Origin of the sequence: Bacillus cereus group sp. MYBK95-2 (assembly GCF_051915225.1) — a bacterium.
GTDB lineage: Bacteria > Bacillota > Bacilli > Bacillales > Bacillaceae_G > Bacillus_A > Bacillus_A cereus.
Genome location: NZ_JBQAEH010000010.1, coordinates 1 through 57,671, shown reverse-complemented (window position 1 = coordinate 57,671; position 57,671 = coordinate 1). Strand labels below are relative to the sequence as shown.

Here is a 57,671-nt window from a genome sequence, read left to right as displayed (position 1 = left end):
TGCTCCGTTAGCATATGCAGAAACGGTAGCAAAAGAGAAAGATAGTGTATCTACAACACCAATTGATTACAATTTAATTCAAGAAGATCGTTTAGCGGAAGCTCTGAAAGAAAGAGGAACAATTAATCCAGCATCTTCTAAAGAAGAGACGAAAAAAGCTGTTGAGCAATATATTGAAAAGAAACAAGGAGATCAGGCGAATAAAGAAATTCTTCCAGATGCTCACTCACAAGAAACATCTGATTTCACAAAAAAAGTAAAAGAGAAAAAGATGGAAGAAAAGGAAAATGTAAAAAAGGCTGAAAAAAATGTTAGCCTTGAGCAAAAGCCAGAACCAAATAAAAAGCAATTGAATGGGCAAGTTCCAACTTCAAAAGCAAAGCAAGCTCCATATAAGGGATCTGTTCGATCGGATAAAGTATTAGTGTTACTCGTTGAATTTAGTGATTATAAACATAATAATATTGATCAAACACCAGGTTATATGTATTCGAAAGACTTTAGTAGAGAACATTATCAAAAGATGTTGTTCGGTAATGAGCCGTATACTTTATTTGATGGTTCAAAAGTAAAAACGTTTAAACAATACTATGAAGAGCAGTCTGGTGGTAGTTATACGACAGATGGATATGTAACGGAGTGGCTAACTGTTCCAGGAAAAGCATCTGATTATGGAGCTGATGGTAGCAGCGGTCACGATAATAAAGGTCCAAAGGGTGCACGTGATTTAGTGAAAGAAGCTTTGCATGCAGCTGCTGAGAAAGGACTAGATTTATCTCAGTTTGATCAATTTGATAGATATGATACAAACGGGGACGGGAATCAAAATGAACCTGACGGTGTAATTGATCATTTAATGGTAATCCATGCTGGTGTTGGTCAAGAAGCTGGTGGCGGTAAATTAGGTGATGATGCGATCTGGTCACATCGTTCAAAATTAGCAGTAGATCCAGTAGCGATTGAAGGTACGAAATCAAAGGTAGATTACTTTGGTGGTAAAGTAGCAGCACATGATTACACAATTGAACCAGAAGATGGAGCTGTAGGTGTGTTTGCACATGAATTTGGACATGATCTTGGATTACCAGATGAATATGACACGAAATATACTGGAAATGGTTCACCAGTCGAAGCTTGGTCATTAATGAGTGGAGGTAGTTGGACAGGGAAAATCGCAGGAACAGAGCCGACTAGTTTTTCACCACAAAATAAAGACTTCTTACAAAAGAATATGGGTGGCAACTGGGCAAAAATATTAGAAGTAGATTACGATAAAATTAAGAGTGGTGTGGGAGTTCCTACCTATATTGATCAAAGTGTTACGAAATCAAATCGTCCAGGCGTTGTACGTGTTAACTTACCAGGTAAAAGTGTTGAAACGATTAAACCGGAGTTTGGAAAGCATGCATATTATAGTACAAGAGGCGATGATATGCATACAACGTTAGAGACACCATTCTTTGATTTAACAAAGGGAACAAATGCAAAATTCGATTATAAAGCAAATTATGAGTTAGAAGCAGAGTGCGATTTCGTCGAAGTACATGTAGTAACAGAAGATGGAACGAAAACATTAATTGATAGACTTGGGGAAAAAGTAGTCCAAGGAGATAAAGATACAACAGATGGGAAATGGATTGATAAATCATATGATTTAAGTCAATTTAAAGGCAAAAAAGTGAAACTACAATTCGACTATATTACAGATCCGGCTGTAACATATAAAGGTTTTGCGATGGACAATGTAAATGTAACTGTTGATGGACAAGTTGTATTTTCTGATGATGCAGAAGGACAGTCTAAAATGAATTTAAATGGTTTTGTTGTTTCTGATGGGACAGAGAAGAAAGCTCATTATTACTACTTAGAGTGGAGAAATTATGCGGGATCAGATAATGGTTTAAAAGCAGGAAAAGGTCCAGTGTATAATACAGGTCTTGTCGTTTGGTATGCAGATGATAGTTTCAAAGATAACTGGGTTGGGGTGCATCCAGGTGAAGGATTCCTTGGTGTTGTAGATTCTCATCCAGAAGCGCTAGTTGGTAATTTAAACGGAAAACCAGCATACGGTAATACAGGCATGCAAATTGCAGATGCAGCATTTTCATTTGATAAAACACCAGCATGGAGTGTAAATTCATTAACACGTGGTCAGTTTAACTATTCTGGATTACAAGGTGTTACAACTTTTGATGATTCAAAAGTATATAGTAACAAGCAAATTGCAGACGCAGGAAGAAAAGTTCCAAACCTTGGACTTAAATTCCAAGTTGTTGGACAGGCAGAAGATAAATCGGCAGGCGCTGTTTGGATTAAACGTTAATAACATAAAAGCACATTCTTCATATGAAGAGTGTGCTTTTTAATTTGTACAGTAAGTTATTATTTTAGTTTATCCCGCATTAACGGTCAGTAAGATCCCCACCTCAAAATTCAGTGGAAATAAAGAAGTTAGTTGGGAGATCAACTGCCCGTAAAAGCCCGATTGGTTCAACTAATAATCAGTGGGGAGGAACAAAACCCCCACTGATTAAAGTTTCACTTTATGTAATACAAGTGTTTATTCATGTGTACTGTATCAAATTATGCGGGGAAAGGAAATATTTCCGAGGAAATTGTCGAAGTATCGTCAGTATTTATAAACTTTCTGTTTAAAAGAAGAGATGTATTATTGCCTTTACGGCTCAATTTATTTACATTGTTATTTGGTTATACACAAAAGTAATATATTGGGCAAAAAGAGTTCTATTCGATAGGGCTCTTTGGTTTTGTATTTGATATACAAATATTAACCTCGATTGTTTGGAAATGTATCTTCTTGTTTAGCGTCAGTTGGACTTTAACTGCAGTTTTTATTTTTCGTTTATATGAAGAGCGAGATGAGCCATTACCTTTTATATTTAAATTAATTGGCATTATTCCAACGCTTCCATTGTATTATGGATTATATAAATATGCATTTTAAAAAAGACAACGATGGATTATCCCATCATTCTCTTTTTTACTTTGCTTCTTACATAAATCATCCCAGCAAATGTTAATAAAAATGCTGTCCCGATAATGAAGCTGATGCTAGGTGATGCTCCGATTGCGCCGACTGTAAAGGAGCCAGCAACAACTCCTAATGAGAAGAAGGCATAAAATAATCCGAATGCCTTTCCGCGATTATCGTCTGTAGTATTTTCAACAAGTAAAGCGTTAATAGACGGAAAGAGGATTGCGAATCCAATTCCATAAATCATCATTACGATAAAGAGCATACCTTTTGTAGCAAATAATCCAAGTAAAGATAATGCGAATGCCATAACTGCAATTCCGATTAGCATTAGTTTCGAACGATTAAATCGATCATAAATACGATTTGTTGGAAGCAAGAAGAAGAGGATAGCAGTTATACCAAATACACTTAACATCATGCCTGTTGTAGATGCTTTAAGCGCTAATGCCTCAACTTTTACTGGTAACATATAAGTGACAATTCCTTGTGAAAACATTAATGTGAAAGCACCAATATATGCTTGTAATAACGGTTCTGATTTTAAAAGTTCAACCATATCTTCTTTGTTCATCATTTGCGTTCTTGATGTATCTTTTCTTGATACGTTATTTGGTAAGAAGAATAGAGATACGATCGTACCAAGAGCCATTAAAATAGAAATAGTAATGAAGACCCACTCTACGCCAGCTGTTGCTTTCATAATACCGCTGAAAGCAGGTCCTACGATTGCGGCTGTTCCAACAGCAGCACCAGATAGAGCCATTGCTTTTCCTTGTCTTTTTGCATTTGTTTGTTTTGATAAAAATGTAAAGGCAGCAGGAATTAAAAAGCCATCACTAAATCCATGCATAAAGCGCACAACTAATAGTTGTTCACCACTTTGAACAACGGTGTATAACAAGACTATGAAACTCGTAATTCCCATGCTTATATAAAGGATTTTTTTTGCACCAAATTTATCGACAGCGGCTCCAGCAATAATATTACCGATCATATTAGCGAATGAGTACATACCGACAACTAGCCCGATAATAAGAGGAGTTCCTCCAAGGCTTTGAGCGAAAGTACTCATAATAGGTAATTGTGAAAATGTATCTAAAAATGCCACGATAACGATAAAGTAAATAAAATATTTCAAGCGATATTCACCTCTCCTATGCTATTATGGCACAATGCTAATTTCACCTGCAATGAAATTGAATTAACAGATGTGGAAAAAAGTACAAAGTGACAAAATATTGAACGTTATTTGTAAAAAATTAGTGGGGATGTGATTGTTTTTTTGAAATATATGGATAGAAGTATTATAATAGAATTGTAAACTTCACCAGGTTAAGTATATACATAGAGAGGGATGTATAAAATGAAAGCACTACTTTGGCATAATCAACGTGATGTACGAGTAGAAGAAGTACCAGAACCAACAGTAAAACCAGGAACAGTGAAAATCAAAGTTAAATGGTGTGGTATTTGTGGGACAGACTTGCATGAATATTTAGCAGGGCCTATTTTTATTCCAACAGAAGAACATCCATTAACACATGTGAAAGCACCTGTTATTTTAGGTCATGAGTTTAGTGGTGAGGTAATAGAGATTGGTGAAGGAGTTACATCTCATAAAGTGGGAGACCGCGTTGTTGTAGAGCCAATTTATTCTTGTGGTAAATGTGAAGCTTGTAAACATGGACATTACAATGTTTGTGAACAACTTGTTTTCCACGGTCTTGGCGGAGAAGGCGGCGGTTTCTCTGAATATACAGTAGTACCAGAAGATATGGTTCATCACATTCCAGATGAAATGACGTATGAACAAGGTGCGCTTGTAGAACCAGCAGCAGTAGCAGTTCATGCAGTACGTCAAAGTAAATTAAAAGAAGGGGAAGCTGTAGCGGTATTTGGTTGCGGTCCAATTGGACTTCTTGTTATCCAAGCAGCTAAAGCAGCAGGAGCAACTCCTGTTATTGCAGTTGAACTTTCTAAAGAACGTCAAGAGTTAGCGAAATTAGCAGGTGCGGATTATGTATTAAATCCAGCAACTCAAGATGTGTTAGCTGAAATTCGTAACTTAACAAATGGTTTAGGTGTAAATGTTAGCTTTGAAGTAACAGGTGTTGAAGTTGTACTACGCCAAGCGATTGAAAGTACAAGCTTCGAAGGACAAACTGTAATTGTTAGTGTATGGGAAAAAGACGCAACAATTACTCCAAATAACTTAGTATTAAAAGAAAAAGAAGTTATTGGTATTTTAGGATACCGTCACATCTTCCCAGCTGTTATTAAATTGATTAGCTCCGGTCAAATTCAAGCAGAGAAATTAATTACGAAAAAAATTACAGTGGATCAAGTTGTTGAAGAAGGATTTGAAGCACTTGTAAAAGATAAAACACAAGTGAAAATTCTTGTTTCACCTAAATAAGATAGAATCGAATAGAGTAGCCCTTTTCTAGAAATAGAAGAGGGCTACTTTTTTTCTATACTGAAAGGTGATAGACTTTCCTGTAACTAAAGGTATTTTGTTTGGAAGGGGAAGTCTAATGCTTTCATTTATGTTGACATTGAAACGGATGCTAAAAGCTTGTTTGCGAGCATGGAAAGATAAAGAATTTCAAGTGTTATTCGTATTAACAATTTTGACATTAATATCTGGTACAATCTTTTATAGTACAGTGGAGGGGTTACGTCCTCTGGATGCTTTATATTTTAGCGTTATGACGCTGACTACTGTCGGTGATGGACAATTTAGTCCCAAAACTGACTTCGGAAAGATATTTACGATATTATACATATTTATAGGGATCGGATTAGTGTTTGGATTTATACATAAGTTGGCAGTTAATGTACAATTGCCAAGTATATTATCGAATAGAAAAAAAGAGTAAAGCATGTGTATGCTTTACTCTTTTTTTACATTAGTTTAGACAAGCCTTAATAATAGTTTATTAAAATGAAAGTGTATTCATTCATTATATTCACTGTGTATAAAGTTATAATGATATGAACATTTGCATATTTTAATTTAGTGATAGAAATTTCGTGAAAGGTGGGATATTCTAGTCATAGGTTAACCGGACGACATCATAGGATCCTAACAAAATGTTTACAATAATTCAATTATAAAATGGAGGATTTTATATGAAAAAGAAAGTACTTGCTTTAGCGGCAGCTATTACATTAGTTGCTCCATTACAAAGTGTTGCATTTGCTCATGAAAATGATGGGGGACAGAGATTTGGAGTTATTCCGCGCTGGTCTGCTGAAGATAAACATAAAGAAGGCGTGAATTCTCATTTATGGATTGTAAACCGTGCAATTGATATTATGTCTCGTAATACAACACTTGTAAAACAAGATCGAGTTGCACTATTAAATGAATGGCGTACGGAGTTAGAGAACGGTATTTATGCTGCTGACTATGAAAATCCTTATTATGATAATAGCACATTTGCTTCACATTTCTATGACCCTGACAATGGGAAAACTTATATTCCGTATGCAAAGCAAGCAAAGGAAACAGGAGCTAAATATTTTAAATTAGCTGGTGAGTCTTATAAAAATAAAGATATGAAACAAGCGTTCTTCTATTTAGGATTATCTCTTCATTATTTAGGGGATGTAAACCAACCGATGCATGCGGCAAACTTTACGAACCTTTCTTATCCACAAGGATTCCATTCTAAATATGAAAACTTTGTAGATACGATAAAAGATAATTATAAAGTAACGGATGGAAATGGATATTGGAACTGGAAAGGTACGAATCCAGAAGATTGGATTCATGGAGCGGCAGTAGTTGCGAAACAAGATTACGCTGGCATTGTAAATGATAATACGAAAGATTGGTTCGTGAGAGCTGCTGTATCACAAGAATATGCAGATAAATGGCGCGCTGAAGTTACACCAATGACAGGTAAGCGTTTAATGGATGCACAACGTGTTACTGCTGGATATATTCAGCTTTGGTTTGATACGTACGGAAATCGTTAAGTATTTAAAAAAGGTCAAATCTCAGAATAGAGTATTTGGCCTTTTTATCACTATACAATACATGGAGGTATGAAACGTGAAAGGTAAATTGCTAAAAGGTGTACTTAGCTTAGGTGTTGGTTTAGGAGCTTTATATAGCGGAACGTCAGCTCAAGCAGAAGTATCTACAAATCAAAATGATACATTAAAAGTGATGACGCATAATGTATATATGCTATCAACAAACTTATATCCGAACTGGGGACAAACTGAGCGTGCTGATTTAATCGGGGCGGCAGATTATATAAAGAATCAAGATGTAGTTATATTAAATGAAGTGTTTGATAATAGCGCTTCAGATCGTTTATTAGGGAATTTGAAGAAAGAATATCCAAATCAAACAGCAGTATTAGGTCGTAGTAGTGGAAGTGAATGGGATAAAACGTTGGGAAACTATTCATCTTCAACTCCTGAAGATGGTGGCGTTGCGATTGTGAGCAAATGGCCAATCGCTGAAAAGATTCAATATGTATTTGCAAAAGGATGCGGGCCAGATAATTTATCTAATAAAGGATTTGTATACACGAAAATTAAGAAAAATGATCGCTTCGTTCACGTGATTGGTACGCATTTGCAAGCGGAAGATAGTATGTGCGGAAAAACTTCACCTGCATCTGTACGTACAGACCAATTAAAAGAAATTCAAGACTTTATTAAAAATAAAAATATACCAAATAATGAATATGTGTTAATTGGTGGTGATATGAACGTAAATAAAATTAATGCAGAGAACAAGAATGATTCAGAGTATGCATCTATGTTTAAAACATTGAACGCTTCTGTACCATCTTATACTGGACATACAGCGACTTGGGACGCAACGACAAACAGTATTGCAAAATATAATTTCCCTGATAGTCCTGCTGAGTATTTAGATTATATTATTGCAAGTAAAGACCATGCGAACCCATCATATATAGAGAATAAGGTGTTACAGCCGAAATCTCCACAATGGACTGTTACATCATGGTTCCAAAAATATACGTATAATGATTACTCTGATCATTATCCAGTAGAGGCGACTATTTCTATGAAGTAGTTTCAAAAAGTTTCTTCGTAAAGAAGAAACTTTTTTTATTTGCAAACAGGAAAATCACACTTTCTTTCCAATATGTATAAGACATATTGAGAAGAGGAGAGAAAAATGTGGATCGAGGAATTTTTAAAGAAGTTCCATTACCGTGTGCATTTTTGGATGAAATGGCTTTAGATAGAAATATTCAATCGATTATAGAGTTAAGTGGAAATAAGAAGATTCGTATAGCGAGTAAATCGTTACGCTCTGTTCCAATTATGCAAAAGATTTTAGCTGCAAATGATCGATTTCAAGGTGTTATGTGCTTTTCACCTAGAGAGATTTTATTTTTAATAGAACAAGGATTTAATGATTTATTGCTTGGATATCCTGCTTACGATGAAAGAGCTCTGTATGAAATTAGTTTGCTAACAAAGAAAGGTTTCATTATAACTTGTATGGTGGATTGTGAAGAGCATATTGTGTATTTAGAAAACATTGCTGAGAAATCTAAAGGATGTTTTCGTGTTTGTTTGGATATTGATATGAGTAGTCGTTTCTTTCAATTTCATTTTGGTGTACAAAGATCCCCAGTAAAAAATGTGCAGGATGCGTTGAAAGTAGTAGAAAAGGTGAGAAGGTCATCATATTTAATGTTAGATGGTGTAATGGGTTATGAAGCTCAAATTGCTGGGGTGGGAGATCATATACCGAATCAATGGTTGAAAAGTAAAGTAATTTCGTATTTAAAGCAGAAATCAGTGCTAGAAGTGAAAAAAAGAAGAGAACATATTGTAAAAGCAATACAAAACATTGGTATTGAGCTAAGGTTTGTAAATGGAGGCGGAACAGGAAGTATAAAAACAACTGAGAAAGATAATTCAGTTTCAGAGATTACAGTAGGTTCTGCTTTTTATTCTCCGAAGCTGTTTGATTATTATAAAGAGGTGAAATTTTATCCAGCGGTCGGATTTGCATTACCAGTTGTGCGTAAACCAGTCCAGTTTATTTACACTTGCCTAGGTGGTGGATATATTGCTTCAGGAGCAGTTGGAAAAGATAAAGAGCCTGAAGTTTGGAGACCGAAGGGTGCAAAACTATTAGCTTTAGAAGGTGCTGGCGAGGTACAAACGCCAATTTTTTATAGCGGCGAGGAACGAGTGGATATAGGAGAGTCCATTTTGTTTCGTCATAGTAAGGCTGGTGAATTATGTGAGCGCTTTCCTTTTTTGTATCGTGTTAAAAAAGGAGAGATTGTTGGGGAGTATTCAACATATCGGGGGGATGGCCAATGCTTTCTATAAAGGGGAAAAAGTGGAGAAATTGGACAGGGAATGTAGAAGGAACGCCGCATTATACGATGTATCCAGAAAGTATACAAGATGTAGTAGAAGTTGTGGGGCTTGCGCGAAAAAAGGGAAAGAAAATTCGTGTTGTCGGTTCAGGACACTCGTTTACCCCCCTTGTGCAAACGGAAGAAGTTTTAGTTTCTTTAGATGAATTGAAGGGTATTGTGAATATTGATGCAGAGAAGATGGTTGCTGAAGTATGGGCAGGAACAAAGTTATATGATTTAGGGAAGTTACTTGAGGAAAAAGGCTATGCGCAAGAAAATTTAGGGGATATTGATTCACAATCTATTGCAGGAGCGATTAGTACGGGGACTCATGGAACGGGTATTACCTTTGGGAGTTTATCAACACAAGTTATAGAGATTACGGCAGTTTTATCTAATGGTGAGAGTATAGTTTGTTCGGAAACTGAGAACGTAGAATATTGGAGAGCGTTTCAGTTGTCACTTGGAATGTTAGGTATCATTGTAAAGATAAAATTAAAGGTTATTCCAGCGTATTCACTCGTTTATGAAAGTGAAAAACAGTCATTATCCACTGTAATGAACAAACTAGAAGAATATAAGAAGCATCGTCATTTTGAATTTTTCGTTTTTCCTTATTCTGATGAAGTACAAGTAAAACTTACGAACGAAACAACGAATACAGGCAGTGATTTGAAATGGCATAAATTAAAGGTGGAGTTACTTGAAAATAGGATGTTCTCTTTACTATCTAAAGGGTGTAAATGGTTTCCTTCTATAAGTAAAGGAGTGAGTCGATTATCAGCTAAAGCTGTACCAAACACAAAAATAATTGGCCCGAGCTATGAAGTATTTGCTACATCACGTACGGTACCATTTTATGAAATGGAGTATAGCATTCCTTCAAAGTATATGAGGACGGTTGTAGAAGAAATCTCAAATCTTATTGAAAAGAAAAAGTATAAGGTGCACTTCCCGATCGAATGCCGCTATGTGAAAGGTGATGATATATGGCTTAGTCCAGCCTATGGAAGAGATTCAGCGTATATCGCTGTTCATATGTATAAAGGTATGAAATATGCTGCTTACTTTGGCGAAGTGGAAAAAATTTTTCTGAAGTATGAAGGGCGTCCGCATTGGGGGAAAATGCATACATTATCGTATGAGCAATTACAAGATATATATCCAGAGTTTCATTCGTTTTTACAGGCGAGGAAGTCTCTAGATGAACTTGGAATGTTTTTTAATCCTTATGCAGAAAAGTTATTTATCCCGCTATTTGCCGGGCAGTAAGACCCCCACTGATTAAATTTTCACATTATGTATATAAAAAAGCTGACAAATAATTATTTGTCAGCTTTTTTTAGTGTAATTGCATTTCTTGTATGACTAATATGTTCATAAAATAGTAGTTTATCACGGCTAAATACATGCAGTAAAACATGAATAATGAATAGGCCGTTAATGATAAATAGGAATAACAATGTAACGAGTAATACTAAAGGTTCTGTATGATTTAACATAGAGCTACTAGAAAGAATATAATTGATTCCGCCTAACGCAAAATAAAATATACCGTAGCGAATAAATAGTTCTTTTAATGTAATACGATCTGATTTTCCTTTCAGATGAATGCGAAGCAATGCTTTCCCAATTGTTTTTCCATTTGTAAAGTATGGAATAAGAATAAAATAAATAAGGATTGAACACGTAATGAAAATGAGTTCATACATATTCGTGTAAGATTGCATATTAGAAACGAAGAAAGAATTTCCTTTGTTTTTAACGACAGGTACGACGATAGATAAGAAAATCCAATCAATTTGCATCGCGATAAGGCGACGAATGAATCCGACTGGTTTCGTTTCCAAATCAATATGACTATCTAACTCGTTTGTCTTCGGAAGGAAGTACGTAAATATTGGTGCAATGATAAAACCAATTACGCCACCTAATGTATTTAAAAACAAATCATCGATATCAAATAATCGGTATGCACAATTGTATATACCGTATAATCCAGTCACTTGTGTTAGCTCGAAAAATAGTGAAAGGAAAAAGGAAATGCAAATTGTTTGTAAGAAACTACGTCGGAAATAATAACGTAAGTAAATACCGAATGGAACAGTTAATAGAACATTAAATGCAACTTGTAAAAACGCAGACTCTTTTAATAAGTAGAAATAAGTAGCTGGTTTCGTTAAAACTGCCGATGTATGACTACTAATCTCTTGTATGAAATAAAATGGTGAGAGTTGCATGTGTTGTGTATTAGCTGGTTGTAGGCTACAAGTATCAAACGTTTGTGGTAACGGCAAAATAACAAGAAAATAGGCATTTAATAAGTAAAGTAATAATGAGTATAAAATAAATGAGCGCCATTTATTTAAATAACCGTATTTTCGATAATTAAATATTAAAAAAGGGATTAAAAGAAACATTGCTAAAAAGGGGAATAAAATAAATGCTGTTTTTACTGGAAATAAATATGCAGTCAAAGTAAAACTCCTTTCAATGAAAATTCGTTTATCATTATAGCGCTAAAAATATTTAAATACAAAGTTAAAATCTTTCGAAATAGAAATAATTACTAATTTTATAGGAATTAAGTTATAATAAATTTAATATGAGGATATTATGATTATGTAAGTTGAGAGAGGGTACAAGAGATGCGATATGAACTTTTTTCTGTAAGTGGGGATCATATTACGACTTTTGAAAGTGCATGGCGTTTTCAGGAGGGAGAACAGATTTTTGTTCATGATGATCAAACAAAAAGAAACTTTATTATTATTCGTCTGACGCATGATGTATTTCAACAAAATAAACATGTTATTCGTTTGTATTGTCAAGAGAAGAAAGTGTATGCATAAGAGAAGCCCTTTTACAGTATGAAAAGTAAGAGGGTCCTTATCTTGTTATTTGTGAACAGCCCGATTGATGAGGGCTGATTAAAGTTTCACTTTATCATTTTGCCCCTCGTAAGGAATAAAAAGAGAAGGGTTAATGCACATAGGTAGCATTTGATTTGGAAGAAAGTATATAGCCTTGTATTTTGTGCTTCAAAGTTACATGGCCTTCTCTTTGAGAAAGCCATGTATGGTAATCTTGTTGTGTTTTCCATAACAGACGAATCATATATTCTGCCTTATCATTTGTACGATGAACATGTGAAAACTCTATGTTAATACAACCGTTCGTTCCAGGGGAAGGATAATATTGTTTAAGCCCATAAAGTAGCTCATTTTCATATTCGTACTTAATGTGAATGAGTTTAGTAACTATAAACATATAAACACCTCTTTTACGATAATAGTAGGAAAGATAGAATTACTGTAATAGTAAACTTAAATAATATTATACTATTCAGAAAATTATGAGTAAATAATAGATTTTAACTTAATAGAGGTATAAAAAAGCGAGTCATTCTATTACACTAGATGACTCGCTTTCAATTTGTAAGTTTTACTTTATAAGAAAATAAGAGTAAGTACACCTACGATAATACAATAGAAAGAGAAATATTTTAAATTTCCTTTTGCCATAATGTTCATAAACCATTTTAGTGAAATATACGTCATGATAAATGTTGCGATGAATGCAACGACATATGGTACGAATAATGTGTCTAGATTTGGATCATTTGCAATGTCTGTAATGCTTAACAATAAGCCACCTAAGCTAACAGGAATGTATAGTAAGAATGAGAAGCGAAGTGCTGTTTCTTGCTTCATACCAAGTAACATTGCTGCTACGATTGTGGCACCAGATCGGCTTATTCCGGGAATCAGTGCGCAAGCTTGTGCTAATCCGACGATGATTGCATCTTTCATAGAAAGGTCGCCATCATTTTTACGACCGCGTAAATTTCTAATAATCCAAAGGCCGACAGCAGTAATAAGAAGGGAAATCCCAACCATCTTCACACCTTTTAAGTACTGATCGATGTAATCTTTAAATAAAACACCAATAACACCTGCTGGAATGGTTGCAATAACAAGATAAATAATAAAGAAGAAATCTGATTTTGCGTCTTCTGCTCTTGTAAATATATAAGAGAGACCATTCTTCGTTAGACGAATTAAATCATTTCTATAAATAAGTAATACAGCTAATAATGAAGCTGAATTAACAAGTAGTTCGAAGCTAAACCCTTCTATTTTTAGTCCTAGCAAATGTTGTGCTAAAACGAGATGACCACTTGAAGAAATCGGAATTGGTTCTGTTAGTCCTTGGAACAGACCGAGAATTAAATATTTTAAAACGTAGTAAAATTGTTCCATAATAACCTCCTTGTTTATTAGTTGAAAGAAACAACTTTTCCATTATAACAAAGATATGGATGAATATTGAAAAGAAATAAATATTCGAAATAAAATAAAAATCCCTTATAGCAGTATAAGGGATTTTTATTTTTAATTAAGAAGTTACTGTTTCTTGAAGACTTTTAGACAATTGAACATCGACTTTTTCAGCATCATGAATATGATTCATAATAGTAGTATTTAATTTTTGGAACATTTGTTGCGTGTTAGCGAATTCTCGTAATATGTCATCATTACAAGACTTTTGGTTTTCGATAGCCTTAATAACATTTGTAGCACCATTTTGTAACGTTTGAATCATAACTAAAATATTTTCAATTCTAGCATTTGTATCGGCGCTCATTTCTACACCTTCATCAACTAAATGTAAATTATCTTTTGTGTTATCATATGCTTTTTCAATTTCTTCCTGAATTTTTTTCGTTAAGTTGCCGATGTTTTTTGTACTTTCTGCTGTACTTTCCGCTAGTTTTCTTACTTCATTGGCAACGACAGCGAATCCCTTACCATGCTCTCCAGCACGCGCGGCTTCAATACTCGCATTTAAAGCAAGTAAATTTGTTTGTGCTGCAATGTTTTGAATGACTTCTACAATTTGCTCGATTTCCTTTGAGCGTTCGCTTAGATGATTCATACTATTAGACGTGCGTTGAGATTGTTCACCTAATTTATTAATTACAATAAGTAAGCGGTGAACGGATTCTTTTCCTTCATTAGAGCAGTCAATAATTTCTGCAATAGACTGAATTAAGCTTTGTTCCTTTTGTAACATTTCATTATTTAACTCATTGGAATGTGTCGTACGTGTTGAAACATTTTCGAAACATGAACTTAATTGTTGAACTAAGCTTTGAAGTGTATTGTGTTGGTTATTTACAAGTTGATGCTCTTGGACAACGCTTTGTACACGATCGTGGATAGTAGAAATAGTCTCTTGTTTTTCAATATCTTTTTGTTTTAATTCTAATTCTAATTCTTGTATACGCTCTTCTAATTGAGAAATTGTATGTTGGAGTGATTTTTTTTGAGTAAACATGTATTTATTTCAACCGCCTTCGAAAGTTATATTTTCTCTATATTTGGATTTTAGCATCTTTTGTATTTTTTAAATATAGGAATTGTTAAATATTTAAGAATCTATTACATTTTATTCATAATTCTCTTTTTTTCGTCACGAAAAATAAACTGTATTTAATCGTTTTGTAAACAAACTGTAAAATAAATCATGTATAACTGTATAAGAAGGGAGTCGGATTATGAACTATTTTAAGCGAATCAGCTGTCTAGTATTAGCAGGAATTATCGGTCTTTCTAGTACAGTCGCTGTTAAAGCAGAGTCAAACGACGAGAAACTTAACAACATGCAACAGCAATTGCAACAAAACGATGCAGAAATGCAAAAGAAAGAGCAAGAAAAGCAAGCTGTTAGTAAAGAAATTAAAGGTATCGAAAACGAACTACATAATTTAAATAATACAATTGCAAAAAATAAAGAGGATCAAGCTGCTATTCAACGTAAAATTGATGAAACACATAAGCAGATTGAACAAAAAAAGGAAGAAATTATCGTTTTAGAGGATAAAGTCCTTGCTCGTAAAGATATTATGAGAAAACGTATGGTTTCTGTTCAGAACAGTTCAAATACAAGTTTAGTAGTAGAAGTTGTAGTAGAGTCAAAAAACTTTGCAGACTTCTTACAACGTATGAACGCAGTTTCTACTATTCTAGAAGCTGATAAAGAAATTTTACGTCTACAAGAACAAGATCTTCGTCAAATTGAAGAGGACAAGAAAACAATTGACGAAAAAGAAGCATCTTTAGTAGTAGATAAACAAAAATTAGCAAAAGCGCAAGCTGAACTGCAAGATAACCTGAAAAAACGTCAAGATAACTTGCAAACAGTTCAAGCTAAATATAATGAAGTTGCAAGCCAACTTAATTTAGCAGCGGAAGAGAAAGCTAAAATTGAATCAAATATGAAGGCAGTACAAGAAACGATTGCTCGTGAACAAGAAGCAGCAAGAATCGCAGCGGAAGAGCGTGCAAAAGCAGAAGCGGCTGCAAAAGCAGAGCAAGAAGCTTTAGCGAAAGCACAAGCAGAAATTGCTGAAAAGCAAAAGCAGGAAAAAGCTAATAAACCAGCTGAACCAGTTGTTAATAATAATTCGAAGGTAGAACCTACAAAACCTGCACAACCTGAACCATCTTCTAAGCCAACTGCTGGTGGGAAAGAAATTTATGTAGAAGCTACAGCTTATACAGCTGATCCAGGAGAAAATGGTTATGCGCCAGGTCAACAAGTATTTTCTGCATGGGGACCAGGTGGTAAAGGTTATAATCTAACTGCAAACCCAGGAATGAAATTAATTGCTGTAGATCCAAAAGTTATTCCATTAGGCAAAACTGTAAATGTTGAAGGGTATGGAGTCGCAATTGCAGCAGATACTGGTGGAGCGATTAAAGGTAACAGAATTGATGTGTTAATGCCTGATAAAGGGTCTTCTAGTCAATGGGGAAGAAAAATTGTTAAAGTTACAATTTTAAACTAAAACGTAATCCAACTTTACAATACGTAGAGTTGGATTTTTTTATAATAATAATGTTAAGTTGAGTTTACATTTTGTTAAGGATAGCATACAATAATGGTGAGAGGTGGTAAATTTGACCATTTTAAACAGAGTAAAAGAATTAAGAGCTCGTTTTAACTTTACGCAAAGTGTATTAGCAGAAAAGGTTGGAGTAACGAGACAAACAATTGCTGCAATTGAAAAAGGGGATTACGTTCCTTCTTTGTTATTAGCACTTACGATTTGTGATGTGTTCCAGTTAAAGATGGAAGACGTGTTTGTTTTAAATAAGGAGGGGGAAGAGGATGAATAGAATTGTTTTTTCTTATATCATAAACGTGCTTTATACTGCTTTAGCATGCTGGACATTTGTTGAATTTTATAGTGTCATTACAGAGTTAGCCGATATAATTAAAAACGAGAAATTCCCATTTGAAGTATGGTTTAATGGAGTACCATTCATTTTATTATTTATTGGAGCAATTATAGTTACAATTTTTTATAGAATTCAAAAGAAAAAATATAAGAATTTATCTTTTTGGATGTATCCATTATTATTTCCGCTAGAAGATGAACGTGAAAAAGCGATTACGGATAAAGCTTGTCGAACAACATTTGTATCGTTATGGTTTGTGTTACCTTGTGCAGTTGGATTTTTAACTTTTTCGCCTATTATTAATGAATATCTTCCTGGATACCCATTATATATTCTATTTTCTATTTTCTTTATTCAAATGACAGTATTTCACGTATCACTATACAGAAATAAATTAGCTTAAAAAGAAACCTTCTTGCACTGGCAAGAAGGTTTCTTTTTAAGCTAATACTTGTACATATAGCGATATTATTTTATCATTTTATATAGAGTAAGATTTTGTAAGGGAAAGGAACTGTGTATGAATAAGCAAAGAATTTATAGTATAGTAGCAATTCTGCTATTTGTTGTAGGTGGCGTATTAATTGGAAAGCCATTTTATGATGGATATCAGGCTGAAAAGAAACAGACTGAAAATGTGCAGGCTGTTCAAAAGATGGATTATGAAAAGCATGAGACGGAATTTGTAGATGCTTCCAAAATTAATCAACCAGACTTGGCGGAAGTAGCGAATGCATCATTAGATAAGAAACAAGTAATTGGTCGTATTTCGATTCCAAGTGTTTCAGTAGAACTGCCTGTTTTAAAAGCTTCTACTGAAAAAAACTTATTATCAGGTGCAGCGACAGTAAAAGAGAATCAAGTTATGGGAAAAGGAAATTACGCATTAGCAGGACATAACATGTCTAAAAAAGGTGTTTTATTTAGTGATATAGCTTCTTTGAAAAAAGGCGATAAAATTTATTTGTATGACAATGAAAATGAATATGAGTATGCGGTTACTGGTGTATCTGAAGTGACTCCTGATAAGTGGGAAGTTGTAGAGGATCATGGGAAAGATGAGATAACGCTTATTACATGTGTATCTGTAAAGGATAATTCTAAGCGTTATGTTGTTGCTGGTGATTTAGTAGGAACGAAGGCGAAGAAGTAAAAAAGAAGGTGAACTCTTTAAAGAGTTCACCTTCTTTTTTACTAATGTTGAGAAATAATAGAATATTTCGGTTTGTATTCAAATATTATTCTATTTATGTATAATAAAATTAGGATTCTATATTTTGGGAGGAACAAGAGTGAGACAACAGGTGAAGAAACTTCTTTTCACAACGAGTATAGCATTATTGGTAGCTCCAATTTCAGCTTATGCACATCCAGGGCGTACAGATGCTAATGGCGGACATACGTGTCGTACAAATTGTGAGAAATGGGGATTACAGTACGGGGAATATCATTATCACAATAAACCAGCTTCTAGTAGTGGCGCAACGAGCCCAGCTCCTAGCCAGAATAATAATAGTGCTGTAGAAGCTGAGAGACAAGCAGAAGCACAGCGCAATACCGAGGCGGAAAAACAACGTGCTGCAGAAGCGCAACGCAACGCTGAGGCGGAAAAACAACGTAATGCAGAAGCACAGCGTAAAGCTGAAGAAGAGAGACAACGTGTAGCCGAGGAACAAAGAAAAGCTGAAGAGGCACGTAAGCAAGAGGAAGCGCAGCGCCAAGCTGATATGGAAAAAGGTCAACTTGAAGGGCAAAAGAATGGAGAAACTGATTTTAAAGCAGGAAAAAATGATGCAGAAGTGCATGTAGCTGGAAAATCTGATGCATATAAACAAGCGTTTAAAGCGACTTATGCAGCCGTATGGTCTTTAGAAGAGCAGAAGAAAACGCATTTTGAAAAAGGAAAAGAACAAGGTTTAGCACAAGAGACGATGGACGATAGTCAAGTTGCTTCAGAGTTTAAGGTAAACTTTGCAGACGGATTCAAAGTAGGGAATAAAGAAAGAACAGAAAAAATTGAAAAAGAGCAAGCTGAGTTAGGGGAAAAGACAGGGAAAGAACTAGCTGAAAAGAATCCTGGAAATAGAGAGAAAGAAGTATACGTGAAGGCATATGAAACAGCGTATGAAAAAGGCTATAAATCTACAAAAAAGGCAGTAGAAAAAGCTGGCTATAAGTATGCATTTGAAAACTATGATTTAAAAGTTCCTGCTAAGTATGAAAGAAATGAATTGTTAAAGAAATGGTTTACTGAAGGATTTAAATCGAATAAAAAAGCAGCGGAAATTCGAGAAGAAGGGTATAAAAAGGGAGACAGCTGGTTCTCATTCTTCTATAAGAGTTTCGTACCAAGTGAATATAAAGAACATAAAGAGCTGTACGAACAAGCAATAGAACAAGGGAAAACAGCATAAAAAAAGATGAGGAGAAATTCCTCATCTTTTTTAATCCATCCATTTCACTAATTTCTTAGAAATTAATAATAAAACACAACCTAGTACAATTGCCACAGCGCCAATAACTGTGAATACTTCAGCGTATCCAAGTGAAGTTGTGAAGCTTGCAAGTTGTCCGCCTAAAATGTTGGCGATACCTGAACTTGCTAGCCATACACCCATTAGTAAAGATGCTAATTTTACCGGAGCAAGCGCACTAACCATTGATAGTCCGACAGGTGATAAGAATAGCTCACCTAACGTATGGAAAAGATACGTAAAGACGATAAACAGTAAGTTTGCTTTTTCTGTAATGTTATGTTCATCACTACCTGTTTTTAATGTAGCGATAACGAGAATGATATAACCGATACCGAGCAAGATCATACCAAGTCCCATTTTAGTTGGGATTTTTAAATCACCCTGCTTGCGAGTTGCAAGTTTTGCCCATAATGCAGAAATGACTGGAGCAAGCAAAATAATAAATAATGGATTGACCGATTGGAACCAAGATGTTGGAACTTCCCATCCGAACACAGAGCGGTCTACAAATTTGTTTGTATATAATGTTAATGAGCTACCAGCTTGTTCAAAGCCAGCCCAGAAGAAGACAACGAAGCATGTTAAAATGACGATAACTGCGGTACGTTGTTTTTCTTTTTTTGTTAACGGTGTATCTCCTACTGATGGTTGTCCAGCAGCTGTTTGTAAATCGCGAGTTGGTTTTTTACCGATATTACCAAGGAAGCGATTTGATAGTGTTGTAAATAAAATTTGTCCAATGATCATTCCGATTGAAGCGGCTAAGAAACCGTAACGGAATCCGTAATGTACAACGCCATCAACTGTTGTTTTGAATAAATTTTCTGATAAAAATCCGCAAACGAGTGGAGCTAAAAATGAACCGACGTTAATACCCATATAGAAAATGGTAAATGCACTATCACGTTTTGGATCGTTCTCTTCGTATAATTCCCCAACCAGTGTAGAGATGTTCGGTTTGAAGAATCCGTTACCGATAATAATAAGCGCTAATCCGAGGTATAGGCCTAATTGGTTTTGCAAGGCAAATAGTATAAGGTTACCGATTGCCATTGTTATACCACCAATTGTGATTGCTTTTCGTCTACCTAGAAAACGGTCTGTTAAGTATCCACCAATCATTGGTGTGAAATAACAGGCCCCAGTATAAAATCCGTAAATAGAGAGTGCCCATGCGGGACTAAACCCAAGACCACCGCTTACTAAAGCTGTCGTTAAATATAATGTTAATAATCCTCGTAATCCATAGTAACTAAATCTTTCCCACATTTCTGTAAAGAAGAGTAAGTATAAACCTGGAGGATGTTTCTTTTTTCTTTGTTGTTCTCTTTCTAGTTGTATCGCTGATTCCATGTTATTTTCCTCCTGACACAAACAAAAACAAAGTTAATAATTTTGTACATTTAATATTTTACTTTATTAACTATTATAAGTCAATAAAGGTTGATTTTTCAGAAGAAATTGGAAAAGAGTAATAGCTATAGAATGGGTGTTTCTTTTGTGATAGACTATGGACTATGTTTTCTTTGTAAGGAAGCGGGTTATTGTACTTTTTTATATGTGAAATTGATTTCATAAAAGATGAAATTAAAGAAGGAGAAAGAAATGAAATTGTTACAGAAAAAAGAAATTTTACTTATTAGCCTTATGTTATTCTCTATGTTCTTTGGAGCAGGGAATCTGATATTTCCACCTTTCCTTGGGTATGAGGCAGGAGAACATGTTTGGATTTCATTAGTAGGGTTTATTATATCAGCAACAGGTCTTCCTATATTAGGTGTTATCTCTATTGCAAAAGCAGGAAGTTTTCAAACGTTAGCGGGTAGGGTTCATTCTTCATTTGTAATTATTTTTCCATGTATCGTGTATGTATTTATTGGACCTGGGCTTGGTATACCCCGTGCGGGAAGTTTAGCTTTTGAAATGGGGCCAGGTCAGTTATTCCCTGAAGCAGGAAACGGATTATTATTGTTTTACACAGTTATTTTCTTTAGTATTGTTTACTGGTTAAGTTTATCCCCATCTAAATTAATGGGGTTGTTTGGAAAAGTCTTGACGCCGTTATTATTATGTATGATTGCACTCATTTTTATAAAGAGTATGTTTACAACAGTAGGAGATATGAAAGAACCAATAGGGAACTATGGCCAAGCTCCTATGTTTCAAGGGTTTTTAGATGGATATTTAACAATGGATGCGTTAGCTGCTTTAATCTTTGGAATTGTTATTGCAAATGCATTACGTGCAAAGGGTATTGAAGATGATAAAGGTTTAGCGAAATATATGAGTATTGCTGGAATTGGGGCAGGACTATTATTATCTATTATTTATGTCATCCTTGGATATGTGGGGGCAATTAGTGGCTCATTAGGAACATTTGATAACGGTGCGAAAGTGTTAGCACAAGTTATGATTACATTATTTGGACAGGGCGGAGTCGTTTTATTAGGTCTTATTTTTACTATCGCGTGTTTATGTGTTTCAATTGGACTTGTTACGTCTTGTAGTCAATTTTTTGCGAGTGCATTTCCGAAAGTATCTTATAAATTGTGGGCATTTATAGTAAGCGTTGTTAGTATGATTTTAGCTAATTTAGGGTTAACGCAAATTTTAAAAGTATCAGTACCAATTCTTGGATTTATTTATCCAATTGCGTTAACGCTTATTATTCTAGGGTTATTCCATCAGTATATTGGAAAGTATGCATACGTATATGCAGTAACTGTTTTGGTTGTAGCGATATTTAGTGCAATTGACATTTTAAATAAAAATGTAATGATGAATCAGTGGACGTCAGCATTAAAATACATCCCGTTTTATACAGAAGGTGTTGGGTGGATTGTTCCAGCTATTGTAGGCATGTGTCTTGGTTTTATCGTTAGCATTTTTCTAAATAAGAATAAATGAGTAAAAAGGTGTTTTCCTATTTTGGGAAGACACCTTTCTTTTTTTGGAAAAATACTATTGAAAATGAATAGACTAAGAGTATGATAAAGATAATTGGTAATATATAGGTTCAATGAGAGTTACGAATAAGGGGGAGCGTATGAAGAAGGATTTGGATAAGAAAATAGAAGCACTCGAAACGGCAATTGAAACAATTCAAGAAGCACTTGCTGAATTAAAAGTAAAGCAAAGGGAAATAGAAGTAGAAAACGCTCAGCAACATGTTAGTAAGAACAAGAAAGAATATATTGAAACGGTAATGGAGGAAAAGCCAAAAGAAGAAATAGTTAAGATAAAAGAGCCTTTGCAAGAACCTGAGTTAAAACAAGTAGATATATCGGCTTTTAAACCAGAGCCATTTAATATTATTAAGTTTTGTCAGACGTGGTTACCGCGTGTATTTGTCGGTATTATGTTGCTTGGAGTGATCTGGTTATTTAAAGCAGGGGTAGATGTTGGTTTATTAACACCAGCGATACGAATTGTGTTTGGTATCGCATTATCTATCGGGTTGTATTATATAGGAGATATTCAAATTAAAAGAGAGCGGCAAGCGTTAGGATTAGTATTAGCTGGAGGAAGTATTACCGGGATTGTTCTAACGACGTTTGCAGCACATTATTTATATGGATTTATTCCGGCAAGTGTCGCGTTTCTCTGTAATATTGCATGGGTTATTTTAGGTATTTATTTAGCGAAAAGATATCAATCGGAATATCTCACTATTTTCGTAGCGGTCGGTGCGTTCTTCGTACCATTCTTGTTAAATAGTACGACTCCTAATCCTTATATTTTCTTTGGATATGAGACAGTATTAACACTTAGTTTATTATGGTATGCGTTGAAAAATCGTTATAAATACTTATATATGATTTCTTACGCTGTTGCTGCCATTGTCCTTTTCGTTTTCTTTGCTGTTATGTCAATGTTAGTAGAGAACTTGCAAATACAGTTAACGATTGTATATGGTTTGATTCATTTACTATTATTTTGGCATATGTTTACGGAGAGAAGTTTTATACTAGAACCACGTTTGGCGATATTTAGTGCGAATGCAGTGTTCTTTATACTAGCTATTTCAAAAATACCTGATTTTACAACATGGGGATTAATTATTAGTGCACTCGTGCATGCCGCTATGTTCGTATGTGAATATAGGAAAAATAGACATTCTACATTTACAAATCTCTTATTTGGTTTCGCAATGGGAGCATTTAGTTTAGCAATTTTATATAAGTATAGTTTAGTGAATGCAGCGATTGTACTATTGTTACAAGGTTTCCTCGGCATGGTCACTTCTATTAAAGTAAAACAACAGATAAAATTGTATGTTAGTGCGACGGTTTACGCAATTGGAATGATACAGACTATTTTTAGCCCGTTTGATCAATTTATTTCGGCAGGCTTTGTTGCTCATCTTATTTTAATAGGAACGTTCTATTATTGCATGAGAGAAGCGAAAGAAGTATTAGCGAGCTTCGGCAAATATATGTATTCTATAGTGCTCTATTGGTTTATGATAATTGTATTTATTACAATTACGAGAATCGGTGAAGTTTTATCTACAGATGGAAGCGTAATTAGTGTATCAGTATCGTTATTATGGATGGTATATGCATTATTTGCGGTTTGGTTTGGAAGAAATAGAAATATGAATGAAATATTATATGCTGGTTTAGTCGTTTTAGTCGTAACGGTAGGGAAGTTATTCTTACTTGACTTACCAGAGGTATCGATGATGATTAGGGCAGTGTTATTCCTAATCGTCGGTAGTATAGGTATCGTTATTTCAAGAATGTTTTTCTCGAAGGAAGAGAAGTGAGAAGAAGGCAATCCATGTATGGATTGCCTTTTTTATTATTTCTTATTAATCGTTACAGTTTCATTATATTTCGTTGTTGTATTTTGGCGTAGACGAAGCGTTGCTTGTCCAGTTGTATTTGAATCAATCTGTACATTTACAACTTTCTCAGCAGAGCCTAAGCTGTTTGTTGTGAAAGAAAATGCACTACTATATCCGAAAGTAGATGGCCAAGTGCCGTTTGCATTTTGTACTTTAGCCACTTGTGTTCCACCAGTAGTGAAGATACCTAAAGAATAGTTGTTATACGTTGTATTAGGTAGTAAGTTATTTACTTGAATCTTCATTTGGAAAATTTCATTGTTTGGTAGAATGCTAGGGTGTGTAACGACGTAGTCGCTTGTTGTTACCGCACCGTTATAACCGTATGAACCTGGTTTAAAAGTATTTGTATTAAACCATTGATAACCTGCATTTGGTGCACTCCAAGGTTCAGGTTGTGGTTCTGTTGATAAGCTTGGCTGTTCAAATGTTTGTAGAGCTGTAGGTGAATCAAGTTGTAAACCATTTACTTGATCTAAACTTGTAAATGTCTCTTTATTTGATAACCAATTTACGATGTTTTCTAATAAAATCGCATCGTTTTCTTCTTTATAACCATCGTAAGTTTTCTTTGTTTGGCCAGAATCTTCACGAACGTATTTTGGCGTAGCATCTTCAACAGGAGAAGAGTCACCAATAAAGGCAGCTTTTCCAAGTCCTACTTTTGCGATAGCAGCATATGGGCCTTCTGCAATACCACCGCCATTATAAACGCCACTATCAACAGCGTTATTCCATTTTGATGGATTTTCTGGAAGGTAAACAAGTCCTTTTGCTAGTTTTGGGTTTGTAATTGCTAGAGTAGAACCAGCATGCATTGCTACAGACGAAACACCTTTTGTAATTCCGAAAGATTGTTCAGGCGATACAATTGTTTTCGCTGAAACATCACCAAGTGCATTGTAGCGGAAGCGAATACCGAAGTTGTCAGAGAGCCAATCAGAGCTTTCTACTCCTTGCATAGCTTGTGAATTAGCTTCTTCATTAGACATTCCTTTTGCTGGATTATCCCAAGCACCGCGTCTATATCCATTAAATACTTCAGAAGAGTCCCAGCGATTTTTATTACGATCTGCATTGTAATGATCAGCAATAAAGAAGATACTACCACCATTTTTTACATATTGTAACATAGCGTCCTGCTCAGATTTTTTGTAAGGAATATTAGCTTCTGGAACGATAAATACATTGTAATCTTTTAAGTCTTCGTACGTAATAGGTGTTGATTTACGAAGTTCCTTTACGTGATATCCGTTTTTTGCAATGCCGTTTCCGAAGTCAGAAAAGCCGCCGTCAATAACCCAGTCAGCTGTCCCAGCAGTTTGACCGTGTGTATTATCGAATAATACTTTCTTCCCATTGTTTTGATTTACAACTTTTGCAGCAATTTCAGGAGCTGGGTCTACAGAGCTTTCGGCATAAGTAGACGGTATGAACGAGGTCCCTATACTTAGTGTAATTGCTGTTGCTAAAGAAAATGTAATCCATTTTTTATTCTTCATAGAAGAATCCCCCTAATAATAAATATATGTGCTTTAATAATGTAATTTATTTTTCTGTAAAAATAAAGACGGAAAACATAAAAAATATTAAAAAATTGTAAAAATACCGTGAATTTTGTTGAGAAATATTTATATAGATATAAAAACATCCCTTCCAAGTAATAAGGAAGGGATGTTTTGCTTAACTAATTTTTGAGTTAGGTGTTTCATCAATCTTATGAAACCCTTTCATGTAATATACGATTGCTAAGCCGATAAGCCAAATTGGGCCGACAATCAATGCAATTCGTGTATCTTCTGAATACGCCATTATACCTAATACTAATACAAGGAAAACGAGTGAGAAATATGAGCTTAATGGGTATAAAGGCATTTTATACGATAACTTTTGTTTATTTTGAGTAGGCAAGCTTTTACGGAATTTAATTTGAGCGACTAATATAATTCCCCAAGTCCAAATTGCACCGAAAGTTGAAATGCTAGTAAGCCATGTAAATACCTTTGCAGGTACGAGATAGTTTAATATAACACCAATTAGTAAAACGATAGCAGTTGCTACAATTCCTTGGCTTGGAATGCCATTTTTATTTAAACGACCAAATCTTTCAGGAGCTTTTTTCTGCTGAGCTAATGTATATAGCATACGGCCTGTACTAAATAAACCACCGTTACAAGAAGAAAGAGCTGCTGTTAATACGACAAAGTTAATAATACCTGCTGCTTTTGCGATACCAATTTGTTGGAATGTTAATACGAATGGACTGCCTTTCTCACCAAGTTCGTTCCATGGATAAATTGCCATCATAACGAATAATGCCCCAACGTAAAAGAGTAGAATTCTCCAAAATACGTTATCGATTGCCTTTGCGAGTGTTTTCTTCGGATTTTGAGCCTCACCAGCTGTAACACCGATTAATTCAACGCCTAAATAAGCGAATAGTACCATCTGCATGGAGAGTAGTAACCCAGAAAATCCATTTGGGAACCAGCCACCATGTGACCAAAGATTTGAAATACCAGTAGCGATACCACCGTTTCCGAATCCGAATAAAATAATACCAGCTCCGACTACTATCATACAGATAATTGTGACAATTTTAATGAGAGCAAACCAAAACTCAAGTTCTCCAAATACTTTTACCGATAAGAAGTTAAAAGCGCTCATTAATAATAGAGCAAGTAATGCCCAAGTCCAGCGCGGGATATCTGGGAACCAGTACTGCATGTAAATACCAGCTGCTGTAATTTCAGCCATACAAGTAACAACCCATAAGAACCAGTAATTCCAACCAGTAATATAACCAGCGAGTGGTCCAATATAATCATATGCATATTTACTAAAAGAACCAGCAACAGGTTGTTCAATTGCCATTTCCCCAAGCGCTCGCATAATGAAAAAAATAACGAGACCGGCAATCATATAGCCTAGCAAAATAGAAGGACCTGCTAGTTTAATGGCGGAAGCGGATCCTAAAAATAGCCCAACGCCAATAGCTGAGCCCAGTGACATTAAAGTAATATGTCGTTCTTTTAAACCACGATTTAAAGTTCCAGATTTGTTTGTGTGCTGCATAAGAAGAATCCCCCTTGTAGAGTGAACGATATTTGAATGCGTTTACTAGATATTTAACTATTTCAAATTATAAAACATTTCTATCTGTTATGCTACAAAAATAATCATAATGAACTGTACTACATCTGTACTTGTCAGACTTAAACTTAAAATTCTAACTATTAGGGAATATATTGACTCTTCTTTTTATTGATTGTTAAGATTAAGTATTATATTTTCTCACATACTAGTAAGAAAAAGAATGTGTGATAATAATTCAGGTGTAGGAAGGGTACATAAGCATGTTTCAATTACAAAAATATAATACTTCTGTGAAGCAAGAGTTTTTAGCTGGCATCACAACTTTTTTTACATTTGCGTATATTCTTGTCATCAATCCAAAAATATTATCTGATGCAGGTGTACCATTTGACCAAGCGTTTACAGCAACAATTATTGCAACCGTTGTTGGAACAGTAGGTATGGCGATTTTCGCGAATTACCCGATTGTTATTGCTCCAGCTATGGGAATGAATGCATATTTTGCTTATTCTGTTGTACAGAAGGCAGAAGGGATTACATATGTAGTTGCCTTTTCAGCTGTATTTGTAACGGGGATTATTTTTCTTTTATTATCTTTTACTTCTTTTAGGCAAAAGTTAATTTTAGCAATTCCTGATAGTTTAAAGCATGCAATTGCAGGTGGAATTGGACTATTTATTGCTTTTATTGGATTGCGCCTTTCTGGAATTATCGTGGATCATCCGTCTAATTTAGTTACGATTGGTGATTTTCATTCTCCAGCTGTTATTTTAACTTTAATTGGTTTAATATTAGCGGCGGTATTAATGACATTGCGTGTGAGCGGTGCATTATTTATTAGTATGATTGTGACAGGAATTATTGCCTTCTTTACAGGGCAATTGAAGTTTGCTGATAAAATTGTGGCGATGCCTCATTTACCAGAGGGTATCATCGTTTCAAACCCAATCAATGCCTTTTCAGATGTAATTGAATACGGATTATACGGCGTTGTATTTTCATTTTTACTTGTACTTTTATTCGATACAACAGGTGCATTACTTGGTTTAATTAAACAAGCAGGTTTAATTACAGACAATACAGAGAAGCGTTTTGGTAAAGCGTTTATTGCAGATGCAATTGGCGGGACTACAGGTTCTATCTTTGGAACAAGCCCAACAGCAGCGACGATTGAATCGTCAGCAGGTATTGCTGCAGGTGGTAAAACTGGGTTAACAGGGATTGTAGTTGTTGGTCTAACAATTATAACGGCATTTTTTAGTCCTGTTATTGCTTCTTTATCAAGTGTAGCCGCTATTACAGCTCCTTCATTAATTATAGTAGGTAGTTTAATGGCACAAAGCATTCGAGATATTAATTGGAATGAATTTGAAGATGCGTTACCAGCATTTTTAATTTTTATAGGTATTCCGTTAACATCTAGTATTGCGAATGGAATTGCAATTGGATTTTTAGTGTATCCAGTCTTGAAAATTGTGAAAGGGAAAGGGATGGAAGTGCATCCGTTACTATACTTATTTACAATTTTATTTGGATGTCATTTATTCTTATAATATAGGAGAGGGGGCTTCTTATGAGGGGCTCCTTTTTTGTGTATAATAAAGTGAAACTTAAATTAGTAATGTAAAATATAAATTACTTATTGGAATATATATTATAATAAGGGTGGAGGAGAAAGAAACAGTAAACAAAAACATAGACAAAAGTAGGCATATATAGTGAAAAGTAATTATGAAACAATATAAACCGAAAGAATTTTCAGAAATGCTTAATGTCTCTGTTAAGACATTGCAAAGGTGGGACAATCAAGTTGTTTTACCTGCTTACCGAAACCCAAAAGGAAGAAGATATTATACAGAAGAACAGTATAAGAAATATATGGGTATTCAAGAAGAACTTGTTCAGGATTTAATATCTATCATTCATGTATTTAGCTGTAGAATATACGGGTTGAGAAAATACAAAAAGAAAATGTCGGAGGATGAAGACTTATGAAAAGAGCATATTTAATAGAAATCAAACCGACAACTGAACAAATTAGTAAAATCCGTCAAACTATTGGGGTGTGTCGATATGTATATAACCTGTATATCTCTAAAAATAAAGAGGTATATGAGTCGGAGGGGAAATTTCTTAGTGGTTATGACTTTTCCAAATGGTTAAACAACATTCATACAAAAGAGTGTGACCAGTGGATTAAAGAAGTGTCGAGCAAAGCGGTAAAACAAGCGATTATGAATGGAGATAAAGCTTTTAAGCGGTTTTTTAAAGGTTTATCTAAGTTTCCACGATATAAAAAAAGAAGAAGCAAGATGTGAAGTGCTACTTTCCGAAAAACAACAAAACAGATTGGACAGTAGAAAGACATAGAGTAAAAGTCCCTACAATTGGTTGGATAAGGTTAAAAGAGTATGGATATATTTCAAAAAATACAACTGTAAAAAGTGGTACAGTATATCAAAGAGCAGGAAGATACTATGTGTCTATACTCTGTGAAGTGAAAGAGGTAAAACCAAATGCAACTCTCAATACAGTAGGTCTAGGAATTGATTTGGGAATTAAAGACTTCGCTGTACGTAGCGATGGAAAAACTCACAAAAATATAAATAAAACAGTACAAGTAAAAAAGATAGAAAAACGGTTAAAACGTGAACAACGCTCTTTATCACGCAAATTTGAAAATATAAGAAAGAGAGGTGAACAACCTGTTACTAATAAAAGAGCGAATATAAACAAAAATATTCTTAGGGTGCAACAACTACATGCTAGGCTAGCAAATATTCGATTAGCGTATGTAAAGTCTATTGTAAATGATGTGGTGAAAACCAAGCCAACGTTTATTGTAGTAGAAGATTTGAATGTGAAAGGTATGATGAAGAACAAACATCTATCTAAAGCTGTAGCGCAACAATGTTTTTATGCTTTTAAAACATGGTTATTAACGAAATGTAGGGAATATGGAATTGAACTACGGCAAGTGGACAGATTCTATCCATCTTCTAAAATGTGTTCATGTTGCGGTCAAAAAAAGTCGGATTTAAAGCTGTCTGACCGAGTATATACATGTGAATGTGGCAATGTAATAGATAGAGATTTAAATGCGTCAATCAACCTTTTACAAGCAAAAAAATATACAATACTAACGTAAATAGATTGTATATATGTACGGTGGGCTACATCGGAATTTACGCCTGTGAAGTGTCACAGCAAACTGTAGTAGCAAGTGATTAGCGAGGCAGGGCACGTAGAAGCAGGAATACTCTAAGAATATACATTTGTCTATATTTTTAGTAGCAGGAACATGAATGGCTGTAAGTAAAATAAAAGTCGCGCGTGTTCAATTAGATTTAACACAGCAACAATTAGCAGAAAAAGTAGGCGTTACAAGGCAAACGATTAGTTTAATTGAGAAGGGGAAATACAATCCATCTTTAGATTTATGTTTAAAAATTTGTTATGCAGTAGATAAAACGTTGAATGATTTGTTTTGGGAGGAAAAGGAGTGGTAGGATGAAAATCGTGAAAGATGAACGTTTAATGATTGAAGGGTTAAAACATATTAGATTAGCTTTCATCTTACAAAATATCGTCATACTAGCTATCGTCTTTTACCGCTATGTCTTGCAAGGGGCAGGATATGAAAGTGTTTCGGATTTATTAATGGTATTTATGGGCGGGATAATAATTATTAACTTTTTAAATCTGAAAAATTCAGTGGAAGTGTATGAGCATACGGGCGGAGTGTCGCGTCGTTATTTTATGAAGCTATTATTCATTCCGGTGGGTATTATTATTGGGATTTTAGCTATTTGTATCGTTGTAACACCAGATATTTCGATAAAGGAAATTAGTATGACAGGACTTATTATGTTTGCTTGTTTTTTAGTTCCAAGTTTGTTTATATACATATATATGAAAAAAATAAAAAGAGAAGATTGAAATATAAGAAAGGCTTTCCCATATTGAGGAAAGCTTTTCTCATATTCTTTTATATAGTACTTTATGAAGGCCAATCGGTTCAATTTCAAAGATTTCACCATATTCCTGAAAGCCTAAGTGTTTGTAATAGTCAGCTACAGTAATTCGGCCATTACACCATAATATATTTGCTTGGCGTTCTTGCAAGATTTGTTCCGCCTTCTGAATTAAGGAGCTTCCAGCACGGTTGTTTCGAAATGCAGGTAATGTTGCCATTCCTCGTAGACGATAATGAATACCCGTTGGTAAGTCGGGATATATTTCTTTTGAGAAGGAAGCGATACTAATTAGTTCATCGTTTATAAATGCGCCTAAGTGGAAGGTGTCTGTTTCATAATCGGAAGGGTATTTACAATCTGCTAATGTTTGATTGGGGCGTAAAATTTTTTGACGTAATACGTAAGTTTCAGATCCCTCAATATTTTTCAAGGTAATCATATTAACATCCTTTCTTATAACGCTTTTTCTGTTAATTGTATAAAGAAATAGGCAGGTGCGGCGAGAAGTCCGAGTATGCTAGCAGTTCCGAGAAGGAATGAAAGTAGGAGGCAAGAATATTTTATTCCATTCGATTTTTTCCATCCGTAACTACAAATCTCAATACTAACACCGATGAGAATAATGGCAACGAGTATTTCGGCTAATAATAAGAGAGCTAAAGTTATAATAGACATAATGTAATCCATCCCCATAATATGTGATAGTAACATTTTACCATATGAAATGGAAAAAATGCCCCTCAATTATGTGAGGGGCATTTTTTTATTCTAATATGTTTTTTAGTGTATCGATATGTTCTTTTGAGCCTGTTACAAGTAATGTATCACCGTGTTGTAGTCTTGTATCCCCATGTGGGATTAATGCTTTATTTCCACGATAAATTTGAATGACTAGTACATCACCTAAAAACGGAAGGCGACGAAGTGCAACGCCGTTATATTTATTGCTCCGTAGTTCAACTTCACGGACTGTTTCGTTTGCTGTTGTAATTAAGCGAACGAGACTAGGTTTATCAATAAGCGCACGTAATAAAATACGTGTAGAGTTAATTGTTGAGAATACAGCGATATGTTCTTGCGTTGCTTTTTCTTGTAGAAGTGGATCTTCTACACTTGCAATAACATGTTCAACACCTAGCTCTTTTGCATGTTCTGCCAATAATAAGTTTTGTTCATCATCACTTGTTGCAACAACGACGCGATCTGCATCAAATGCTGTTTGTTCAGTTAATGATGCGATTGTGATGTCATCCAATTTCACGATAGGGAAGTCGTGCGATTTCGCTTCTTCATCATTTATTTTGTTTTGACGCATCATATATAGCGTTACGTCATAATCTTCTCGTTTTAAATCTAGTGATAACGGAAGGGTAATTCTGCTCGCGCCAATAATAGCTACTTTTGGTTTTGGTGTTTCTACTTTTGGGAACATTTTTTTAAACAATATAGGTGCAAAAATACAAGTAATAACTGCGCTTAAAATAAGAGAGGCAGATAAACTTGGACTGATGATCTCCAGTTTTTCACCAATTTGTGCAGCCGCAATAACTAAAGAAAGTGTCGATGTTAATAAAATTGCACTTCCAAGTACGATATTACGTGGATACCATTTTCTTAAGACGAGTGATGGTAAGAGTTTTGAAATAAAGAGTCCTACAATTAAGATTGGGATCATTAGCATGCTAGAAGGTTCTTTGAAAATAGACCACACCTCTAGATTTACACCAACCATTACGAAGAAAATAGGGATGAAGAAACCGTAGCCGATAGAATCAAGTTTTTCCACCATATCTTCATTTGGTGATAATAACGATACGAGTACACCTGCTAAGAAGGCCCCTAAAATATTTTCTGCTCCAACAGATTCCGATAACCCAACTAAGATTAAAATGAGTGCAAAAACAGCTCGTGTATCAATTTGTACACTACCAGCTTTTAAACTATCTAAGTATGGAATGTTTTTAAAGCGTTTTGCAATAAAGTAAATGACAATACCGGCACCGAATAGAATAAGTAAGAGCCACATACTTTGGCCGCTTTCGGAATTTAATCCGACGAAAACAGCGAGTAAAATCATTGTAACTAAGTCTGCAATAACAGCAACTAATAAAATGATTTGTCCGATTGCAGTTTTTCCTAGGTTATTCTCTTTTAATGTTGGTACAACAACACCTAAAGAAATAGTTGAAATAATTAAAGTCATGAACATTGCATTATCTACGAATCCTAGCCATACGAATAGTAATGATAGGGCATAAGATAAGATGAAAATAAATAAGAAGATAATGCTTGCTGCCTGAAATGTATTTGGTTCGTTTGTCTTATTTTTTTTCCCTTTTTGTTTAAAGATAGAAAAATCAATTTCTAAACCGCTTAAGAACATGAGGAAGATAAATCCTAATGTTGATAAAACTTGAAGCCATATATCTGGCTCAATAATATTAAACCCACTTTTACCTACAAAGATTCCTGCAATAATTTCTGCAACGACCACAGGAAGTGCTTTTAATTTAAAGCGTTGTAACAAAAGGGGAACGAAAAACGCGATTGCAACGACAACCATAAGTGATAGAACAGAAGTATGATGTTCCATTGCGTTCTCTCCCTTCAAATAAATATAGTACCTATTTAGCCATATAATAGGTAGAAAAGCAACGCATATGGATTCGATTTCATAAAGAAAGACTTTTCTTAACATTTGTCATAATAAGTATATTTTTCATGATTATGCTGTTAATTCCGTAATGTGGATGTAATAGGGGAGGGAATCTTACTGCTCGTTAATGCGGAATAAAAAAAGACTGCTGATTCCTCAGCAGTCTTTTTCATGTACATTACATTGAGAAGAAGATCCATACAGTTAAACCAACTGTTGCAGTTGCAACGAAGAAACTGTATATCATTGTAAGAATTTGAACTCTTCCTTCTCCTTCTTTTAAATGCATGAACATAATTAATTGTAACAATGCTTGCGCAACAGCCATTATGATAATAGTTGTTAAGACTGTTGAAAGTGGCAATGTTGTGTAAAGTGCCACGTATAACGCTAGAAACGTTAATGCAAGCGATAAAATAAATCCGAAAACGTGTGACCAAGGGAATCCGCTATGCGCATGTCCGTTTGCTTGATTGTTGTTTTGAGCCATTTACGCCACCATCCCGTTCAAGTAAACTAGTGTGTAAATAAAGACCCAAACAAGATCAAGGAAATGCCAGTATAAGCTGATAATGAATACTTTACGAGCTGTAACTGGTGTTAAACCTCGTTTTAAAATTTGGATAATAACACAAATTGCCCAAATGATACCGCCTGTTACGTGGGCTCCATGCGTTCCAAGAAGAACGAAGAATCCAGATAAGAAAGCACTTGTTTGAATTGTTGCGCCTTCACCAATGTACATAATGAACTCTTCGATCTCGAAGAATAGGAAACCTGCACCTAAAAGTAATGTAAGGACGAACCATCCAAGCATCGCTTTTTGGTTATGCTTACGCATTTCATGAATTACGATACCGCATGTAAAACTACTTGTTAAAAGTAGTAATGTTTGAATTAAAAGCGTTTTAAGTTCAAACAATTGCGCTGGTGTTGGGCCATCTGCCGTACGACCAGCAAGGACTAGATAAGAGGCGAAAAGTGTTGCGAACAGCATAATTTCAGCCCCAAGAAAAATCCAGAATCCTAGGATATTCAATCTGCTTTGTTCGGATTGATATTCCAAAGGTAAGCTTTTATCTAAAGCCGCCATGTCATTTCACCTCTCATGCTATATGTTCTGTTTTTTTAATTTCATCAACACTGATATAGTAGCCTTCATCATAATCGAATGAACGATAGATTAAGCAAGCTAAAATACCAATACCACCGATTGCTGCAAGCCAGAACCAGCTAAATACTAATGCGAAACCTGCAAGACCGAAGAATCCAGACGCAATAATAGGCACACCAGAGTTACTTGGCATGTGAATTGGTTTAATATCTTCTGCTGCTGGTGTAACTGTTTCTCCGCGTTTTTTCATGTACCAGAAAGCATCAGCTTCTTTAATTTCAGGAAGCTTCGCGAAGTTGTAATGTTGTACAGGAGAGTGAGTTGCCCATTCAAGTGTACGACCATCCCATGGATCTCCAGTTGTGTCACGTTCACCGTGACGTGCACTCCAAATTACGTTGTAGCAAAGAAGTAGGAAGCCGATACCCATCATTACCGCACCAACAGATGCGATTTGGTTTAGCCATCCCCATCCAAGACTTTCAGAGTAAGTGTACATACGACGAGTCATACCGTCTAAACCTAAGAAGTACATTGGGAAGAAACAGATGTTGAATCCGCTCATAAAGATCCAGAATGTCCATTTACCTAGGCGTTCATTTAACATATGACCAGTCATTTTTGGATACCAGAATGTGAATCCAGCAAGCATAGCGAATACTGTACCTGCGATTAATACGTAGTGGAAGTGAGCGATTAGGAAGTAGCTGTTATGGTATTGATAATCAGCTGCTGCCATTCCAAGCATAACCCCTGTAACCCCACCGACTACGAAGTTTGGAATAAATGCCAATGACCAAAGCATTGGAACTGTAAAACGAATACGTCCTTTATACAGTGTAAACAACCAGTTAAAGATCTTAACCCCGGTTGGAATCGAAATCGCCATTGTCGAAATCGAGAAGAATGAGTTAACCGCTGGACCTGCACCCATCGTGAAGAAGTGGTGAAGCCATACGACGAAACTTAGTAAAGAAATTGCAACCATTGAGTATACCATTGCACTGTAACCGAATAGACGTTTACGTGAGAATGTACTAATGATTTCAGAGAAAATACCGAATGCCGGTAAAATAACGATATATACTTCAGGGTGACCCCATACCCAGAACAGGTTGGCCCATAACATTGGCATACCGCCGCTCGCCATCGTAAAGAAGTGAGCATCGAATAGACGGTCAAATGTCATTAATGCAAGAGCAACTGTTAATACTGGGAAAGCGAAAATAATGATAATTGTTGTAATTAAGATTGACCAAGTAAACATTGGCATTCTCATTAAAGTCATACCAGGTGTACGCATTTTTAAGATAGTAACAAGGAAGTTAATACCGGTCATTAGCGTACCGAGACCTGAAATCTGTAATGCAATTGCGTAGTAGTTATTTCCTACGCCCGAAGTAAACTCTGTACCTGCCATTGGGAAGTAAGAAGTCCACCCGGCGTCTGGAGAACCACCGATTACGAAAGCGATGTTGAATAACATTGCTCCGACAAAGAATAACCAGAAACTTAAAGCATTTAAGAACGGATATGCAACGTCACGAGCACCAATTTGTAATGGTACTACAAGGTTCATTAATCCCATAACGAATGGCATTGCCATGAAAAGAATCATTACTGTACCATGTGTTGTAAAGATCCCGTTATAGTGTTCAGCGTTTAAATAAGTTGTTTCTGGGAATGTTAATTGTGCACGGATCATTAAACCATCCATACCACCACGGAATAACATGATAACCGCAGAAATAATATACATAGCTCCGATTTTTTTATGGTCAACAGTTGTTAACCATTCGTCCCAAAGCCATTTCCATTTTTTATACTTTGTTAGTACGAAAATGATTGCTAATGTCACAAGAACGATAGAAGCGTCTGCACCGTAAATAATCGGGTCACCTGTGACAAAGAATTCATCAAGCTTCACTGTGTTCACTCCAATCTGTTGGAATAATAGCTATTATTTTTTGTTTTTGTAGTAGTTGTAATCACAATATTCAAGTGATTTTGGATCTACATAACTTAAGTGGTGACTAGAGAATGTCATACGACCAACTACACCAGGTTTAACAATTTCGTTGTACTTAGCTTCTGTTAGTTTAGGAGCAGTTTCTTGTACTTCTTTAACCCACTTGTCATATTTCTCTTTAGTTTTTGCTTCAACTTCGAACTCCATGTGTGTGAATCCTTCACCAGAGAAGTTCGCACTACGGCCTAGGTAAGAACCTGGCTTATCAGCTTGTAAATAAAGATCCATAATCATGCCATCCATTGTGTACTTCATACCACCAAGTTCTGGTACCCAGAAAGCATTCATTGGGCCGACAGAAGTCAGTTTGAATTGAATTGGTACACCAGCTGGGATGTTTAAATAGTTAACGGTTTCAATTTTTTCCTCTGGGTAACTGAATAACCATTTCCAGTTTGCAGATGTAACATAAATTTCAACTGGTTTAATATGTTTGGACTCTTTCGGAACCTCTTCCGAAGCATAAGTTGCTTTTACTGTTGGAATCGATAATGCGATAACGATAATAACAGGAACAAGCGTCCAAATAATTTCTAGTAATGTGTTACCGTGTTGTTCAGGTGGCTCATAGTCCATATTCTCTGGTTTTTCACGATAACGAATCAAGATGACTGTAAACAGAATGAATACAATTGCGATAATTAATGACATAAGCAAGAATGACCAAACAATTAAATCATACTGTGCTTTTGCAACAGGTCCTTGCGGATTTAATACTGCGAGTTTTTTATCACAGCCACCGAGGAACAGAAGTAATGATAACGGAAGAAGCGAAGCCAACTTCCAAAACGCTTTCTTTAGTTGCACGATTGAAAATCTCCTTTCTCCTTGGATTGAAACTATGCCAATAAAACAATATAAACCTATTAATTTATAGAAGGCAATAGTTTTTGATATATTGTTAAAAAATAGACACAAATGCACACTTTTTAAGGTGAATATCATTTGTAACTTGATTACATTGTAAACTATTTTCCAGAGAAAAACGTGATTGTGAAAATTTTAAGATAAATAAAGTTATACCAGGATATCCAAGAAATAGAAAAAAGCTATCTTATCATAAGAAAGATAGCTGAATATTTTGTATATTTAGTTTATTTATCGTATGACAGTTCGTGGCTGTTCAAGTGTGACAATTTTTTTATATTTAACTTGATATAAAATGTAACAAATAATCATAAATGGAATGCCACAATAAAGAGCAATTCTTTGATCTGGAATGAAAGCCAAACTAACAAATGTAATGAAATTCAGCGAAAACGCTACGATTGGAACTAGTGGATAGAGCGGTGTACGATATTTTAAATCATTTATGTTGCCACCGTTTTTCACGAAATTTCTACGGAAGAAAAACTGTGAAGCGGCGATTGACATCCAAACGACAACGGCAGCCATTGCTGCAATAGATGTTAAAACTAGAAAGACAGTATCTGCCGCAAATACACTTGTTAGTAAGGACAGGCTAGCGAAAATTAGGCTGAAAATTAATGCATTTAGCGGTACACCTTTTTTAGTTAATTTCGTAAATGCTGGACTTGCCATTCCTTGTTTTGCCATCGCCCACAGCATACGAGAATTTGCGTAGAGACCAGAGTTAGCAACGGATAATACAGCTGTAATAATAACAAAGTTCATAATGTCTGCTGCATATGGGACACCGGCTACATCAAATACAAGTACAAAGGGACTTTCGACTAGATTAGCCTCTTGCCATGGGAGTAAACCTACAACAACTGATATCGCTAAGACGAAGAAGAAGAGAGTTCGCCAAATTGTGTTTTTAATTGCTTTTGGAATTGTTTTTTCAGGATTTTCACTTTCGCCTGAAGCGATTCCGATTAATTCTGTTCCTTGGAAGGAGTAATTTACTGTAATCATCGTAAGAAGAACAGCTAATGCACCATTTGGAAATAGCCCGCCATTTTCAGTGAAATTATGAAGCATTGGAGCTGGCTTTCCATTAAAGTCTAGTAGACCGAACATAACAGCGCCGCCAAGTACGATGAAAATAACAATTGTTGCGACTTTTACACTTGCGAACCAAAACTCTGCTTCTGCATATGCTTTTGCTGATAAAGCGTTTACGAGGAAGAGTGCTGCTGCAAATGTAACGCACCAAATCCAGGAAGAAACGTCTGGAAACCAGCGTTTCATTAAAATACTTACAGTTGTTAACTCTACGCCAACTGTAACAGCCCAATTTAACCAATACATCCAACCGACAACAAATCCAAAACCAGGTGAAATGAATTTGCTTGCATAACTTTGGAATGAACCTGCTTCTGGCATAGCGACGGATAATTCACCAAGACATAACATCGTTAAATACATAACAAATCCACCGACTAAAAATGCGAGAATAGCACCACCAGGTCCGGCATTATGGACAATTTGACCAGATCCCATAAATAACCCGGTTCCGATAACACCGCCGAGTGCAATCATAAATAGGTGTCTACTTTTCATTGTTCGTTTTAAATCTGTTTGTTCAATTTGTTGATTCATATGCCCCTCACCCCGTATTTTCTTGAATGTGTGAACTTCGTTTTATTCTGAGTTTTTAATCATTAGTGGGGGATGCAACACACACTCGGTTTATTTGCTATGAAATGAATGGAGTATGTAAAAAAAACGAACTATGACTAAATACTCTAAGAATGTTTGTTAACATGGTGATATCTTCACTATGTTAACAATTTTGATTTTAACAAAATATTCTGTAAATGTATATTTATTTTTCTTTTTATTAAAAATAATTAGAATTTTTATAATTAATTCTATGAGCGATAATTCACATGATCTTTCTAGCAAACTAGTAAGAAGAAGGGTACAATGATAAGAGGTGTATCTGTAAAATAATAATTAATGGAGTTTTGTTTATAATGAAAAAGTTAAAATATCTTTTTGTTTTTGGGATTATACTTGCTGCTGCATTTTTTATAGGAAAAGATAAAATCATGCAAAAGGCGCAAGTTCTACGCTTAGAGTTTCTATCTGAAATGAAAGAAGCAGCTATGATTGAAGATGTTCCGTTTATTAAACAATTACCAGAATTGCCCAGAGGGTGTGAAGTGACAAGTTTAGCTATGTTGCTGCAATATAAAGGTGTACAAGTAGATAAGATGCAACTTGCTAGCGAAATTCATCGTGTTCCATTTGAACAAAATGGTTTGCGTGGAAATCCTTACGAGGGATTTGTGGGAAATATTTATACAAAGGCAGAGCCTGGATATGGTGTATACAATAAACCAATCTTTGATTTAGCAGAAAAATATGTTCCCGAAAAAGTAATTAATTTAACAGGTAGAGACATGCAAGATATATATAAAGTAATTAGTTCTGGCTCTCCGGTATGGGTCATTATTAATACGACGTTTAAGCCGCTAGCTGAAAGTAGTTTTGAAACATGGAATACGAGTTCAGGCGAAGTGAAAATTACATATTATGAGCATAGTGCAGTAGTAATTGGATATGATCAAAACTTTGTATATGTAAATGATCCTCTTAAAAATAATCCACGTTTGGCTGTTCCGCGAGCAGAATTTGAGAAAGCTTGGGAGCAAATGGGAAAACAAGCAATTACTATTTTATAATAATGAAAAAGTCATCTTTGGGATGGCTTTTTCTTTTTGGTTTATTAACACTGAAAATTCAGAAGATTCTTTTAAAAGTTAACGATTCACGTTATAATAACATTTAACTTGGTGAAGAAGGGGAGAAGAGAAATGGATGTTGCAAAGGAACTTGTTTTGTCAAAAAATCAGTTAGTTGAGTGGAGAAGGCATTTTCATAAGTATCCAGAGTTATCTTTTCAAGAAGAGAAAACATCGCAGTTTGTGTTCGATATACTTCGGAAATTCCCATATTTAGAAGTGTCACGGCCGACTAAATATAGTGTGATGGCAAAGTTAGTAGGTAAACATCCGGGCAAAACAGTTGCGATTCGAGCCGATATGGATGCTCTTCCTATTCATGAAGAAAATGAGTTTGATTTTATTTCTACATATAAAGGTGTAATGCATGCATGTGGTCATGATGGACATATAGCGATATTACTTGGGGTTGTACATAAGTTGGTAGAAGAAAGAGAGAAGATTAAAGGGGAGATTCGTTTTCTATTCCAACATGCTGAAGAGAATTTTCCTGGTGGTGCAGAGGAGATGGTTGCTGCAGGTGTAATGGAAGGTGTGGATTATATTATTGGTGCTCACCTTTGGGCGTCGTTAGAGGTTGGGAAGATAGGTGTTATTTATGGTCCTGCAATGGCTGCACCGGATGTTTTTAAAATTAAGATAGAGGGAAAAGGTGGACATGCTGGAATCCCTCATGAAACGGTGGATAGTATTGCAATCGGAACACAAGTCGTTTCGCAACTTCAGCAAATTGTATCTCGCCTCACGAATCCATTAGATTCTCTCGTAATATCTGTTACGCAATTTCATGCTGGGACAACTCATAATGTAATACCAGAGCAAGCTGAGATTGAAGGGACAGTAAGAAGTTTAAGACATGAATTACGAGGTGAAACAGAGAAGAAGATTGAGCGGATTGTGAAGCATATTACGGAATCTTACGGAGCGAAATATACATTTTCATATGAATATGGATATCGACCAGTTGTAAATGATTATGAAGCTACAGAGCTTATTGAACAAACGGCATTACAACTTTATGGAAGGGATAGAGTTGTTCGTTTACAGCCGACGATGGCTGGAGAAGATTTTTCAGCGTTTTTACAAAAGGCACCGGGGACATTCTTTTTTATTGGAGCGGGAAATAAAGAGAAAGGTATTATATATCCTCACCATCACCCTCGTTTTACGATTGACGAAGATGCATTACCGATTGGAGTGGAAGTCTTTGTATCAGCCATTATGAACTTTATAAGTAAAGGAGAATGAGATGAAGAAAATACACATTCTAGCGCTTATCCCAGTTCTTTGTTTAGTAGTTGGGCCAATATTTGCGAATTCAGTTACTCCTTACGTATTAGGGATGCCATTTTTATTATTTTGGGTATTATTATCAGTGTTTATTACATCTTTTTGTATGGGGCTTGTGTACGTGTTTGATCCTGCTAATAAGGAGGATGTAAAATGACTGCATTACTTATCATTATTTTATTTTTGTTTCTCGCACTATTTTTAGGGATTCGGGCACAACATGGAAAAGATATGAATTTAGAACAATGGTCAGTTGGAGGAAGAGGATTTGGCACTATTTTTGTTTTTCTCCTTATGGCAGGTGAAATTTATACGACGTTTACATTTTTAGGGGGAAGCGGCTGGGCATATAGTAAAGGAGCACCTACCTTTTATATTTTGGGATATGGTGCTTTAGCTTATCTTTTATCGTATTTTTTATTGCCACCCATTTGGAAGTATGCGAAAGAGCATAACCTTGTTTCACAGTCAGATTTTTTTGCGAAGAAATATAGAAGTAAAGCGCTTGGACTTATTGTTTCGATTGTTGGTGTTGTTTCCATCATCCCATATCTTGTTTTACAGTTAAAAGGACTGGGAATTATCGTTTCAGAAGCTTCTTACGGAAGGGTGTCACCTGTTGTTGCAGTATGGATCGGTGCTATTGTTATAACTATATATGTAATGGTTTCAGGTATACATGGTTCGGCTTGGACGGCTGCTTTGAAGGATATTATGATACTGTTTATCGTTATGTTTTTAGGTATATATTTGCCGTATCATTATTATGGAGGATTTCAGCCGATGTTTGAGGCTGTAGAGGCAGCGAAACCGGGATTTTTATCTTTACCTGAAGAAGGAATGAGTATTTCTTGGTTTGTTTCTACTATTATATTAACGGCCCTCGGTTTTTATATGTGGCCTCATACATTTGCTTCTGCTTTTTCTGCAAAAAATGAAAAAGTATTTCGTAAAAATGCATCAATTATGCCATTGTATTCTTTAGTTTTACTTTTCGTATTTTTTGCAGGATTTGCTGCTATATTGCAAGTTCCTGGGTTAAAGGGAGCGGATGTAGATCTTTCGTTATTCCGTCTTGCTTTACAAACTTTTGATCCTTGGTTTATTGGAATTATTGGTAGTGCGGGAGTATTAACGGCATTGGTTCCAGGGTCTATGCTTGTTATGGCGGCTTCTACACTGTTAGCAAAAAATATTTACCGAACGATAGTCCCGTCTGCTTCAGATAGACAAGTTGCTAAGATGGCAAAATTATTTGTGCCTGTAGTAACGCTCGTGGCAGTTTTATTTACATTTAAAGGAGGAGAAACAATAGGAGCACTTCTATTAATGGGATACAGTATCGTTACACAACTTTTCCCTGCACTTGTATGTAGCTTGTTTCCACGTCAAATTATTACGAAGCAAGGGGCGATTGCAGGAATGGGAGTTGGGCTATTAGTGGTCGCATATATTACCTTATCTGGTTCAACTATAGCCACGATGTTTCCGAGTTTCCCGCAGTATATAAAAGATTTGAATGTAGGTATAGTCGCATTGTTAATTAATATAATTGTGATGTTTGTAGTTAGTGGATTTACAAAAGGTGTATTTATAAAGAAAAACACTATAATAGTAGAAAAGTAATTCGTTTATCCTGCATTAACGGGCAGTAAGACCCCCACCTCAAAATTCAGCGGAAGCAAAGAAGTTAGGTGGGGATTAAACTGTCCGTAAAAGCCCGATTGGTGAGGGTTGATTAAAGTTTTACTTTATTAGAGCTATCTTTGAAAAGAGATAGCTCTTTTTTTGTATATATTTCCTTCTATTAGCGGAATCTAACTAAAAACTTGTTGAAAAGGAAGCTAGGTGGGGAAATTGTTAGAGCTTGAAGGTAACTTATTTGAAGTTATGAAAGAAATTAGGGATGAGTTAGGTTCACCTAATGATTTAACAATTAGAGAAGTTGCTCTTGCTGGGAGTTTTACACGTTGTGCGGTTGTGTTTTTATGTGGATTGACAGATAAGGATAATGTTTATAAATATGTCATTCGCACACTACAATACGAAGAAATTATAAATGAGGAAGCTGTTGTTCAAACGTTATTGGATCGTTTTATTTCTATCGCAGAAGTGGGTGTAAAGACGAAATTTCCAGATATTATGAATGCGATATTAGCGGGAGATACAGTTATATTAATTGATAATATTCAAACCGCTATCGTTATTAATAGTAGGGCCTGGGAGAAGCGAAGTTTAGAACCACCAGTGACAGAAGATTTAATACGCGGACCGAGAGTTGGATTAAATGAAGATATTAATGTGAACAAAATGTTAATCCGACGCAGTTTACGCGATCCAAAGTTGAGGTTCCAATCTTATATTATGGGGAAGCGATCGCAGAAAGAAGTAACCCTAGTATATATAGAGGATATTATTAATCCTCACATTGTAAAAGAGTTAGATCGCCGTCTTCAATCAATAGTGACAGATGTCGTTTTGGAAACAGGTACGATTGAACAATTAATTCAGGATAATAATTTATCCCCATTTCCACAGTTTTTGAATACAGAGAGGCCTGATAATATTATAGCCTCATTAGCGAAAGGGAAGGCGGCCATTTTAGTAGACGGATCCCCGTTTGCTCTTATTGCACCACTTGTGTTTGTTGATATTTTTCAATCTGTAGAAGATCATTACGAGCGCTGGGTGATTGGAACGTTATTAAGATTTTTACGTATGGGTTCAGGCATAATTGCGGTTTTGTTACCAGCTATGTATGTAGCACTTGTATCTTATCATCAAGGACTTATTCCTTCTAAACTGGCTTATTCAATTGCAGGTGCGAGGGAAGGTGTTCCGTTTCCTGCATATATTGAAACGTTAATGATGGCCTTGACTATGGAATTAATACGAGAAGCTGGAATCCGATTGCCGAAACCGATGGGACAAACGATAGGGATTGTAGGAGGTCTTGTAATTGGAGAAGCTGCGGTAAATGCAGGGATTGTAAATCCGTTTTTAGTTATTATTATTGCAGTTACTGCGATTGCTACGTTTTCGCTTCCTGTATATAGTATTACGATTACGTTCCGAATTTTACTTTTCGTCTTTGTATTAGCTGCAACGGCTTTTGGGCTGTATGGGATCATTCTAGCTCTGATCGCACTTGCTATTCATATTACAAATTTAACAAGTGTTGGTATACCGTATACAACTCCAATTGCTCCTGCATTTTATAAAGATTGGAAAGAAGAATTTATTCGCATGCCAAAATCGATGTTGAAAGATAGACCAGAGTACTTACAAACAAAAGATTCTACAATACGTCCAAAGGAGCGAAAATAAGTGAAACCATTTGAGTATGGCGATGAAGAGATTGGATCTCGTGAAATTGGGTTTGCGGTATCATCGACCATTATTGGTATAGGGGCATTGTCTATGCCAAGAGATATCGCTAACCAAACTTTATTTTCGGACGGTTGGATTATCTTGCTTTTGGGTGGATTGATCTGCGCAGTTTTAGGTTGGTTTGTGACGAGAGTGGCTATCTTATTTCCAAAACAAAATTTTGTTCAATATACGAGTGCGCATTTGACGAAGCCTGTTGCATACACAATTAGTAGTATTTTAGTATTAACTTTTGCTGCTTTGACAGCATATGAATCGCGAATGATTTCAGTTATTTCTCAAACGTATTTATTTAGTGATACACCAATACAACTACTGTCGTTCTTCTTCTTATTAGTTGTTATTTATGGCATAGCAGGATCAAGAGCAGCCTTATTAAGGTTAAATGTTTTATTCTTACCTATTGTTTTAATTGCGATAGTACTTCTTTCTTTATTGAATATAAATTTAATGGAAATAAATAATTTACTACCAGCTTTTCAAACGAAAGTAAGTCAATATGCTGTTGGAGTTAAAAATTCTATTTTTACGTTTATTGGATTTGAAGTAGCGTTATTTTATGCGGTTTTGCTGAATGATAAGACAGCGAAAAAAGCGCCAATGGCAGTCGCGAAAGCGGTGATGGTAAACGTGCTGTCATACATTTTAATTTATGTAACTTGTATTAGTGTTTTTACTTATATGACAACACGTGGATTGACATATCCAACAATTGAATTAGGGAAAGAAATTGAAATTGGTGGAGGATTTTTAGAAAGGTTTGATGCGATTTTTTTTACGACTTGGATTATTACTATTTATAACACTACAGCAATGTATTATGACGTCGCATCTTTATTGTTTTGTGCTATGTTTCCGAAAGTGAAGAAACAAATTTTTATTTTCGTAAGTGCCCCTATTATTTTTATGTTGAATATGATACCTAGTAGTTTGAATACTTTATCAAGTTATGGGACTTATTTAGCTTGGATAGATATGGGGTTTGTTTTGTTAGCTCCTTTGCTCGTTTTGATTGTATATAAAATAAAAAGAAGGAATGGTGGAAATGAAACACCTTCTTAAAATTATAATGGTTATGGCTTTAACTGGATTTATGAGTGGGTGTTCTGAGTTAGAAGAGATAGAAGAAAGAGGATTTGTAGTAGGAGCGGCTTACGATATTGTGAAGGAGAAGAAAGCGAATCCAATTATGAAAGGGACCTATCAGATGGTACTCCCCAGTAAATTGTCTCAACAGGGTGGACAAGGGGGTGGGGATAGCGAAAATTATATTAATGTTAGTGCAAAAGCAGATAGTGTATTTGAACAAATAAGAATAATCGCCAAAAAAATTAGTCGTACATTATTTTTCCCTCATATACAAGTGATTATTTTCTCTGAAGAATTACTTTCACATCCATACATTTTACAAAATACGTTAGATGTATATATTCGCGATCATGAGATGAGAAGAAATATTCGTTTGTTCGTTTCTAATAAAAATGCCGAAGCTATTTTAAAACAAAGTGCCAAGCCTGAAAATTTACCGGCGCAGTATATTGATATGTTAGCTGAACACCCTCCAAAAAATGCCCAAATGATTGAGGCTGCAAGAATTGGTGAGGTGCAGGAAAAGATGATCTCTAACCGAAGTTTTGTATTACCTATTCTGGAACTAACAAAACAAGGAGTACAAATGAACGGTGCAGCATTGTTTCGTGGAAAGGATAATAAGTGTGTAGGCAATTTGAGTGGGGAAGAAACAGTAGGGATGAATTATATAATAGGTAAAAAAATTGGAGGTTTTTTTACCATCCGTAAAAAGAATCAACTTATTACATATGAAATTCATAAGTTACGTCGAAAAATTAAAGTATCCACAACGAATGCTACAAAACCGAAATTTAATATTCATTTATTTCTGGAAGGTACAATAGCTGAGTTGCACTTTAGTGATCATAAAAAGGTTTTGAATGAAAAGCGTTTAGAGAAGGATATATCGGAAGAAATGGAGGAGCGTATTCAAAAATCGATTAAGCTTGTTCAAAAAAAATATAAGGTAGATGTATTAGAGTTAGGGGAAGTGTATAAGCGACATAATTATAAAGAATGGACAAAAATAAGTAAGAATTGGGATCAAGGCGAAAATTACTTTAGTAATGCTGAAATTACTGTTCATGTTCATCCAACAATTGAACATTCAGGTTCAGCTTTACCGAAAAGAGTGAAATAAGGTGATGAAAGTTGTTTACTGGATTAGGAATTAGTTGCACGATATTAATGGCAGTTCTTCCAGGAACTATATATTTTATTCATAAAAAACTCACAACGTATGGAGCACAGCCGTGGAATACTGATGTGCAAAAAAAGAAACCTGAATAATTTCAGGTTTCTTTCGTGCAAAGCATATGTGAAGGGGGATACCTTCTATGTATGCTTTGCTTTATACAAGCCCTAACCAATGTACCAATTGTGTAGAGAGGAATGTAACAACAATGGCGATAACGGTAGGGATTGCAAACGATAAGAATGTCCATTTTGCACTTTTTGTTTCTTTGTATATGTTAACTAGTGTTGTTCCGCACGGGAAATGAAGAAGTGAGAACAACATTGTGTTTAACGCTGTTAACCAAGTCCAACCATTTTCTAGGAATAGATTTTTAATTTGATTAAAATCATCTATTTCAGTTAAAGCCCCAGTTGATAAGTAAGACATTAATAAAATTGGGATTACAATTTCATTAGCAGGTAGTCCAAGAATGAATGCAGCTAGAATAAACCCGTCAAGTCCTAACATTTTAGCAAATGGATCTAGGAAATTTACAAAATACATAAGTAAGCTTGTGTCACCGATAAAAATGTTAGCAAGTAACCAAGTTAATGCAGCTGCAGGGGCAGCAACAACTATAGCTCGTTTTAAAACGTAGATTGATTTATCGAGTGTTGCGCGAACAATTGTATTCCAAACTTTTGGCTTGCGGTACGGAGGTAACTCAAGTGTGTAGTGAGTTGGAACCCCTTTTAAGGCTGTTTTTGATAGTACCCAAGAAACAGTTAATGTCATAATAACACCAAGTACAACCATTCCAACTACAACGCCAGCAGTAACCAATGTTTGCATACTGCCTGTATAACCAGCAGCCATAAATAGTGAAGCCATTAAAATTAACATAGGCCAGCGACCGTTACAAGGAACGAAGTTGTTCGTTAAAATTGCTAGCATACGTTCACGTGGTGATTCAATGATACGTGTTGACATAATGGCTGCTGCATTACAACCAAATCCCATTGCCATTGTTAAAGATTGTTTCCCGTGTGCACCGGATCGTTTGAATAAGCGGTCCATATTAAACGCGACACGTGGTAAGTATCCATAGTTTTCTAATAGCGCGAACATAGGGAAAAAGATTGCCATAGGTGGTAACATAACGCTAATAACAGCACCGATACCACGGAACAAACCAAGTATTAAAATGCCATGTAACCATTCAGGTGCATGCGCTGCTTGGAACCAAGATGTTAAATATCCTTCGGCCCATCCGAAGAATTCGGCAATCATATCAGATGGTACGTTAGCGCCTGCAATTGTAAGATAAAAAATAATAGATAAAATACCGAGCATAATTGGGAATCCCCAGATTGGAGATGTGAAAATTTTATCTAGTTTTTCGGAACGATATAATTTATCAGTATTTGTATATTGGACAGATTCTTTACATATGCTTGCAGATGTTCGGTAAATATCTCCGACTATATCATCTCGTATATCTTCTTTTGAAAGTGTTTGTGCATGTTGAATAATATAGTCTAATGGAAGAGCTTTACTGGCTGAGTGAGATTCCATTAATTACGACCTCCCTTACAAGTGGTTCATTATGGTGTTTTTGAAGTGTAGTTAAGAAATTTTTATCTCCATCTAATATACGTAACGCAATCCAACGTGCTGGATACGTATCACCGAACACTTTATAAATTTGTGGTTCTAATTCCTGAATCATATTTTCGATTTTTTCGCTGTAAGTAATTTTAATTGGTGTTGGAATTAGTTTTTTATTTGCTACTTTTGCAATAACATTTAGCAAATGACCAATACCTACTCGGTTACGTGCTGAAATTTTAACGACAGGCACACCAAGTGATTTTGCTAATTTCTTTTCATCAATAACGATGCCTTTTTTCTCGGCTTCATCAATTAAGTTAATGCAAATGACTACATTATTTGTCATCTCCATCACTTGAAGTGCTAAATTTAAATTTCTTTCCATAGCAGTTGCGTCTATAACAACTACAGTTACTTCTGGTTTTTCAAATATAATATAATCCCTCGCTACTTCTTCGTCTGCGGAATTTGAGTATAGTGAGTAAGTTCCCGGTAAATCTATTAATGTATAATTACTTCCGTTATGTTCATATTCTCCTTCAGCTTTTAAAACAGTTTTTCCCGTCCAGTTTCCAGTATGTTGTTTTAAGCCTGTTAAAGTATTAAATAATGTACTTTTCCCTGTATTCGGGTTACCAGCTAAAGCGATACGATGTTTGCTCATCTGAAATCATCTCCTATTAATACCCCGAAAATAAGGGAGCTTTCTTCTTTACGCAGTGCAATAGTTGTGTTGCTCACTTGATAAGCGACCGGATCTCCAAGTGGACTGCGTTGCAATACTTTAATCGTCGCCCCCGGGATAAATCCCAAATCTAATAAGCGTCGTTTCATAGTTCCTTCTAATTGTATCTTCTCAATTTGTACAAACTCTCCTATTTTAAATTCGGAAAGTGGTTTTATATTAGCCGATACCATAAAAGTTACCTCATCTCTATATTTTTAGTTTGAGTTTAAAAAGTTTCCTAAGGTAAACTTTTTGTTAGTAATATAGTAGACTACATTGGATTATGTTGTCAATTAGTACTTTAAAAATATTCATTTATTTTTAGAATTGTTCCAATTTATTTAGTTGTACTAAAAAATATTACTGAAATTATTTTTAATGTGCATGAATTAGGTGTGTAAAAATTACAAAATACAGCGGAATTGTAAATGTAACTTTAACGAAAAGGGAAAAAGAGAGAAAAACATTTACATTGAATTTACATTGTTAAGAATATATTTACATTGCAGCGTAGTTAGTGTGGTTTTTGTTTGGTTATTTAACTATAAATGTTGGGATTTCTAGCTTTTAAGGATTATTATCGTCATTTACTTAAAATTAAAAATTGCTTAACACTCACATAATATTGTTGTCCTACAATGAATTTGTGTTCGAAAGAAAATGAATTCGAAAAGTGATAATCCAAATGGGGGTACAAGACATGGTTATGAAAAAAGGTATTAAATTTTCTTTAGCAGCTTTAGTGGTAGCAGGAGCATTAGTTGGTTGTGGGAAAGCAGAAGATACAACTAGTAAAGACACTGCTAAAGGAAGCGATAATACAAAACAAGAATTATCAGGTACGATTGCAGCGGCTGGTTCTACAGCTCTTCTACCTCTTGCGGAGGAAGCTGGAAAGAAATTCATGGAGAAAAATTCAAAAGTTTCTATTCAAGTTCAAGGTGGCGGTAGTGGAACTGGGATTAACCAAGTAGCATCTGGTGCAGTACAAATTGGTAATTCAGATGTTCCGTCCGGAGATAAAATAAAAGATGCTGAAAAGGCGAAAGAATTAGTAGATAACAAGGTAGCGGGTATTGCATTCGCTCTTGTCGTAAATAAAGATGTAAAAGTTGATAACTTAACAATGCAACAAGTACAAGATATCTTCACTGGAAAAGTAACAAATTGGAAAGAAGTTGGCGGAAAAGATGAAAAAATCAATGTAATTAATCGTCCAGCTTCATCTGGTACACGTGCTACATTTGAAAAAACGATTATGAAAGACGCGAAAATTAATGATGGAACTGGTACAACACAAGATTCTAACGGTGCAGTAGAGCAAGCGATTAACTCTACTCCTGGTTCGGTGAGCTATTTAGCAATGTCTTACATGGTGGGCGAGAAAAAAGGCGCACTACAAACAGTCAAAATTGATGGTGCTGAACCGAAAGTTGAAAACATCGCGTCTGGTAAATATCCATTCTGGTCTTACGAATATATGGTAACAAAAGGTGAAGCGAAGGAAGCGACGAAAGCTTACATCGATTATGTAAAAGGTAAAGATTTTGAAAAACAAGTAGAAGATATGGGCTACATTCCAATGTCTAAATTAAATAAGTAATAAAATTTTATGGGGCTGGCTGCAAGGCCAGTCCTGTTCATTTCAATCTGTGAAGTGGGGTCTGTCCTGTGATGAAGGGGAAAAAACAAATTAATTACGTGAAAAGTGAATATATAGGAAGATCACTTGTTACGTTTTGTGGTATTTTTATTGTTTTAATTACATTAGCTATTATTGCGTTTATTTGTGGGAAAGGTATTCAATCTTTTACACAAAGTGGTATCTCATTTACTGAGATGTTAACATCGACAAAATGGAATCCAAATGCTGAGCAAGGATCCTTCGGGGCTTTAATTTTCATTGTAGGTTCAACGGTGGTTTCGTTAGGCGCGGTTATTATTAGTGCACCAATTGCTATAGCTCTTGCTATATTCATGAATTTAATTTCGCCAAAGTTTGGAAATAAAGTATTGAAGCCTGTTCTAGAATTGTTAGTTGGTATTCCTTCGGTTGTATACGGATTATTAGGTGTTACGATTTTAGTACCACTATTACGTGATTCGTTTGGGGGAGTAGGCTTTAGTTTAATTGCAGGTATTGTTGTATTAAGTATTATGATTTTACCTACTATTGCTAGTATCGCTTCTGATGCAATACGTTCTGTTCCATTTGATTATTTAGAAGCTTCTTATGGTCTAGGATCAACGAAATGGCAAGCGATTAGCCGAGTGATTGTTCCTGCTGCGAAAAAAGGGATTTTAACAGGTGTTGTTTTAGGCTTAGCGCGTGCTTTCGGTGAAGCGTTAGCGGTTCAAATGGTAATCGGGAATACGATTAAATTACCAGAAGGAATATATAGTCCGACAGCGACGTTAACTGGTATTTTAACAATGGACATGACGAATACATTGAACGGAACTGCTTGGAACAATGCGCTATGGACTTTAGCGATGATTTTACTTGTTATTTCATTCCTGTTTATTTTAGTAATTCGAGCGATTGGGCAAAGAGGTGAGCGATAATAATGAATGCAAGAACGGTAAATAAAGTTTGGACGGGTATCTTTTATGCGGTTGCGGCTTTAGTTGTAGCTTTGCTAGTGTTCTTAGTATTTGAGATTTTACAAAAGGGATGGGGATTTTGGGATCCTAATTTCTTGTTTGGAGAACCAAGCAATACAAGAGCTGGTGGTGGGATTGGTCCGCAGTTATTCAATTCCTTCTACATGCTTGTTATAACGCTTATTATATCTATTCCTCTTGGATTAGGTGCTGGAATATATTTAGCGGAGTACGCAAAACAAGGACGTTTTTTAAATTTTGTTCGTCTATGTATAGAGACGATGGCGTCTTTACCTTCTATTGTTGTTGGTTTATTTGGTTTGTTAGTGTTCGTTACAATGACAGGTTGGGGATACACAGTAATGGGTGGTGCTCTTGCTTTAACTATTTTAAATTTACCAGGTTTAACGCGTGTTTGTGAAAATGCGATTTCAGAAGTTCCTCAGAATGTAAAAGAGGCAAGTCTTGGATTAGGTGCAACGAAGTGGCAAACAATCGCTCGTATTATTATCCCATCGTCATTACCACAAATTATTACAGGGATTATTTTAGCGGCGGGTCGTATATTTGGGGAAGCGGCAGCATTAATTTACACAGCGGGTTTAACATCCCCGATTTTAAATTCAGCAGCGGATTTCTCAAGTCCTGCGCATCCTTTAAATCCGTTTAGACCAGCTGAAACATTAGCGGTTCACATTTGGAAATTAAATTCTGAAGGAGTTATTCCAGATGCGAAGTTGATTGCGACAAAATCTGCAGCTGTATTAATTATTATGGTATTACTATTCAATGTTATTTCACGCTTGATAGCATCTATATTACACAAGCGCTTTACAGGAACGAAAAGAAAAAGTAAAACAACGAAAAAGGTAAAAGCGGCATAAATTATAAAGAAGAACTCTCTATTTATAGGTAGGGGGTTCTTTTGTATTTTAATATAGAAGGAATGGATGTAATGATTGTTGAATTTGTGATTAATTATAAAGAAGAACAGATGTAATTTAGAGAGGAGCTTTAATTTGTTTTTTCTGCAAATGTCAGGTTTTCCTGGGGCAGGAAAATCGACAGTTTCTAAGTATATAGCGAAATTAACAGGTGCTGTAATTATAGATCATGATGTTTTGAAATCCGCGTTGTTAAAATCATTAAAAGTAAAAGGAATTGAATCAACGATTGTTGGTGGGCTTGCGTATGATGCCGAATGGGTATTGATTGATTCTTATTTAGAACAAGGGCATAGTGTTATATTGGATAGTCCGTGTTTATATGAGGGAATGGTTGAAAAAGGGATTGAACTATCAAATAAACATGGTGTGAAATATAAATATATTGAGTGTTATCTTAATGATATGGAAGAGATTAATAGGAGACTGCAAACACGTAAGCGTATGATCAGTCAAATTGAAAAGGTGGAGTCGGAAGTAGGTTTTAAAAAGTGGTTAAATGGTAGTAAAAGACCTTCAAATAATGAATACCTTATTGTGGATTCTAGTAAACCTATAGAGCAATATGTGGAAAAAATGATGGATTATATGACTAAATAGAGAAAAGGCGTTATCTTCATTTGTGAAGATAACGCCTTTTGTTTTTAAATATCAGGTGTTTCTGTAGAAGTGCTTATTTTCCTACGGGAGCGTCTTTTTCTCCCGATTTTATCTAATAGTTCATACATAACTGGAACGACTACTAATGTAAGAGCAGTTGAGACTGCCAAACCGCCGATGACAACGACGGCTAAACTTTTTGATACCATACTTCCTGCTTGGGATTGGCCAAATAGGAGTGGGAGCATAGCAACGATTGTTGTAATAGCTGTCATAATAATTGGGCGTAGTCTAGTAGAACCTGCTTCAAGTAAGGCTTCTCTAGTTTCCATTCCATGTTCCCGATTTTGTTGGACTCTTTCTATTAATACAATAGCGTTTGTAACAACAATCCCGATTAACATTAATGCGCCGATCAAGGAATTTACATCAACAGGTGTTCGTGAAATGATTAATCCTAAAATACCACCGACAGCAGCTAATGGTAAGGAGAATAGGATTGCAAAAGGAGCACGTGCTTGCCCGAAGGTGATAACCATAATTAAATATACGATCCCGATTGCAATCCCCATAATTTTGAATAAATCTGTAAAATTCTCTTGCATAGATTCAGTAGCTCCTGCGATATTTACTTTTGCACCACCAGGTAAATCTAAGTCAGTCATCGCTTTATTTACTGCTGTGTTTACTTTACTCAAATCTTCATTTGAAGCTTCGGCTGTAATTTGGATTGTTTCTTTTCCGTCTTTATGGAAAATTTCTGTTTGTGTTTGTTTTTCTGAAATAGTTGCGATGTCTTTTAAAGGTATTGGTCTATTAATAGGTGATAGTATGTTTGTATTTAAAATATCTTCTTGTTTATTAATGTTTTCTTTTTTGTGTTCTATCATAATAGTAGCTTTTTCATTATTAATTGTAATTTCGCCAATAGGTGATTTCTTCATAAGGAATGCTACTTGTTGCGCAGCTATTTCTGGTGTTAAACCTAGTTGTTCAGCCTTTGTTTGATCAATATGAATTTGCCATTCTTTCTTAGAGTCTTCTAAATTTGTTTTTACTTTAGAAAGATCATCCATGCTTTTTAGTTTTGTTTCAACGATAGTAGCCGCCTCTTTTAAATCCGCTTCGTTAGTAGCTGTTACGTTAAATTGTAAGTTATTGCCGCCGCCAGAGCTTGAATAACTTGTTTTTATATAATCAAGTTCAGCAGGCTCAAAAGTTTTATTTTCCTTTTTTAACTCTTTAATATATTGATCAATATCAGAACCTTTTTTAAAGACTACGAATATACTAGCGAGGTTATTTTTAGTTGTTTGCCCCCATTGTGCATCTTCTGCGCTAGATCCCATTCGTAAAATAACGTCTGTTATATCTGAATTAGAAAGTAATTTTTTTTCAAAATCAAATGCTTTTTGTTTTTGAGATTCAGCATTATAATGGGCTGGAAATGTCATGTTAATAGATAACATTGTGTCGTCTTCAGATTTTATGTTTGCTTTCGGTAGTAATATATAAGCTGCAATTGATCCTACAAATAATAAAAATGCAGTAAGTAGAATAATGAATTTATGAGAAAGAGCCCACTTTAATGTAGCGACATATCGTGATGAAGAACTTGGCTTTCGATGCTTTGTTTTTTTGAGTAGTAAAAAAGCCATAAGTGGAACAACTGTTAGTGCAACGATTAAGGATGATAATATAGAATATACAACTGCTAATACCATAGGTAACATTAATTTTCCGATTGCTCCTGATACGAGGCCGATAGGTAAAAAAACAGCGACCGTTGTTAAAGTAGAAGAAGTAATTGCGACTGCGACTTCTTTCGTTGCATCGAGAATGATATCTTTAGAGAAAGAATCTTTTTGTAAACGGCGGAAAATATTCTCGATGACAACGATACTATCATCGACGAGACGTCCAACCGCAACAGCTAAACCACCGAGGGTTAAAATGTTAAGCGTAATGTTAGATTGATGTAGTAAAAAGAGTGTTAATAAAATGGATAATGGAATACTGACAACAGCGATGAGTGTTGTTCGGAAGTTACGTAAAAAGATTAAGATAATTAGAGTTGCAGCGATTGCTCCAAGTATTACTTCTTTTCCCATGCTAGTAACAGCATTTTCAACTTGTTCATGGGTTGAAGCCAAAAGTTTAATGGAAAATTGATCTTTATATTCCTTATCTATCTCTTTAACTTTTTTATCAATCTCTTTTCCAATGGCAACTGCATTTTTACTCGGTTCTTTCATGATGATTAATCCTGTGCCTTCTTCTCCGTTTATATGTGAGATTGTATCGTAGTGTTGTTTGATTTCAATTTGAGCAATGTCTTGCAATTTCACTTGGGGTGCCACAGTGATGTTTTTAATGTCATTTACATTTTTTATGTCCCCAATGACGCGGAGGTTGTATTCTTCCTGATTAACAGTAATTGCCCCAGCTGGAGTAGAAGTTTCTTTTCCTTGTAAAACAGTTAGTACCTGCTGTGATGTTACGTTTTTGTTTTTTAATTGGTTCGGATCAAGTACGATAGATAATTCAGAGGTGGATTTTCCGAAAAACATAACGTTGGCAACACCATCAATGTTTTCGAGTTGTGGTACGATTTCTTTTTCAATTTGTTTTTCATCTGCTTTTGAAAAACCGTTTTGTTTCTGGATAGTAATTTGAGCGAGTGGAATCATAGAAGTGTTTAATTGACTAACTACGGGCTTGGTTACATCTTTAGGTAATTTAATTGTATTGACGGCTTTTTCGACTTCGCGTGCTGCATCTTTCATGTTTGCTTTTGATGTATACGCAATGTCGATACGTGATAATCCCTCGTATGTAGAAGAAGTAATGGTGTCGACGTGTTCTAAATTGCGAAATTGTTTTTCGAGAGGATCAGTTACATCCTTTGTCATCGTTTCAGCGTCGAGTCCTTGAGATAAGGTTGTGACGGTAATTGCTGGATTGTCGATACTCGGTAAAAATTCCATAGGTAATTTAGAGCCGGAATAAACACCGAGTATGGAAATGAGAAAAATCATGATGATAATGGCAGCTCGGTTTTTTAATGAAAACTTTGTTAACCTATCCATAAAATAATTCCTCCATTGGTTTATTTATAGTTGAGTGCGTCCTTTCTTACTATATAACAAAAAATGGATATTTTTCATTAATTAAATGTAAAAAAATTCTAACAATATCCTTAAGTTTGTATTAGGATTGGAATGTTGTTAATTTGTAGGGGGTAAATTTTTGAATGAGAAGGAAGGGGATAATGCGCGCGAGTGGCTGTTTAATGTAGACGGGATTTTTTCTTAAGGCTAATTTGTATAGTTATTTTATAGAAGGATAATGATTATAAGCTTTAATATAGAAGAGAATGAAAATTTGGGAAGGTATTGTGAAATACAATTTGGTTGAACGGAGTGTATTAGCATACAATTAGAATAACTATTTTCAGTAGTAAGGATAATAGTTACTTCTATAGAAGAAAGTAGGGTAGATAATTTTTTTTATATTTTTATAAAAAAACACTTGTTATTTAAAAGTTGTGATGGTATATTAATAAACGTCGCTGATGCGGAAACGCAGAAAACGACAAAAAAGAAATTTTAAAACTTAGTTGACATCGAAAAATTAAGATGTTAATATGATGAAGTCGCTTCTGAAGCGGCGGACAAGTTCTTTGAAAACTGAACGAAACAAACAACGTGAAACGTCAATTTTTATTTTAGATGCTAGACAAACTAACTTTATTGGAGAGTTTGATCCTGGCTCAGGATGAACGCTG

Annotated in this window: 51 protein-coding genes and 2 pseudogenes (1 of these 53 running past the window's edge); 33 read left to right on the top strand and 20 right to left on the bottom strand. The window is 35.3% G+C overall.

The annotated features are described in order from the left end of the window. Together inhA2 and ACTFN4_RS25140 are read left to right on the top strand one after the other, a co-directional pair. Positions 1-2,323 carry the 3' portion of a M6 family metalloprotease immune inhibitor InhA2 gene (gene inhA2 / locus ACTFN4_RS25145; protein WP_001252987.1) on the top strand. 77 nt of this gene lie to the left of the window's left edge, so 2,323 of the gene's 2,400 nt are visible here — the last part of the coding sequence; the start codon falls outside the window, past its left edge; its stop codon occupies positions 2,321-2,323. A 429-nt stretch (positions 2,324-2,752) separates the two neighbouring features. Further along, positions 2,753-2,965 (top strand): annotated as a pseudogene (locus tag ACTFN4_RS25140) (hypothetical protein); the annotation flags it as partial. Positions 2,966-2,981: 16 nt separating this feature from the next. Here ACTFN4_RS25140 and ACTFN4_RS25135 read toward each other — a convergent pair. Beyond that, a complete protein-coding gene (locus ACTFN4_RS25135; protein WP_439962948.1) occupies positions 2,982-4,136 on the bottom strand; it encodes an MFS transporter in 1,155 nt (384 codons plus the stop codon). A 225-nt stretch (positions 4,137-4,361) separates the two neighbouring features. On the opposite strand from ACTFN4_RS25135, the gene bdhA reads away from it, so the two are divergent. The 6 genes from bdhA (at position 4,362) to ACTFN4_RS25105 (ending at position 10,644) form a co-directional block, all read left to right on the top strand. After that, positions 4,362-5,414: a (R,R)-butanediol dehydrogenase gene (bdhA, locus tag ACTFN4_RS25130; RefSeq protein WP_000645827.1), complete on the top strand. Its 1,053-nt coding sequence runs from the start codon at positions 4,362-4,364 to the stop codon at positions 5,412-5,414. 118 nt (positions 5,415-5,532) lie between these two features. Continuing rightward, positions 5,533-5,877, top strand: a complete 345-nt coding sequence (locus tag ACTFN4_RS25125) for a potassium channel family protein (RefSeq protein ID WP_000948241.1) — start codon at positions 5,533-5,535, stop codon at positions 5,875-5,877. 253 nt (positions 5,878-6,130) lie between these two features. After that, positions 6,131-6,982: a phospholipase CerA gene (gene cerA, locus ACTFN4_RS25120; RefSeq protein WP_000730997.1), complete on the top strand. Its 852-nt coding sequence runs from the start codon at positions 6,131-6,133 to the stop codon at positions 6,980-6,982. Positions 6,983-7,058: 76 nt separating this feature from the next. Next, entirely contained in the window at positions 7,059-8,060 is a 1,002-nt protein-coding gene (gene sph / locus ACTFN4_RS25115) for a sphingomyelinase C (RefSeq protein WP_025687255.1), read from the top strand. 107 nt (positions 8,061-8,167) lie between these two features. Continuing rightward, on the top strand, positions 8,168-9,340 hold the full coding sequence (locus ACTFN4_RS25110; protein ID WP_025687254.1) for an amino acid deaminase/aldolase: 1,173 nt from the start codon (positions 8,168-8,170) through the stop codon (positions 9,338-9,340). Beyond that, positions 9,328-10,644: a D-arabinono-1,4-lactone oxidase gene (locus ACTFN4_RS25105; protein ID WP_000948912.1), complete on the top strand. Its 1,317-nt coding sequence runs from the start codon at positions 9,328-9,330 to the stop codon at positions 10,642-10,644. The genes ACTFN4_RS25110 and ACTFN4_RS25105 overlap by 13 nt, the downstream gene beginning before the upstream one ends. A 53-nt stretch (positions 10,645-10,697) precedes the next feature. On the opposite strand, the gene ACTFN4_RS25100 is transcribed toward ACTFN4_RS25105, so the two are convergent. Then, positions 10,698-11,849 (bottom strand): VanZ family protein, encoded by a 1,152-nt coding sequence (locus ACTFN4_RS25100; protein ID WP_000128025.1) that lies wholly within the window; start codon positions 11,847-11,849, stop codon positions 10,698-10,700. A gap of 171 nt (positions 11,850-12,020) precedes the next feature. Between ACTFN4_RS25100 and ACTFN4_RS25095 the strand changes: the two genes are divergently transcribed. Beyond that, positions 12,021-12,224, top strand: coding sequence for a hypothetical protein (locus tag ACTFN4_RS25095; RefSeq protein WP_001268332.1), 204 nt, complete (start codon positions 12,021-12,023; stop codon positions 12,222-12,224). Positions 12,225-12,354: 130 nt separating this feature from the next. On the opposite strand, the gene ACTFN4_RS25090 is transcribed toward ACTFN4_RS25095, so the two are convergent. From ACTFN4_RS25090 to ACTFN4_RS25080, 3 genes are all read right to left on the bottom strand, one after another. After that, entirely contained in the window at positions 12,355-12,642 is a 288-nt protein-coding gene (locus ACTFN4_RS25090) for a hypothetical protein (RefSeq protein WP_000471238.1), read from the bottom strand. Positions 12,643-12,821: 179 nt separating this feature from the next. Continuing rightward, positions 12,822-13,634 carry an undecaprenyl-diphosphate phosphatase gene (locus ACTFN4_RS25085; RefSeq protein WP_000434794.1) on the bottom strand — a complete coding sequence of 271 codons (813 nt, stop codon included), beginning with the start codon at positions 13,632-13,634 and terminating at the stop codon, positions 12,822-12,824. A gap of 136 nt (positions 13,635-13,770) precedes the next feature. Further along, positions 13,771-14,448 carry a methyl-accepting chemotaxis protein gene (locus tag ACTFN4_RS25080; protein WP_000939456.1) on the bottom strand — a complete coding sequence of 226 codons (678 nt, stop codon included), beginning with the start codon at positions 14,446-14,448 and terminating at the stop codon, positions 13,771-13,773. A gap of 484 nt (positions 14,449-14,932) precedes the next feature. Here ACTFN4_RS25080 and ACTFN4_RS25075 point away from each other — a divergent pair, with 484 nt between their 5' ends. From ACTFN4_RS25075 to ACTFN4_RS25055, 5 genes are all read left to right on the top strand, one after another. After that, positions 14,933-16,225 carry a 3D domain-containing protein gene (locus ACTFN4_RS25075; RefSeq protein ID WP_439962947.1) on the top strand — a complete coding sequence of 431 codons (1,293 nt, stop codon included), beginning with the start codon at positions 14,933-14,935 and terminating at the stop codon, positions 16,223-16,225. A 112-nt stretch (positions 16,226-16,337) separates the two neighbouring features. Continuing rightward, on the top strand, positions 16,338-16,556 hold the full coding sequence (locus ACTFN4_RS25070) for a helix-turn-helix transcriptional regulator (protein ID WP_000154019.1): 219 nt from the start codon (positions 16,338-16,340) through the stop codon (positions 16,554-16,556). Beyond that, positions 16,549-17,022 carry a hypothetical protein gene (locus ACTFN4_RS25065; protein ID WP_001080043.1) on the top strand — a complete coding sequence of 158 codons (474 nt, stop codon included), beginning with the start codon at positions 16,549-16,551 and terminating at the stop codon, positions 17,020-17,022. The genes ACTFN4_RS25070 and ACTFN4_RS25065 overlap by 8 nt, the downstream gene beginning before the upstream one ends. A 117-nt stretch (positions 17,023-17,139) precedes the next feature. Beyond that, on the top strand, positions 17,140-17,772 hold the full coding sequence (locus tag ACTFN4_RS25060; RefSeq protein WP_001041724.1) for a class A sortase: 633 nt from the start codon (positions 17,140-17,142) through the stop codon (positions 17,770-17,772). 139 nt (positions 17,773-17,911) lie between these two features. Next, on the top strand, positions 17,912-19,033 hold the full coding sequence (locus tag ACTFN4_RS25055; protein WP_001249799.1) for a YHYH domain-containing protein: 1,122 nt from the start codon (positions 17,912-17,914) through the stop codon (positions 19,031-19,033). Between the two features lie 30 nt (positions 19,034-19,063). On the opposite strand, the gene ACTFN4_RS25050 is transcribed toward ACTFN4_RS25055, so the two are convergent. Continuing rightward, the gene (locus ACTFN4_RS25050; RefSeq protein WP_000443138.1) at positions 19,064-20,449 is read right to left on the bottom strand and encodes a peptide MFS transporter; all 1,386 of its coding nucleotides are present in this window, start codon (positions 20,447-20,449) and stop codon (positions 19,064-19,066) included. A gap of 252 nt (positions 20,450-20,701) precedes the next feature. Between ACTFN4_RS25050 and brnQ1 the strand changes: the two genes are divergently transcribed. Both brnQ1 and ACTFN4_RS25040 read left to right on the top strand, forming a co-directional pair. Next, complete coding sequence (brnQ1, locus tag ACTFN4_RS25045) at positions 20,702-22,003, top strand: branched-chain amino acid transport system II carrier protein BrnQ1 (RefSeq protein ID WP_257115860.1); 1,302 nt, start codon at positions 20,702-20,704, stop codon at positions 22,001-22,003. 139 nt (positions 22,004-22,142) lie between these two features. Further along, a complete protein-coding gene (locus ACTFN4_RS25040) occupies positions 22,143-23,864 on the top strand; it encodes a DUF2339 domain-containing protein (RefSeq protein ID WP_000710920.1) in 1,722 nt (573 codons plus the stop codon). A gap of 35 nt (positions 23,865-23,899) precedes the next feature. Here the strand turns inward: ACTFN4_RS25040 and ACTFN4_RS25035 are convergent, their stop codons facing one another. Next, positions 23,900-25,447, bottom strand: coding sequence for a DNA-binding protein (locus tag ACTFN4_RS25035; protein WP_000791509.1), 1,548 nt, complete (start codon positions 25,445-25,447; stop codon positions 23,900-23,902). A gap of 181 nt (positions 25,448-25,628) precedes the next feature. After that, positions 25,629-27,020, bottom strand: a complete 1,392-nt coding sequence (locus tag ACTFN4_RS25030; protein WP_001164897.1) for an amino acid permease — start codon at positions 27,018-27,020, stop codon at positions 25,629-25,631. A gap of 281 nt (positions 27,021-27,301) precedes the next feature. Here ACTFN4_RS25030 and ACTFN4_RS25025 point away from each other — a divergent pair, with 281 nt between their 5' ends. The 5 genes and pseudogenes from ACTFN4_RS25025 (at position 27,302) to ACTFN4_RS25005 (ending at position 30,980) form a co-directional block, all read left to right on the top strand. Then, positions 27,302-28,594, top strand: a complete 1,293-nt coding sequence (locus ACTFN4_RS25025; protein WP_000487192.1) for an NCS2 family permease — start codon at positions 27,302-27,304, stop codon at positions 28,592-28,594. Positions 28,595-28,772: 178 nt separating this feature from the next. Further along, the gene (locus ACTFN4_RS25020; protein WP_000816203.1) at positions 28,773-29,036 is read left to right on the top strand and encodes a MerR family transcriptional regulator; all 264 of its coding nucleotides are present in this window, start codon (positions 28,773-28,775) and stop codon (positions 29,034-29,036) included. Beyond that, positions 29,033-30,189 (top strand): annotated as a pseudogene (locus ACTFN4_RS25015) (RNA-guided endonuclease InsQ/TnpB family protein). Before ACTFN4_RS25020 ends, ACTFN4_RS25015 begins: the two are co-directional and overlap by 4 nt. Positions 30,190-30,346: 157 nt before the next feature. Further along, positions 30,347-30,550: a helix-turn-helix transcriptional regulator gene (locus ACTFN4_RS25010; protein ID WP_000301183.1), complete on the top strand. Its 204-nt coding sequence runs from the start codon at positions 30,347-30,349 to the stop codon at positions 30,548-30,550. Position 30,551: 1 nt separating this feature from the next. Next, the gene (locus ACTFN4_RS25005; RefSeq protein ID WP_000706629.1) at positions 30,552-30,980 is read left to right on the top strand and encodes a hypothetical protein; all 429 of its coding nucleotides are present in this window, start codon (positions 30,552-30,554) and stop codon (positions 30,978-30,980) included. A gap of 39 nt (positions 30,981-31,019) precedes the next feature. Here ACTFN4_RS25005 and ACTFN4_RS25000 read toward each other — a convergent pair whose 3' ends face one another. The 8 genes from ACTFN4_RS25000 to ACTFN4_RS24965 all read right to left on the bottom strand — a co-directional run bounded on the left by ACTFN4_RS25000 (position 31,020) and on the right by ACTFN4_RS24965 (position 39,322). After that, positions 31,020-31,457 (bottom strand): GNAT family N-acetyltransferase, encoded by a 438-nt coding sequence (locus tag ACTFN4_RS25000; protein WP_000631362.1) that lies wholly within the window; start codon positions 31,455-31,457, stop codon positions 31,020-31,022. Between the two features lie 14 nt (positions 31,458-31,471). Then, the gene (locus ACTFN4_RS24995) at positions 31,472-31,729 is read right to left on the bottom strand and encodes a DUF4022 family protein (protein WP_017657800.1); all 258 of its coding nucleotides are present in this window, start codon (positions 31,727-31,729) and stop codon (positions 31,472-31,474) included. Between the two features lie 52 nt (positions 31,730-31,781). Beyond that, positions 31,782-33,611 (bottom strand): monovalent cation:proton antiporter family protein, encoded by a 1,830-nt coding sequence (locus ACTFN4_RS24990; protein WP_000399957.1) that lies wholly within the window; start codon positions 33,609-33,611, stop codon positions 31,782-31,784. Between the two features lie 241 nt (positions 33,612-33,852). Continuing rightward, positions 33,853-34,164 carry a cytochrome aa3 quinol oxidase subunit IV gene (qoxD, locus tag ACTFN4_RS24985; RefSeq protein WP_000068425.1) on the bottom strand — a complete coding sequence of 104 codons (312 nt, stop codon included), beginning with the start codon at positions 34,162-34,164 and terminating at the stop codon, positions 33,853-33,855. Further along, positions 34,165-34,767 carry a cytochrome aa3 quinol oxidase subunit III gene (gene qoxC, locus ACTFN4_RS24980; protein WP_000729317.1) on the bottom strand — a complete coding sequence of 201 codons (603 nt, stop codon included), beginning with the start codon at positions 34,765-34,767 and terminating at the stop codon, positions 34,165-34,167. Between the two features lie 13 nt (positions 34,768-34,780). Continuing rightward, on the bottom strand, positions 34,781-36,715 hold the full coding sequence (gene qoxB / locus ACTFN4_RS24975) for a cytochrome aa3 quinol oxidase subunit I (RefSeq protein WP_000762366.1): 1,935 nt from the start codon (positions 36,713-36,715) through the stop codon (positions 34,781-34,783). Between the two features lie 33 nt (positions 36,716-36,748). Beyond that, positions 36,749-37,624, bottom strand: coding sequence for a cytochrome aa3 quinol oxidase subunit II (locus ACTFN4_RS24970; RefSeq protein WP_001176165.1), 876 nt, complete (start codon positions 37,622-37,624; stop codon positions 36,749-36,751). Positions 37,625-37,915: 291 nt separating this feature from the next. Continuing rightward, a complete protein-coding gene (locus ACTFN4_RS24965; protein ID WP_001075758.1) occupies positions 37,916-39,322 on the bottom strand; it encodes an amino acid permease in 1,407 nt (468 codons plus the stop codon). A gap of 377 nt (positions 39,323-39,699) precedes the next feature. Between ACTFN4_RS24965 and ACTFN4_RS24960 the strand changes: the two genes are divergently transcribed. From ACTFN4_RS24960 to ACTFN4_RS24925, 8 genes are all read left to right on the top strand, one after another. Further along, positions 39,700-40,410: a C39 family peptidase gene (locus ACTFN4_RS24960; protein WP_000734488.1), complete on the top strand. Its 711-nt coding sequence runs from the start codon at positions 39,700-39,702 to the stop codon at positions 40,408-40,410. A gap of 132 nt (positions 40,411-40,542) precedes the next feature. Next, the gene (locus ACTFN4_RS24955) at positions 40,543-41,718 is read left to right on the top strand and encodes an amidohydrolase (RefSeq protein ID WP_000382128.1); all 1,176 of its coding nucleotides are present in this window, start codon (positions 40,543-40,545) and stop codon (positions 41,716-41,718) included. A 1-nt stretch (position 41,719) separates the two neighbouring features. Continuing rightward, positions 41,720-41,917, top strand: a complete 198-nt coding sequence (locus tag ACTFN4_RS24950; RefSeq protein WP_000719833.1) for a DUF3311 domain-containing protein — start codon at positions 41,720-41,722, stop codon at positions 41,915-41,917. Then, complete coding sequence (locus tag ACTFN4_RS24945; protein WP_439962945.1) at positions 41,914-43,386, top strand: sodium:solute symporter family protein; 1,473 nt, start codon at positions 41,914-41,916, stop codon at positions 43,384-43,386. Before ACTFN4_RS24950 ends, ACTFN4_RS24945 begins: the two co-directional genes overlap by 4 nt. A 222-nt stretch (positions 43,387-43,608) precedes the next feature. Then, positions 43,609-45,087 (top strand): spore germination protein GerLA, encoded by a 1,479-nt coding sequence (gene gerLA / locus ACTFN4_RS24940; RefSeq protein ID WP_002023287.1) that lies wholly within the window; start codon positions 43,609-43,611, stop codon positions 45,085-45,087. Further along, entirely contained in the window at positions 45,088-46,212 is a 1,125-nt protein-coding gene (gerLB, locus tag ACTFN4_RS24935) for a spore germination protein GerLB (RefSeq protein ID WP_088363757.1), read from the top strand. Further along, positions 46,196-47,362, top strand: coding sequence for a spore germination protein GerLC (gene gerLC, locus ACTFN4_RS24930; RefSeq protein WP_049107274.1), 1,167 nt, complete (start codon positions 46,196-46,198; stop codon positions 47,360-47,362). The genes gerLB and gerLC overlap by 17 nt, the downstream gene beginning before the upstream one ends. A gap of 11 nt (positions 47,363-47,373) precedes the next feature. Then, the gene (locus ACTFN4_RS24925; RefSeq protein WP_000493997.1) at positions 47,374-47,511 is read left to right on the top strand and encodes a hypothetical protein; all 138 of its coding nucleotides are present in this window, start codon (positions 47,374-47,376) and stop codon (positions 47,509-47,511) included. 61 nt (positions 47,512-47,572) lie between these two features. Here the strand turns inward: ACTFN4_RS24925 and ACTFN4_RS24920 are convergent, their stop codons facing one another. The 3 genes from ACTFN4_RS24920 to ACTFN4_RS24910 are packed head-to-tail and all read right to left on the bottom strand — an operon-like array spanning position 47,573 to position 49,927. Beyond that, positions 47,573-48,973 carry a nucleoside recognition domain-containing protein gene (locus tag ACTFN4_RS24920; protein ID WP_000443605.1) on the bottom strand — a complete coding sequence of 467 codons (1,401 nt, stop codon included), beginning with the start codon at positions 48,971-48,973 and terminating at the stop codon, positions 47,573-47,575. Further along, positions 48,951-49,673: a FeoB small GTPase domain-containing protein gene (locus ACTFN4_RS24915; RefSeq protein ID WP_000033865.1), complete on the bottom strand. Its 723-nt coding sequence runs from the start codon at positions 49,671-49,673 to the stop codon at positions 48,951-48,953. The genes ACTFN4_RS24920 and ACTFN4_RS24915 overlap by 23 nt, the downstream gene beginning before the upstream one ends. After that, positions 49,670-49,927, bottom strand: coding sequence for a FeoA family protein (locus tag ACTFN4_RS24910; protein WP_000252982.1), 258 nt, complete (start codon positions 49,925-49,927; stop codon positions 49,670-49,672). Before ACTFN4_RS24910 ends, ACTFN4_RS24915 begins: the two co-directional genes overlap by 4 nt. Before the next feature lie 509 nt (positions 49,928-50,436). Between ACTFN4_RS24910 and ACTFN4_RS24905 the strand changes: the two genes are divergently transcribed. The 4 genes from ACTFN4_RS24905 (at position 50,437) to ACTFN4_RS24890 (ending at position 53,884) form a co-directional block, all read left to right on the top strand. Next, positions 50,437-51,339, top strand: coding sequence for a phosphate ABC transporter substrate-binding protein PstS family protein (locus ACTFN4_RS24905; RefSeq protein ID WP_000245108.1), 903 nt, complete (start codon positions 50,437-50,439; stop codon positions 51,337-51,339). A gap of 71 nt (positions 51,340-51,410) precedes the next feature. Next, entirely contained in the window at positions 51,411-52,301 is an 891-nt protein-coding gene (gene pstC, locus ACTFN4_RS24900; protein ID WP_000676677.1) for a phosphate ABC transporter permease subunit PstC, read from the top strand. 2 nt (positions 52,302-52,303) lie between these two features. Next, positions 52,304-53,224 carry a phosphate ABC transporter permease PstA gene (gene pstA / locus ACTFN4_RS24895; RefSeq protein ID WP_000994141.1) on the top strand — a complete coding sequence of 307 codons (921 nt, stop codon included), beginning with the start codon at positions 52,304-52,306 and terminating at the stop codon, positions 53,222-53,224. Between the two features lie 135 nt (positions 53,225-53,359). Beyond that, positions 53,360-53,884, top strand: a complete 525-nt coding sequence (locus ACTFN4_RS24890) for an AAA family ATPase (RefSeq protein WP_439962943.1) — start codon at positions 53,360-53,362, stop codon at positions 53,882-53,884. A 44-nt stretch (positions 53,885-53,928) separates the two neighbouring features. Here ACTFN4_RS24890 and ACTFN4_RS24885 read toward each other — a convergent pair whose 3' ends face one another. After that, the gene (locus ACTFN4_RS24885; RefSeq protein WP_439962942.1) at positions 53,929-56,973 is read right to left on the bottom strand and encodes an efflux RND transporter permease subunit; all 3,045 of its coding nucleotides are present in this window, start codon (positions 56,971-56,973) and stop codon (positions 53,929-53,931) included. Positions 56,974-57,671: the final 698 nt, after the last annotated feature.

Bases quoted from the DNA above. Each gene is read 5' to 3' on its own strand.
- ACTFN4_RS25025 (WP_000487192.1), top strand. From the start codon at position 27,302: ATGTTTCAATTACAAAAATATAATACTTCTGTGAAGCAAGAGTTTTTA.
- ACTFN4_RS24910 (WP_000252982.1), bottom strand. From the start codon at position 49,927: ATGGTATCGGCTAATATAAAACCACTTTCCGAATTTAAAATAGGAGAG.
- ACTFN4_RS24920 (WP_000443605.1), bottom strand. From the start codon at position 48,973: ATGGAATCTCACTCAGCCAGTAAAGCTCTTCCATTAGACTATATTATT.
- ACTFN4_RS25060 (WP_001041724.1), top strand. From the start codon at position 17,140: ATGAATAAGCAAAGAATTTATAGTATAGTAGCAATTCTGCTATTTGTT.
- qoxD (WP_000068425.1), bottom strand. From the start codon at position 34,164: ATGGCTCAAAACAACAATCAAGCAAACGGACATGCGCATAGCGGATTC.
- ACTFN4_RS25040 (WP_000710920.1), top strand. From the start codon at position 22,143: ATGAAGAAGGATTTGGATAAGAAAATAGAAGCACTCGAAACGGCAATT.
- ACTFN4_RS24995 (WP_017657800.1), bottom strand. From the start codon at position 31,729: ATGTTACTATCACATATTATGGGGATGGATTACATTATGTCTATTATA.
- ACTFN4_RS24955 (WP_000382128.1), top strand. From the start codon at position 40,543: ATGGATGTTGCAAAGGAACTTGTTTTGTCAAAAAATCAGTTAGTTGAG.
- ACTFN4_RS24960 (WP_000734488.1), top strand. From the start codon at position 39,700: ATGAAAAAGTTAAAATATCTTTTTGTTTTTGGGATTATACTTGCTGCT.
- gerLC (WP_049107274.1), top strand. From the start codon at position 46,196: ATGAAACACCTTCTTAAAATTATAATGGTTATGGCTTTAACTGGATTT.
- ACTFN4_RS24945 (WP_439962945.1), top strand. From the start codon at position 41,914: ATGACTGCATTACTTATCATTATTTTATTTTTGTTTCTCGCACTATTT.
- bdhA (WP_000645827.1), top strand. From the start codon at position 4,362: ATGAAAGCACTACTTTGGCATAATCAACGTGATGTACGAGTAGAAGAA.
- ACTFN4_RS25075 (WP_439962947.1), top strand. From the start codon at position 14,933: ATGAACTATTTTAAGCGAATCAGCTGTCTAGTATTAGCAGGAATTATC.
- pstA (WP_000994141.1), top strand. From the start codon at position 52,304: ATGAATGCAAGAACGGTAAATAAAGTTTGGACGGGTATCTTTTATGCG.
- ACTFN4_RS25065 (WP_001080043.1), top strand. From the start codon at position 16,549: ATGAATAGAATTGTTTTTTCTTATATCATAAACGTGCTTTATACTGCT.
- ACTFN4_RS24915 (WP_000033865.1), bottom strand. From the start codon at position 49,673: ATGAGCAAACATCGTATCGCTTTAGCTGGTAACCCGAATACAGGGAAA.
- brnQ1 (WP_257115860.1), top strand. From the start codon at position 20,702: ATGAAATTGTTACAGAAAAAAGAAATTTTACTTATTAGCCTTATGTTA.
- ACTFN4_RS25030 (WP_001164897.1), bottom strand. From the start codon at position 27,020: ATGCAGCACACAAACAAATCTGGAACTTTAAATCGTGGTTTAAAAGAA.
- ACTFN4_RS25010 (WP_000301183.1), top strand. From the start codon at position 30,347: ATGGCTGTAAGTAAAATAAAAGTCGCGCGTGTTCAATTAGATTTAACA.
- cerA (WP_000730997.1), top strand. From the start codon at position 6,131: ATGAAAAAGAAAGTACTTGCTTTAGCGGCAGCTATTACATTAGTTGCT.
- ACTFN4_RS24990 (WP_000399957.1), bottom strand. From the start codon at position 33,611: ATGGAACATCATACTTCTGTTCTATCACTTATGGTTGTCGTTGCAATC.
- ACTFN4_RS25035 (WP_000791509.1), bottom strand. From the start codon at position 25,447: ATGAAGAATAAAAAATGGATTACATTTTCTTTAGCAACAGCAATTACA.
- ACTFN4_RS24885 (WP_439962942.1), bottom strand. From the start codon at position 56,973: ATGGATAGGTTAACAAAGTTTTCATTAAAAAACCGAGCTGCCATTATC.
- qoxC (WP_000729317.1), bottom strand. From the start codon at position 34,767: ATGGCGGCTTTAGATAAAAGCTTACCTTTGGAATATCAATCCGAACAA.
- ACTFN4_RS25090 (WP_000471238.1), bottom strand. From the start codon at position 12,642: ATGTTTATAGTTACTAAACTCATTCACATTAAGTACGAATATGAAAAT.
- ACTFN4_RS25085 (WP_000434794.1), bottom strand. From the start codon at position 13,634: ATGGAACAATTTTACTACGTTTTAAAATATTTAATTCTCGGTCTGTTC.
- ACTFN4_RS25050 (WP_000443138.1), bottom strand. From the start codon at position 20,449: ATGGAATCAGCGATACAACTAGAAAGAGAACAACAAAGAAAAAAGAAA.
- pstC (WP_000676677.1), top strand. From the start codon at position 51,411: ATGAAGGGGAAAAAACAAATTAATTACGTGAAAAGTGAATATATAGGA.
- ACTFN4_RS25105 (WP_000948912.1), top strand. From the start codon at position 9,328: ATGCTTTCTATAAAGGGGAAAAAGTGGAGAAATTGGACAGGGAATGTA.
- ACTFN4_RS25000 (WP_000631362.1), bottom strand. From the start codon at position 31,457: ATGATTACCTTGAAAAATATTGAGGGATCTGAAACTTACGTATTACGT.
- ACTFN4_RS25080 (WP_000939456.1), bottom strand. From the start codon at position 14,448: ATGTTACAAAAGGAACAAAGCTTAATTCAGTCTATTGCAGAAATTATT.
- ACTFN4_RS25005 (WP_000706629.1), top strand. From the start codon at position 30,552: ATGAAAATCGTGAAAGATGAACGTTTAATGATTGAAGGGTTAAAACAT.
- ACTFN4_RS25125 (WP_000948241.1), top strand. From the start codon at position 5,533: ATGCTTTCATTTATGTTGACATTGAAACGGATGCTAAAAGCTTGTTTG.
- ACTFN4_RS25095 (WP_001268332.1), top strand. From the start codon at position 12,021: ATGCGATATGAACTTTTTTCTGTAAGTGGGGATCATATTACGACTTTT.
- ACTFN4_RS24950 (WP_000719833.1), top strand. From the start codon at position 41,720: ATGAAGAAAATACACATTCTAGCGCTTATCCCAGTTCTTTGTTTAGTA.
- ACTFN4_RS25020 (WP_000816203.1), top strand. From the start codon at position 28,773: ATGAAACAATATAAACCGAAAGAATTTTCAGAAATGCTTAATGTCTCT.
- ACTFN4_RS24965 (WP_001075758.1), bottom strand. From the start codon at position 39,322: ATGAATCAACAAATTGAACAAACAGATTTAAAACGAACAATGAAAAGT.
- ACTFN4_RS24905 (WP_000245108.1), top strand. From the start codon at position 50,437: ATGGTTATGAAAAAAGGTATTAAATTTTCTTTAGCAGCTTTAGTGGTA.